Below are 57,671 nucleotides of genomic sequence, written 5' to 3'. Positions count from 1 at the left end.
CAGGTCGCACAGCTCAGCGTCTCGCTGATGCTGTCCTGCGGAATCGATAAGAGCACTGGTCCGCTTTCCAACGCCTTGCCCAATATCCGGACAGCCGTATGCGGCACGCGCGCGCCGATGGTCGGGTCGGCGAGCCGTGAGAGTTCTTCGCGGTTCAGCCACCGCACCCATGGGGTGGCGTCTTTCAACGGCGAAGCCAGCGGATGAATGGCGGTGGAATAGCCGCTCACAGGCGTCTCCACGGTGTGTGGCCCGGCGGTCTCCCAATGGCTTTGTGCGCTACGCGCGTTGGCCATGGCCACGAAGACGCCGCCATGGGCTTTGGCGCGCAGTCTCATTACGCCACGGGCCTGAGGATACGGCATCATGCCATCCATGTTCTGATAGGCTGCATCTTCCAGGATGGCGAACAAGGCCGGGCCCTCGACCGGCGCATAGGCCACGGCGCGAGTGCCTATCACCACTTTCACCTGCCCCAATGCGACGGCAAGGTAGGCACGGTAACGATCAGCGGCAGGCATGGCCTCCGCGTTCAGAATGGCCACATCACCCACCCATCCGCCTGACGGCGAAGGCGCGAACGGCGTCAACCCGTAGTTGCGCAGCATGGGCAGGAGATCCCCCACTTCTCTCATGGTGGGCAATTCCACAACGGCGCATTTGCCGGCTGTCAGCGCAGCGGCAACCATCCAGGCCATGTTCCTCTGCCATTCCTGCGCGCCGGGGAGGGAATCAAAGACAAAGGATCGGAACCGGTTACCGATGAGCCCCTCGTACAGGACATGTGCGTCGCCGTAATTCGCGGCGACACGTTGATACCCCTGTTCGGTGCCCTTGCGCACCATGGGGGCGACGGAAAACCCATGGGTGTCGATAGGGGAGCCGTCGGGTGTGGTGCCTCTGCCGGCAAACCCTGATACCGCTGGTGACGCGGATGCCGGTTGCCTCTCCTCGGAAGGTCGCGGCGCAGCGGGCATACCGGACCCGACTGGACGCTGGAACGATGCCGCCAGACGCTGTTCGGCCTCCACCTTGGCCACGCGGGGCGGTACGGCGAAGCGCAGGATATTCGCCCGCGTGCCGCCGTAGGCGTCCGCAATCAGTGCGATGTCGTCACGCATCGACTTCGGGACCAATACGTCCGGGTTCAGCACCCGTTCGATGTAGCGAAGCGAGGATCGCGGAGTACTGCTTGCAGTGGTCCTTCCCCATATGATGCCATTGACTCTTCGACCGCCGAATCGAACCCGAACCAGTACGCCGGGCTGTGCGGCGTCGCTGTCCTTCTCATCGATGAGATAATCGAACGTCTGCCCCAGGTGCAACGCCTGCACCTCCAACACCACTTGGGCGATGGGCGCCTGATCGGCAGGAGTGTGTTCTGCGGGCGCGCGTTTGCGCCGCTTGCGTGGGGCAAGCCCCGCAAGTGTCAATTGTTCCGCGCCCTCAACAGTCATGAAGCCACTATAAGCGAGGATTTCATATGCGGTAAAAATTTACCTCAGGTATTCGAGTACGTGACGAAGATCGCGGTCGTTGATTGATTCATCGGCGGCAAGCTGGGTCTTCGGCTTCGCGCAGAACGCCAGTCCAAGACCTGCCGCCTGAATCATCGGAATGTCGTTGGCACCATCGCCTACCGCCACGGTCTGGCTCATCGGCACGCCAAGGCGTTCGGCCCAGGCGCGCAACGCATGCAGCTTCACCGTTTTGCAGACGATCTCGCCCAACACCTTGCCGGTCAGCCGGCCGTCCACCACATCCAGGCGATTCGCGATCCACAGGTCGATATGCCCTTCGGCGGCCAAGCGATCCACCACTTCATGGAAGCCGCCGGACACCACGCCGACCTTCCATCCGTGCTCGTGAAGCGTGTCGATAAGCTCCAACGCGCCTCGAGTGAAATGCAATTTGTCATGTACGGTGTCGAATACTGAGACAGGAAGCCCCTCGAGCAGTGCGACACGGGCTCGCAGCGCATCGCAGAACTCCAGTTCGCCCCGCATGGCGCGTTCGGTCACATCGGCGATCTCCTCGCCTTTGCCTGCCGCTTCACCAAGCTCGTCGATGACCTCTTCATCAATCAGTGTGGAATCCACGTCCATGACCAGCAATCCAGGCTTGCTGAGCGTCGGCATCGGATTGCTGGTCGCGGTACCGTCGCCGTCATCATCGGTGAACTTGTCAACAAAATGCGCATCTTCTCCAGTCATGCCTTAGATTGTCGAAAAACCTTGGGACAATACCCGCTATGAGTCTTACCCCTGAGCTTGCCCTTGCAGTAGCCCAACAGTCCACCCCGGTATGCAGTGCCTCGGATGGCGGATTGATCGGTGCAATCACCTCATGGCTGGTTGCCCTTATGGAGACCGTCGGAGGTGTTGGCGTGGCGCTGGCCATAGCATTGGAATCCGTATTCCCGCCCATTCCCTCGGAAGTGATTCTGCCTCTCGCCGGTTTCACCGCCGCACGCGGCACCTTGAGCCTTCCCGGAGCGATCATCTGGGCCACCATCGGTTCGGTGCTGGGCGCATGGGTGCTGTATGGCATCTCCCGTTGGGTCGGACTGCATCGCATCAACCATGCCGCGGACAAGATTCCCGGCGTCAGCCGCAACGATGTGAGCAAGGCCAACGACTGGTTCACCAAATACGGTACCTGGTCCGTGCTGATCGGCCGCGTGATTCCCGTGGTGCGTTCGCTGATTTCTATCCCCGCCGGCTTCAACCGCATGAATTTCCTGCAGTTCACCGGCTGGACGCTGCTGGGATCCGCGATATGGAACACGATTCTGGTGTCCGCCGGTTACATGCTGGGGGACCAGTGGTGCTCCATCCAAGGTGCACTGGGCGTATTCGAGGATGTGGTCATCGCAGTGGTGATTGTGATCCTCGTCTGGTTCATCGCGCGCAAAGTGCGTAGTGTGGTTCGTGCGAGAAAGCAGCAGTGACACAGACACGGACGACAGGCCGCGCCTCGACAATCATGAACAAGACAGCCGGAGAGAGCCGAATGAGTGAAGCAGAAGACCTTGCCGCATTGAACGATCGTCTGATGGCCAGGAACCATGCGCTCGCCGAGGCATTGTCCCGGGCGGGCAAGGAGCTGACCCGCGCCAAGTCCCAATTGGCTCAGCTCGCCCAGCCCCCGTTGACCTTCGCCACCATGGTGAAGGTTGATGCCTCACATGTCGATGAGGATGGTGTGCAGCATGCCTCCGCGGAGGTCATTTCCGGCACGCGGCGCATGGTGGTGCCTGTGGCGTCGAACGTGAACGCCGCACGTTTGACCTCCGGTGCCACCGTGATGCTCAACGAGAAACTCGTGCTTGTCGAGCAGCGCGACAGCGACACGGTGGGTCAGGTCCGCGTGGTCAAAGAGTGCCTTGACGATGGGCGTCTGTTGGTCAGCGACGCGTCCGGCAACCCCGTGCTCATACGCCGCTCCGGTGGCATGGCTCATGTCACGGTCAGCCAGGGCGATCGTGTGATCGTGGATCCATCCGTACGTATGGCGTTGGATGTGCTGCCCGTCGAAGGTGACAAGGACCTGGTGCTTGAAGAGACCCCTGACGTCACCTTCGCCGATATCGGCGGCCTTGATACGGAGATCGGCCGCATCAAGGATGCGGTGCAATTGCCGTTCCAGCACCGCGCGCTCTTCCGACGCTATGATCTGAAGCCTCCCAAGGGCGTGCTGCTCTACGGTCCTCCCGGCAACGGCAAGACGATGATCGCCAAGGCCGTAGCCAACGCGCTGTGCGAGGGCGGCTACGACATGGATGGCGATGGCGCGATGACTGATGCCGAACGCAAGGTCACTGGCGTGTTCCTTTCCGTCAAAGGCCCGGAGCTGCTCAACAAGTATGTAGGCGAATCCGAGCGACTCATCCGCTTGATCTTCCAACGCGCACGCGAGCGCGCGGCGGAAGGCCGACCGGTGGTGGTGTTCATCGATGAGATGGATTCGCTGCTGCGCACCCGTGGCTCCGGCGTCTCCTCCGATGTGGAGACCACCATCGTGCCGCAGTTCCTCGCCGAACTTGATGGTGTGGAATCACTGGACAATGTCATGGTGATTGGTGCTTCCAACCGTGTGGACATGATCGATCCCGCCGTGCTCCGGCCCGGGCGTCTGGATGTGAAGATCCGTGTCGGCCGGCCCGGGCCTGAGCAGGCCGTCGCCATAGTGGATCATTATCTGACCGATGACCTGCCCCTCGACCCTGACGTGGATGCCCATACGCTGTCCACAGTGCTGGTGCAGGACATCTTCGCCACCAATGAGCGTCGGCATATATGCGATGTGCAGGGCGAAAACGGCCAATGGTCGGCCCTGTTCCTCGCCGACGTCGTGTCGGGTGCCATGCTCAAGAACATCGTGGATCGCGCCAAGACCAAGGCCGTCAAACAATCCATCGAAACCGGTGAGGACGTGGCGTTGACCGTATCGTTGCTGGCCGCGGCGGTGGAAGAGGAATATGAAGAGACCCGGGATTCGATGGCGGATGTCGATCCCGAACAGTGGGCGCGCGTCAATGGCATGGATCCGATTCGCAGGGTTCGGGCAGTCTCCTGATTGCGTGAATCGACCGCGACGGCACCGACAGCGAACAACGTGTATGGAAAACAATGGAAAGCAGGAACGGATATGACCGTCAAACGAGTGATGGGAACCGAAACAGAATATGCGGTCTCTCTGCAAGGTTCCGGCCGATACAATCCCGTACAACTTTCCTTCGATGTGGTGGGCGCGGCGGCGGACGGCCACAGCGACACCATCCGCTGGGATTATCGTCAGGAGGACCCGGTCAATGACGCGCGCGGCACCCGGCTTGAACGCGCCGCGGCACGGCCGGAGATGCTCACCGACGCGCCCCAGCTCAACATCACCAACGTGATTGCCCCCAACGGCGGTCGCGTGTATGTGGATCATGCCCATCCTGAATATTCCGCTCCCGAAACCCTCGACCCGTTCGAGGCCGTGCGATATGACCATGCCGGCGACCTCATCATGCAGGCCGCAGCCGAGCATGCCGCCAGGCAGACCGGCACGCCGATTGTGCTGCATCGCAACAACGTGGACGGCAAAGGCTCCTGCTGGGGCACGCACGAGAACTACATGATGCAACGCAGCGTGCCGTTCAATCAGGTGGCTCGGCTGATGACCTTGCACTTCGTGACACGCCAGATCTATGCCGGCTCCGGACGGGTCGGCATCGGCGAACACAGTGAACAGGCCGGATTCCAGCTCAGCCAGCGTGCCGACTATATTCATGCGAGAATCGGTCTGCAGACCACCTTCGAACGCCCGATCATCAATACGCGGGACGAATCCCACTCCACCGAATCGTGTCGCCGGCTGCACGTGATCGTGGGCGACGCCAACCGCATGCAGGTCCCGCAAGTGTTGAAGCTCGGCACCACCAGCATGCTGTTGTGGCTGCTCGAGCATGCCGACGAGGCGGGATTCGACATGAATGAATTCCTGAATGGGTTGGATCTCGCCGATCCCGTCGAAGCCATGCATGTGGTGTCGCATGACCTTTCCCTGGCTGCCGAATTGCCGCTGGCCAATGGAGGACAGGCCACCGCGTGGCTGATTCAGCTGAAACTCCGCCAAGCCGTGTACCAGGTGGCTGCGCTGCTGGACGGCACCGACACCAAAGGCGAACCGGCTTGGCCTGATAAGCCGACCGTGTCGGTGATGGCCATGTGGGGGCAGGCGCTTGCCGACGTGGCTGCGATCCGTCACGCCGATGATGATGCACGGCTTGGGCTTGCCGCCGAGGCAGGCCGGGTCGAATGGCTGCTCAAGTGGCAATTGCTGGAGAAGGTGCGCAGGAAAATCGCCGGTGGAAGCAACGCCGGGGCCACGCAGGATACGCGATTGGCTTGGCAGGACTCCCGCATCAAGGTCATCGACTTGGCTTGGGCTGCGCTTGATCCCCGGACCAGCGTATTCGCCAAACTCGACCCCCGGACCGAACGTGTGGAACGCAACGAGGACATTGCGCGGGCCGCCGACGAGCCTCCTACCGATACCCGTGCCTGGTTGCGCGGCGAGTTGGTCAGGACATTCGGCGAGGAGGTGGCCGCAGTGAGCTGGTCACGGCTGACCGTGCGTGATCCGCGATTCATGGACGGCGATGATTCGGCTGAATTCTACGGCAACGCCAGCCGGACCACCACCGATCCGGCCCGCCTGTTCTCCTTGGATATTTCAGATCCGCTCGCCTTCACCAAGAGCCGTTGCGAACAGAGGCTGCGGGAATCGAAACACGCCATTGACCTGCTCAAGGCTTTGGCCATCGGCAAAGAAGGATAGACTTGTCTGCTATGGATGACACACAAACACAGACCCCTCAGGATCTGCGCAATCTCGCGCTGAAAGTAGCCGGACTGCTTGAAGAAGCCGGCAAGCATGCCCTCCATGACCAGATCAATCCCAGAAATCTCGCACAACCCTCCACGGATGAGCAGGAGCGGCGAGGCCCCCTGTTCAAATTGGAGACCGACAGCAAGATTCTGCGCTTCATGAGCACACGTTTGGCTGATATAGCCCATTTCGACGGTTTCTGGACCACCCGTCCATCTGAAAGCCGCCCCGGTCAGAAATACTGGTATATCGGCAAGATCGATGGTGTGATCAACTATGTGCGCCGTATGAGCGAATGGACGCTCACCGCAGCATTATTCGAATTCGACGAGAATCGCGAGCCCAAGCCCATTCTCGGTGTGGTGCATGCGCCGGCTTTGGGATTGACCTATCTGGCTGCACGTGGTGCCGGTGCCGTGCGCATCCATAAGACCGCAGTCGGTGAGAAACGCGACAAGGTGGTTCCCTCGATGACCTCCTCGCTGGATGGTTCCGTGCTGAGCTACGGCATGTCGATCATTCCCGAGGAGTCCAAGAGAGCCCTGGATGTGGCATCCGCGCTGGCAGGCCACCCTGCGGACATCAAGCGTGTCGGACCGGCCTCTTTGGACCTGTGCAAGGTCGCGGACGGTACATACGACGCTTATTTCGAGCCGATGCTTCATGTCTGGGACATTGCCGCCATCGCCGCGGGAACGGTGGTGGTCTGGGAGGCTCAGGGCACGCTCAGCCGTTGGGATGGCGACCGCATCCATTGGCGTCATGACAACGACGTAGTGGCCACCAACGGCCTTATCGTCCGCGATCTTAAACCGTATCTGAAATAGTTCCATTCCGCTTCCTCCACAATGAGGAGGCGTCCACATCAATCATTACAAGAAAGCGTCACATATGCCGCAGCAATTCCAACAGCCACAGTCCCAATCCGCCGACCAGCACGAGGAAGACGACCAGATCGTCACCCAATCCGCTGATCAGGAACAGGGACAGGCACAAGACCAGGGCGACGTGCTCGACAGCATCCTCGACGATATCGAGTCCACGCTGGAAACGAACGCCGAAGAATACGTGAACAGCTTCGTGCAAAAAGGCGGCGAGTGATGCCCCAACTGCGTGACAGCGGCACCCGCTCCCTGCACGCCACAGAACCCGTGCCATCCGCCGAGATGGACGGGTTCTGCCGTATTTTCGGTATCGAGACCGAATACGGCGTGGCGGTCACCGGCGCCGACCGGCCGGTGGATGCCGGGCAGGTGGCGATGACCATGTTCCAGCCCATCGTCTCGCGCTCTCGTTCCACCAACACCTACCTGTCCAACGGCTCCCGTCTGTATCTCGACGTCGGCTCGCATCCCGAATACGCCACCGCCGAGGCCCGTGACCCGCGCGAGGCATTGGCTCAGGATCTTGCCGGCGAACGGGTGATGCGGAACCTCGCCTTGAAGGCGCAGACGAAACTGCGCGAATCGTACGGCGAACACGCCACCATTCACGTGTTCAAGAACAACGTGGATTCCGCAGGGCACGCCTTCGGATGCCATGAGAATTACCTGGTCCGCCGGTTTGTCCCATTGGAGACTATCGAGCATCAGCTGCTGCCGTTCCTCATCACCCGGCAGCTCTACACCGGTGCCGGGCGCATGACCCCGGACGGCTTCCAGATCACCCAGCGCGCCGATTTCCTCGACGAGGCCGTATCCTCGGCCACCACGCGCTCGCGCCCGATGGTCAATACGCGCGACGAACCGCACGCCGACCCCGACTCGTTCCGTCGTCTGCATGTGATCATCGGCGACTCGAACCGTTCGCAATGGGCCACATGGATGAAACTCGCCGTGACGCACCTCGTGCTGTGCGTTATTGAGGACGCAGCCCGGCGCGGCGTGCCCTGCGGTTTCGAGGAGTACGATTTCGCCGATCCCGCCGCGGCCAATCGCATGGTCAGCCGCTTCCTTGAACATCCGGATGCTGAATTGTCGCTCGTTTCGGGCGCAACGATCACTGCACTCGGATTGCAACGCCGGTACTACCGGGCGGTGGCATCATTCGTCTCCGACCATCGTGAGACGATGGGTGCCTCATTGGCGAACAGGTCTTACTCCGGCTCCGTGATCTCGGATTCGATGTCCGGTGATTCTCCCGATGTGCCGGTGACTGTGGTGCTGCAGGAGTGGGACCGGGCGCTTCGTGCTCTGGAATCAGGGGATTACACCGCGCTCGCCGACCGTGTGGATTGGGCCGCCAAAAAGCGTGTGCTCGATACCGTTCGCCGTCGTCGCCCGGACGCGACATTCGCGCAGTTGGAGCAGTTGGAACTCGATTACCACGACATCGCCAATGGACGGCTGTATGGTTCGCTATCTTCGCGGGGTCAGATACGCGGACTCATAGCCGACGATGATGTGGAACAGGCTGTGCACAATCCGCCGTCCGACACCCGAGCCGCCCTGCGCGGCCGGTTCGTGACCGCCGCCCTCGCCTCTGGTGCCCAATTCTCCGCCGACTGGACGCATTTGGCCCTGACCGCCCCCGAGCGCCGGGAAGCCGTGCTCCTCGATCCGTTTGATGCCGCTGGAACCTCGGACTTCACGCGTCTTATGGAGGCGCTGGACCGCTAGTATCCTGCGTCGTTAATTCGTTGAATACATTGGATGCTCCCCTTGTCAGGGGAGCTGACCCGCGAAGCGGGACTGAGGGGTAATGAATTAATCAACGAACTTACGGCGAGGCATACTAGTCCGGTAGATAGTAATACGCCAAGGGGCCCCGACCGTCATGGTCGGGGCCCCTTGGCGTTGCTCGATTCGGCAGTCAGTCGCTCAATGTTGAGCGTCAATTCACTCGGTGACGGCCTTCTTCAGCAGGGAGCCGGCGGAGATGCGCACGCCGTAGGAAGCCGGAATGTTGATGGTTTCGCCGGTGCGCGGGTTGCGGCCGGTACGAGCGGCGCGCTTGACACGCACAGCGGAGAAGAGGCCAGTGAGCTTCAGGCCTTCGCCGGACTTCATAGCGTCGACGAACACGTCCTGGAAAGCATTGACAGCAGCCTCGGCCTGGGCCTTGGTCAGGTTGGACTTCTGAGCAATCTTCGAGACGAGATCAGACTTGTTGTATGCCATAAAGCATCCTTCTTGGGTCAGTGGGCAGGCGCGGTTGTCTGCCCGTGGTTCATCCATGATAATAGCGCATGCACCTGCCGAAACCCGCTATTTATAAGGGTTTTCACATCTTTTTTCGGGTTTTTCGCGTGAATCGACCAAAAGATGGCAGTTTGACCACGATAGGGGACAGCCATACCAAACCGCAGTGATGATGCGGACCGGCATGACTGTCGGAGAACCCTCGGCGCAAGGTGTGTCGCCGCCGCTTGTCGTCACACCAGATTGCGGTGATCGAGCCATTTCATGGCAGCCGCACCCAGCGGAATGCGAATCCAGTAGAAGACCACGCGATGAAGCAGCGTCGCGGAGAGCGCCACTGCCTGTGGCACGCCTACAGCCACGAAAGCGAAGGTCAGCGCGGCCTCCACACCGCCAAGGCCACCGGGAGTAGGCACCGCCGAACCCAACGCATAGGCGAGCATGAACACGAATGTGGTTTCCACCGGATTCGACGAATAGCCGAATGCGTGAAGCGCGGACCAGAACGCCAATCCGGTGGTGATGTTCTGGAACAGCGCGCCAGTGCAGCTGATGGCGAGTTGGCGGGGCTGTGACAGGATATCAAGCAGCTGGTTGAGATAGGTTTTCGCAAGTGGTACCAACTGTTTGGTCACCAGATGGCGTACGGGTGGAATCATCATCGCCACAGACAGCACCACCACCACGATGCCCAGTACGATCACCAGAGTGTTGGTGGGGATGGCGCCCGAGAGCATATTGCGTCCGGTGAACATGCCGATGATCACGAGCATGAGGAAATACACCCCGTAATACACCACCAGCGCGGCGCTCATGATCGCCGTGGCGGCGGTGCTGCGGTATCCGGATTTGCGTAGGAACTGAAGGTTGACGAAAGACGGTCCCACACCGGCGGGCATGGATACCGTGGCGAAGCCGCCGGCCACCTGGCTCATGAACACACCCGTGTTGTTGCGTTTGCTGCGGTCCATCAGCGAACCCAATGATATCGAAGAGCCGATCCAGCCACACACGCCGAAGATAAGTGTGATTACGGCCATCAGCGGATTCGCGTTGGTCAGGGCGTCGATGATCTCTTCAGGCTTGAGCTGGGTGAACACCACCGCCACGGCGACAATGACCAGCAGCATCGTGATCATCGAGCGCCAGGAGAAACGGGCGAGCGTCACCGGTTCGCCGGCTTCTCCGTTGTCGTCGTCGTTCAGATCGGCGAGCTTGCCTCGTAACGATTTGAGCAGTTGCTTGTTCCAGCTGTCCAAGGACCTGGTGGTGGAAGGAATGGCCATTTTCTGGATGAATGGCGCAATGGAGGCGAGCGTCAGATCGCCCCATGCCTCGCGTGCCGCATCTACCGCTGGCTCCACGCCGATCAACAAGGCAAGGAGCGTCAGCAACTGCACCTTATCGAGAGCGGTGTTGGCGGCGCTGGAGGCGTTGTCCCCGTCACCCCATCCGGCGATCACCGCCGTGCCGTCTTCGAGCCTTGCCAGCGTGGAAGGGATGATGCGCCGGTGCGTATAGCCTCGGCGATTGGCCACGGACAGGTAGCGCATATACGCCACTGCATCGGCCTTGGTCAACGTCTTGAGATTGGCGGGCATGGCGATCGTGTTCGCATCCAGTACCAGAATGGCTGATTCGTCCGTGTCGGCGATGCCATAGGGGGCCGGTGCGGGAAGCTTGATATTGTGCAGTCCGAGCAGCATGGACAGATGATGCTGCACGGCATCGCGCACGGAACGGTCACGGCGTATGGACACGCTGGTGAATCGCACCCAATCCCACAGTTGTTTGAAATATCCCGCTGTATGGGTCTGCGCATCCAGCACGGATACGATGAAGGCGCGCCCATCGGTGGTATGCAAGTCATACAGGCGCGAGCCGGTGGTCAGGTCATCCTCTAGGGTGGCGTCCAGGGATCCCTTCCTTCCGTCCACGGGGTCCTGATGCCTGATCAGGGAGGCGGTCTCCAATCCGATGCCGTTGAGCGCCGTGACGAGCGCCTCGCCCCAGACGCCTTTGTTCTGCGTGCCCACGATGAAACGGATGAGCATGCCCACCGTGCGCCCGGCCGTCATGGACACCAGCGTGCCGGTGACCGAATGCCAGGAGAGCACGACCATCACCGCCGCGGTGATGTAGAGGATATTCCATCCCCATTTCACCGTGGAGCGGGTTCGACGAGGGCCTGCGGCCGTCAGAAACGCCGCCATGCCGGCATAGATATCCGGCAGCAGGCCGGAGCCGAAGGAGGTGGCGGCCGAAAGCAATGCCATCGCCAGAGTGTGGTCATTGATGCCGCTGACCAGCGTGGAAACACCCCATGCCGTGCCGTATCCGGCGAACATGGCAATGGCTGAGATCGCGGCTTGTGGCCATTCGCGGGAGAGCAGTAGCTGCCCCAGCACGGTGACCACAATGATGATGGTCATCAACTGCGTCAGCACTGTGGAAGGGTAGTTGGCCAGCCAATTGATGGCCTGTGCGGCGGTATGCGCATCGGACTCCACTCCACGGGTCATACCGCCCATGAACACTGCGAACACCATGACGATTGCCGCGGCCAGCAATGATAATGCGCTTCTGGCCAGATCGCCGAAATCGTGTGTGCGTTTCGGCGCCACGTCGTCAATGATCGGACTTGCCACCTGAACTCCTCTTGCCGTTCCTTGTCGTCAGCTTCGTCATACAACAGGTCATACGACAAGGCGCGCACGCCATCGCGCACGCGCCTTGCTCCATCATGGTGATGCGTACGTCCTGCCTCAGCGGTCGAATGCCACGAGTTCCGAAGCCACGCCGGTATAGGTGGCCGGGGTCAGGGCCTTCAGACGGGCGGCGGTCTCGGGATCGAAGGACTGCTGATCGATGAACTGCTCGACCTGCTCCTTGTCGATGGTGTGGCCTCGCATCAGCTCCTTGACCTTCTCGTACGGCTTGTCCATGCCGGGCAGACCGCGCAGCTCGCAGGCGCGCATGGCGGTCTGGATGGGCTCGCCGAGCACCTCCCAGTTCTCGTCCAGCTCGCGCTCGATCACTGCATCATGCGGGTGGATGGACTTCAGACCGCCCATCAGGTTGTGCAGGGCGAGCAGCGAATAGCCGAGCGCCGAACCGATGTTGCGCTGGGTCGTCGAATCGGTCAGATCTCGCTGCCACCGCGACTCCACCAGCGTGGCGGAGAGGGTGTCGAGTAGCGAGCAGGACAGCTCGAAGTTCGCCTCGGCGTTCTCGAAGCGAATCGGGTTGACCTTGTGCGGCATCGTGGAGGAGCCGGTGGCGCCCTTGACCGGCACCTGAGCGAACACGCCACGGGAGATGTACATCCACACGTCCACGCACAGGTTGTGCATGATGCGGTTCGCGTGGGAGACGGTGGAATAGAGCTCGGCCTGCCAGTCATGGGATTCGATCTGCGTGGTCAGCGGGTTCCAGGTCAGACCCATGCGGTTGGTCACGAATTCACGGGAGACCGCAATCCAATCCACGTCCGGGCAGGCTGCAAGATGTGCGCCGAACGTGCCGGTCGCGCCGTTGATCTTGCCCAGATACTCCTGGCCCTTGATGTGCTTGAGCTGACGGTTCAGTCGGTAGACGTAGACGGCGAGCTCCTTGCCGAGTGTGGTCGGCGTGGCCGGTTGACCATGGGTCAGGGACAGCAGCGCCTTGTTCTTGTATTCTTCCGCCTTGCCGGCGAGGTGATCGATGATCTCCTCGAACGCCGGTTCCCAGACGTTGTTCATCGCGTTCTTCACGCAGCGGGCGATGGACAGGTTGTTGATGTCCTCCGAGGTGCAGGCAAAATGCACGAGGGTCTTGAGACGATCGTTGATGTTGGTCAACTCGGCCGGGGCCTTATCGATCTGATCGTCGATGTAGTATTCCACGGCCTTCACATCATGATGGGTCACGGCCTCGTGCGCGGCATGCTGCTTGATGCCCTCGGCACCGAAATCCTCGGGGATAGCGCGCAGGAACGCCTTCTCGGCTTCGGTGAACGGCTTGACGCCAACCACAATCGGCTGGTTGCCGTTGTCTTCGAAACCGTTGGCCAGCAGAATCATCCATTCGACCTCGACGCGCATGCGCTCGCGGTTCAGCGCCGGTTCGCTCAGGTATTCCACGAGCGGGGCGGTAGCCGCATGATAGCGGCCGTCAAGCGGGGTCAATGCAATTGCGGGGGAAATATCAGTAAGCTTCATGCGTTCTAGGGTACTTCCAGCCGTGAACCGGACGTGTGCTGCGTCATGCGGCCTTGGAAGTAACGGGTCTCCTTGAGCTCGCCGGTGATGGTCTGCTGGAAATGCTCCTCATGCCGCTGCAGGGCGGGGGAACCCAGGTCGGTGGCGTTGCCGTAGGCCGCCTGATGGTATTTGATCCAATGACTGATCTCCCGCCCGTCGGTGCCGCCTCCCGCCACTGGAGCGGCGGCATAGGCGTTCCGTCCGTAAATCGGTGCGGTAGCCGGTGTGCACGAACCGTCGTCGTTGATGGTGCCGGGTGTCGCCGCAGGAGCGGGCGAGACATGTCCCCGTACGGTCAGCCAATGATCGGAGTCCGGATTCGAGGCGCCGTCCAAGGCTGCCACCAGTTCATCGTCGATCTCTACGCTGGTCACCCAGGTCTTCTCGGGAATCGGGTGATTGGCGACTGGAGAACCGGCCGTCACCACGTGTTCGATGCTGTAGTCGTCCGCCCAGTCGGAGGCGATGGTCGCCGCCACGATGCCGCCTTGCGAGTGGCCGATAAGCGCCACCGGCTCGTCCTTGCCGATGCCTGCCTGCTGCATCGCCTCGGTGACCATCCGGACACTGTCCGCCCGCATACGGCGTTCTCTGTCGTCACTCATCAGCTCCACGTTTTGCTCCCATCCGAATGGGGAATCCGACTTGCCGTCGGTGCCGGGAATGGTGACGAGCCAGGCATTGGTGCCGTCAGTCCGCTCATAGCGTTGAATGGCCACGGTGCCATATTCGAGACCGCTGTTGAGGTCGATTTTGCCCAGCCGTTCTTCGGCGAGACGACGCAGATTCTCCATCGCATCGCCCACGCTGCCGCTCAATCGCACCACTTCGGTGCGGGCATACACCTCCTTGACGTCAAGATGATTGCCTTGCAGGATGTCCTTCACCGGACCGGAGACATTGGCGATCTTCCCGGCGCCGGCATTCACCTCGTCGGTATGCTTCATGCCTTCGCCGATGGCGATACCTCCGACCATGGATCCGATGCCGCTCATCACACCCTCTTGCAGGGCATAGGTGGAGGTGGACATCCATGACGCATTCGGTTTGCCTTCGATCACCCAGCCGGAAATCAGCCCGCCCAGGGCCACCGCCGCAGTACCGACCAAGGCATAGCCGGGTTTCCACTGGGTGCCAGCCTGTATCAATTCAGTGAAGGTACGACGGACTGCGAGCTCCGCTTCGGAATACAGCGAATGGGCGCGAATCAGCAGGCTTGCGGTGTCGGACAGTTCGATGCTGAGTCTTCGACAGGCTGCCGCATGTTCCGTGCATCGGGCTCCCAGCGTGGTGTATGACAAGGTGGTGTGATCGGGGGTTACCGCCGATGGGTCGCCCGCGGTTAGCGTGGCACACATGGGCGCACTGGTTCGATGCGATTGAAGCTGCAATGCGGCATCACCCCAGGAGACGGACAAGGCGTCGTATCCTGATGCTTCATCGTCAAGCGCTTTGGCGATTGCCGTGTATTCCTCAAGGGTGGCAGGAGCATATCCGCGACCGCCGTGGACGGAGGCTTCGACCTGCCAATAATATGTGGATTCCGACATAGTCATCCCCTCGCCAATCGTTCGGTGGTGTCCATGTCGGATTCCAACGCGGCAGACGCCTGCCGGATCCAATCCAATCTTGCGCGGAACAGTTCCGCTGCATTGCCTGTCCATATGATGTTATTTGCCTTGGCACTTGCCGTGGCGAAGCGTTCGTTGACGGCAAGCGTGGCGGAGCGTTGGATGCCGATGAGGTTTCGGCTGCGCTCCACCGCTGTATGGCATGGGCAGGTGCCATAGTTGAACGGTGTCACCGTATTGCCGGCGAATCCACCGATGGGGTCGATGGCCGCCGGATTGTGCTGCGCGTTCGTGAATGTTGGATTGGTGCTGAATGCGTTCATGAATCCAGCTAAAGGGACAATGGTGTGACGTGTCCAGCTGAAACGACCTATGTGGTTCCAGCTTACGGAAAATGGGTGGGTTTATCCACGACAAATGTGAATAAACCCTGTAGACCCCCCGTAGACAAGAGCGTCATAATGATTCGAGCCCGTTTATCCACAACAAATGAGGATAAACGGGCCCTGATAATCTCTGCCTGATGCATCTGGCCGATGTGACTTGCCGATTATAGACAGCCCGATAGCTAGTCTTACCGATTGCGCGACGTCATCGACACTGCCGACCAGGCATCACCATGGTTTCGTGGTATTGCCCTTGTTCTGATCGGTGTTCTGTTCGGTCTTGGTGTTGGTTTTGGTGTCGGTGGACTGCTGGTTCGCCTTCATCAGCTCCTCGACCTGCTTCTTCTGCTCCTCGGTCAATGCTCCGCCTCGCTTCGCATTCGAGGACGAGGATTCATCGGCCTGTTGCGGCTCAGCGGACTGAGACGTATCACCTTCAGTCTGTGCCTTGGCTTTCTTCAAGGTGATCGTCGTTAGCTGGGAGGAAATGGAAGCGTTCGCGTCGATGGCATCCCTGATCTGCGGCAACAGCACCCCGCGCATCTGACCGGCTTCCGCGAATTGCGCATCGGTCTGCTCCTGCTGCGCATGCAGCGTACTCACGTCGGTCGACTCATCCTGAGCGGCTTTGATGTTGGCGTTCAGAGATGCGGTGGCCTGATTGAAGGTGATAGCGGCCGAAAGGTTCACTGCGGCGACTCCTGCCACGGCCGTCAGCAGCGCGATGACGACGATCAATGCGATACGCATACCCAACGGTGCGCGGGCGTGGCGCGTGCCTGCGTTATCTGATGCACTCATAGCAGCCTCCTTGAAACCGTGATCCATGCGCCGAGCTCCCAGGCCAGCAGGAGCACCATCGCGATGGCGAGCGGCCAGACCATCGCAACGGTCCGCGTGCGTTCCTTTGCCGTCGTCGTTACACGCCATTGGCTTGAAGCCTTGCCGGAGACCTGTCCATCCAGTGTGGACGTTGCATTCGTAGCAAGGTATGTGCCGCTGATTTCGTCAGCGATGTCCTTCAGATTCTGCTCATCCAATTTCGAGATGCCGGGCTGACCGGTGTCCGGATCGGTGACCCACTGGTCGGTGGTGGAGGAATCGCCGGCGCTCACCCCATCGGCTATCACGGGAATCCTGCCGCCTTCAGCGGAACCTACGCCAACCGTGAAACCATCGTCCACGTATTGTCTCAGTGCAGAGAAACTGCGGCGTGCGGCGCTTGAGGTCTGTTCGCCGTCAGTGATGAGATAGAGCACGATGGCATCATCGGGGTGCGCGTCGCGAATCGACTTGGCGGTGACCAACAGCTGGTTGATTGGGGCATCCAAATTGGACCCGGATGATACGGACGTGGATTCGACGGCCAAGGTATCGGCCCAATTGTCGATGGCGGGAGCGTCCGGAGTCAACGGCACATCCAATGTTCCGGACGCGCCAAAGTGCAGCGCCGCGAAACTGGCGTCGCCATAACTGGCCGTGATATCGTGCACGGCTTTGCGCGCTGCGGCGATGCGCGATATCGTCTCATCGGAACCATAGTGGGCATCCTCCACCGCCATGGAACCGGTGGTGTCCACCGCCACGATCACATCAGTGGCATTGATGGCGCGTGATGTGGTGGGAGCCACCACACTCGGGGTCAATACCATGATTGAGGCGATCAGCAGCATCGCCGTGCGACGTATGCATACCCATACGGTTTCGTCGGTGGCGTTGTTCGCGCGACGCCGGACGAACTGGATGATTTCAGCCACGGCCATCAGCGCCAGCACTGCGGCCAGTGCTCCGCCGGCAATCCAGCCCAGAGCGGGGGAGAAGGTGAATTCGCTCATCGCCTCAACCTCCATGCGCATGCCAGAACAATGACCACGGCCACCACCAAAGCCAGCGTCCACCATCCGGGGGCGTCGGTCATGGAAGCCTTTGCCTTGCTGTTGGATTCGGTGTCACGCCGTGATTGGATGTCCCTGACCAATTCCTCCACGGACCGGCCATTCGACTGCGTCAGGAACACGCCGCCATGGGATTCGATGGCTGTTTTCATGTCCGATGTTGTTTGCTCGCCCTCACTTGATTTCGGCCCGGAATACAGGCCATCCACCGTGATATTGGTTTGCCGGGTAAGGTCGAGCGCCTCGTCAAGAGAGTATGTCGGCTTGCCCGAGACCACATTATCGGTGGCGAGTACGATCGAGGCCGCGCGCTGGCGTGAGGCGTTCGCCTCGCTCGCCGAGCCGTACGCAAAGCCGGGCAGCATGGCGGCGCAGGAGACCACGCCATCGCCTATCAGTGACGTGGCGTCTTTCCTGTTCTGCGTGCCTTCCAGCCAATCCGCTATTTTCTGGTAATCCGCATCGGACATCTTGTCGATATCATCCTGGGTCTCCACGCCTTTGAGCGCTGTACTGGCGGCAGTCAGCTGCTTGGTGACCAGATCATAGTCGTCGGTGAGCGGGAACACCGTACGGGACGTGGAATTGAAGATGCTCAGGCCGATGCGTTCCCCCTCGAAATGCTTGACCAGCTCCAGATAGGTGTCGATGACCTCACGGTCATACGGCAACGTGGAACCGGATACATCAAGGCACAATACAATGTCCCTGCTTGATGCGCGCTCATCGCCGGCACCCACTTGGGAGGGGCGCGCCACCAACGCAACGGCCAATGCCAATGCGATGGCCATAGCCACCACGGCAACCCGATTCACCACACGCCACTGATGGAACAGGCGAGAGGCATGCTCGGTATTGAGGTCTTCATCCAATGAGAACACGGCCTCATCATTGGTATCGCGGCGGCGGGCGAACGCGACGATGAGCGTCACGACGGCCACGGCCACCAGAATGCCGGCCAATGCGGCCCAGGGCCAATGCCAGGCAAGCATCATGGACGCCACCTTTCCACAAGATTGGCTACCCAATCGGCGGCCTGAGGCACCGTGACCGATCGTGCATGGATATTGAACGCAGGATCGGCGAACTCCGGGGGATACAACGCCTCGATGGTCTGCCTCAGCGTGTCCAGGCCCTGTCTGTTCGCGGACGTGCGGTCGAGGCGCGTCAAATCGGTCAAGGTACTGGAATGCAACGACCTTCCGGAGGCGTCCGTCGCGAAATCTCGTGCCACCAAGGCCAATTGCGTCAAGGCCTCCTCACGGCTCAATGCGCCGCGCTCATGCTGGTCGACTATCGCGTCGATGCGTGCATGCCATAGGGCTTTGGCGCTGGTACTGCGGTGCGCGCCGTGGGGCTGTTTCACCTTGGCGGGTTTGAGGGGCGAACGGGACAATATCACCACGGCGACAATCAGGCCGAGTGCAAGCAGAAGGCAGACGGCAATCACCGCGACGAGCGGGCCGGTCAGGGACAGCTCGTCCTGAGGATGAAGATCTGCGGGCTCGACGGCCAGAGTCAATGCGAACGGCATCATCGGCGATCACCTGCCAGCTGCAGTTCCGGCGACGAGCCAAGCTGATTGCGCGTGGTACGTGCCAGGGCGACGGACACCAGATGCACGAAACGGTCGAACATCTCCTCGCTGGAATCGGCACGAATCAGGAACGATCCGGTACGATTGAGCTCCTGTTCCAGTGAGGCTGCCATATAGTGACGATGCGTCTCGACCTCACGTGCACTGACTGCTGATCGCATGAACGCCGGTACCCGTCGGCCGGTCACGCCGTCCAATGGTGCGGCATGATGTTTGGATAGTGGTGTGAACGGGTTCAGCGTCGCCACATCGATCAGCACCAGCGGGTGCGTCCGGGCGATGTGGCGCAGTCCTACAATCTGCCCCTCTGACAGAGCATGCTCGTCGGTGGCCAATACGATCAGTGCGTTGCGGTCCTTGATGCGTCTCGCGTATTCCAGCAAGGCGTCGATATTGCGTCTGTGCGTCCACTGACGTTCCAGTGCCTTGTCCAAGGTGCGCTCGAACTGTGCGAAGCCGCCATTGAAGGGAATGCGGGTGATGCTCGCCTCATCGGAGAAGACGATGGACACATCGTCCGAGCGGCGCAAAGACAACGCGGCGAACATGCGCAACGCATTTGCAGCCACCTCATACGCCCTCTCGCCGGAAGGACAAACGCCGGTCATCTCACGGCCTACATCCATGAGCAGCCAGACGCGTGAAGTCGCCAGACGCTCACGCTGCACCACCATGGGCTGTCCCTGTCTGGCGCTGGTCTTCCAATCGATCAGCCGGGACTCGTCACCAGGCGCGTAGGCGCGCACATCCATGATATCGCCGGCGCCACCATGGCGTCCGGACGCGTGCTCGCCCTCCAGCACGCCCAACGCCTTGCGCACGGTGGGCAAGGCGATCTGGGTGCCGAGGGCCTCGATCTTTCTGCGAATCGTTTGCGAACTCACGGAACAGGAACCGTTTCGACGATCTTATCCACGATCTGGTCGCTGGTCACACCGTCGGCCAACGCCTCAAACGTGAGCACGATACGATGACGCAGCACCTCATGGACGAATACCTTGATATCTTCCGGCACCACATAGTCACGGCCGGAGAGCAGCGCCTTCGCCTGTCCGATACGAGTCAGGGCGATGGTGGCGCGCGGCGAAGCGCCCAGACGGACCAACGCCGACAATCCCTTGATGGGGTGCGATCCCGCGCCGCGGGATGTGGCGGTAATATCGACCGCATACTTCATGATGGCGTCGGCCACGTGCACACGACGTGCAGCCCTACGCAGGAACTCCACGTCGGATACGGTGATGCGCTCTCCCGTGATGGTGTCGGGGCCGATCATGTCCGATCCCCTGCGGGTGAGCATGGCCAGCATGCGGGTCTCCTCGTCGGCGGACGGGTAGGTCATCACCGCTTTCATCATGAAACGGTCCATCTGGGCTTCGGGAAGATTGAATGTGCCCTCCTCCTCGATGGGGTTCTCGGTCGCGATGACCATGAACGGCTTGGGCAGTTCGATTCGCTGCCCGCCGATGGTGGTGGCACCCTCGGCCATTGCCTCGAGCATGGCCGACTGGGTCTTGGCGTTGGATCGGTTGATCTCATCGAGCAAGACGAAATTCGCGTGGATCGGTCCGATCTGCGTAGTGAATTTCTGCGAGGCGAAATCGAACACCTGAGTGCCGGTCAGATCCGACGGCATGAGATCAGGGGTGCACTGCACACGTTTGAACGAACCGGATACACAAGTGGCCAGCGTCTGCGCCGCCGTGGTCTTGGCCAGACCGGGAACGGACTCAATCAGGATATGCCCGCCGGCGACCAGCGTCACGATCAACGACTCGCGCAGATTGTCCTGCCCCACCAAGGTCTGGGCGAAACGTGCGCGGATGGTATCGGCCAGCAGCCGTGCGCGTTTGGCATCATCAAGGCCCAGGGGTGCTGCGGCACCGGGGATCGGAGCGGTCTGGGGTGTGGCGGCTGGGGGTTGGATCATCGGCTGCGGCGGGAGTTGCGGTTGCGTGGGGAACAAAGTCATGCCCACCACTGTAACTACCAACACTGACTGTTTGCTTTACGCCAACGGTCCAGCAGTTGTGGTCATGCTGCGCATGGCTTGTTTCTGGCTCGCCTGTCGGCTCGCACGTTGGCTACAAACAGCACACTGTGCTGTTTGCTTTACGCCAACGGTCCTGTAGTTGTGGTCATGCTGCGCATGGCTTGTTTCTGGCTCGCCTGTCGGCTCGCACGTTGGCTACAAACAGCACACTGTGCTGTTTGCTTTACGCCAACGTCCATGTAACCGGGGTGGCGCCTTGGGCGATTAGGGCTTGATTGGTGCGGGAGAAGGGTCTGGAGCCGAAGAACCCGCGTGATGCGGACAATGGGCTGGGATGGGGCGACTTGATGATGGTGGCGTTAGTGAGCAGCGGTTCAAGGCTTTGCGCATTGCGCCCCCAGAGAATGGCCACCAGCGGTTTTGGTTTACCGTTGGCATCCACGCGGGCGTTCAGGGCGCGGATAGCGGCTTCGGTGACCTGTTCCCATCCTTTGCCTTGATGGGAATTCGGTCTGCCCACACCCACGGTCAGACATCTGTTCAACAGCATGACCCCCTGTGTGGTCCAAGGCGTCAGGTCGCCATTGGACGGCATAGGAACTCCCAAGTCGTCCACCAGTTCCTTATATATGTTAATAAGACTCTTGGGAAGCGGGCGAACATCAGGCGCCACGCAAAAACTCAATCCGACGGGATGGCCGGGTGTGGGATAGGGGTCCTGCCCGACGATGAGCACCTTGATGGTGTCGAAGGGGATGGTGAACGCGCGCAGGATATTGTGACTTGCGGGCAGCCAAGGGCGCCCTGCCGCGTTTTCCGCTCTCAGAAAATCACCCATGTGATGGATGACGGGCTCCACATCGGCCAAGGCATGCGCCCAGCCCGGTTCTACCAGTTCGCTCAGCGGTTTGATCATGGTTCCATACTCTAGCCAAACGTGCATATACAGTGCATGTCCGTGACATGGCATGCGACGCGCTAGCCCATTTCGTGCCGGACGGTTACACTCGGGTGTAGTTTGCATGAAGGAGGCCGGCGTATGGCGCGCGACAAAGTGACCTACGAATCATATGAACAGGATGTCTTCGACAATCCGCCCCAGGGTCCCGTCGGGGCTCATCGCGGTTCCCGCCCGGTCATGACCCGCGTCGCGCCATTCATCATCGTGATCGTGGTGGCTGCGCTGTGCGGCTTCGGCGCTTGGGCATATGGCAGTGGCGAGTATCAGAACCTGCTGAATCTGAAGACACCCCAATCCACGACGGCGTCCAGTGACACGACGCAATCCACGACGAAGTCCGATTCGTCGGCATCCGACTCTTCGGATTCCTCGAGTTCCTCGGATTCCTCTACCAGTGATTCGTCGGCAAGCGATGATTCGAGTTCCTCAGCCGATTCGTCCAGCAGTGATTCATCCAGCAGCGACCAGAATGCGCAGCAGCAAACGCAACAAGCCCAGACCGCGACTGTGAACAAGGCCACACAAGTACGTGTGGTGAACGGCACCGGAGTCTCCGGATACGCCGGACAGAAGGCGGACGTGTTGCAGACCGCAGGATATACCAGTGTGGAAGCGGCCAATCCTACCGGTTCATTGCCAACCGGCACGGTGGTGTGGTATCAGAATGAAACCGACAAGGCCACCGCTCAGGACGTAGCCAATACGCTGGGGATTACCGCGGTGGAACAGGTTCAGGGACTGTCCGCTCCGATTACGGTTGTGCTGTTGAACTAGCATTTGTGCCAAGTATCTAGGAGAGTATCGCGACGATCATAGGCAGCGGCGATGTGACTGAATTTCAGGTGTAATCGCGTTGGGTTTGTGGAAAACCGGAGAAGCTATTCAGCCCATGTAGTGAGACGATTTTTTCTTGTTCTTCGGCTTCTGATTGGCATTGTTCCCTCGTCACTGTACAATCATGCTCTAGTCGCGAGGTAGGGGGAGCGCGATGCGGTTCTTTCTACGTTCCCTAATGGTATGTTCGCGACGCCTAGGGAACAAAGGAAAGATCAGATATGGCACAAGGTACCGTAAAGTTCTTCCTTGCCAAGAAGGGGTTCGGGTTCATACAGCCGGACGGCGGAGGCGAGGACGTTTTCGTGCATTACGCGGAAATCAAGGACGACGGCAGCAACAATAAGTTCAAGATGCTGTATGAGGGCGATCGGGTGGAATATACGCCCGTCTCGTCTGGTAAAGGTACTCAGGCTAAGGATGTCGTCAAGTTGTCTTCTGGCGAAGAACGTCCCGAGTGAGTGGTTTGCCCGCAACGACGCAGATAAGGTCCCGGTTGGTGATGTCTCATCGACCGGGACCTTTTGCGTGGTCTTCCAACGGCCAGGTTCGTTTTCATGCCGATAGCGCAATCTCCAAACACGATGTTGGCACTCTCGGGCGGAGAGTGCTAATGTCACAGTTAGCACTCGGAGGGCGAGAGTGATAACCGGCAGCTGACGGTCGGTTCGCCCATCGGCTCTCGCGGGTGATAACGGTATACATAGCCATTTGGAGGAACACACAACCATGGCAAAGATCATTTCTTATGATGAGGAAGCCCGTCAGGGCATGCTGGAGGGCCTCGACAAGCTCGCCAACACCGTCAAGGTCACGCTGGGCCCGAAGGGCCGCAACGTCGTGCTCGACAAGACCTATGGCGCTCCGACCATCACCAACGATGGCGTGTCCATCGCCAAGGAGATCGATCTCGAGGATCCGTACGAGCGCATCGGTGCCGAGCTGGTCAAGGAAGTCGCCAAGAAGACTGACGATGTCGCCGGCGATGGCACCACCACCGCAACCGTGCTCGCCCAGTCCCTGGTTCACGAGGGCCTGAAGAACGTGGTCGCAGGCTCCAACCCGATCGCCCTGCGTCGTGGTATCGAGAAGGCCACCGAAGTCATCGTCAAGGAGCTCGTCGCCGCCGCCAAGGACGTCGAGACCAAGGATCAGATCGCTGCCACCGCAACCATCTCCGCCGCTGATCCCGAAGTCGGCGAGAAGATCGCTGAGGCTCTGGACAAGGTCGGCCAGGACGGCGTGGTGACCGTCGAGGACAACAACCGCTTCGGTCTGGACCTCGACTTCACCGAGGGCATGCGCTTCGACAAGGGCTACATCGCTCCGTACTTCGTGACCAATGCCGACGATCAGACCGCCGTGCTTGAGGATCCGTACATCCTGCTCACCTCCGGCAAGGTCTCCTCTCAGCAGGACATCGTGCACGTCGCCGAGCTGGTCATGAAGACCGGCAAGCCGCTGCTGATCATCGCCGAAGATGTTGATGGCGAGGCTCTGCCTACCCTGATCCTGAACAACATCCGTGGCACCTTCAAGTCCTGCGCCGTCAAGGCTCCGGGCTTTGGCGACCGCCGCAAGGCCATGCTGCAGGATATGGCCATCCTGACCGGTGCTCAGGTCGTGTCCGATGAGCTGGGCCTCAAGCTTGACTCCATCGACGTCTCCGTGCTCGGCCACGCCAAGAAGGTCATCGTCTCCAAGGATGAGACCACCATCGTTCAGGGTGCCGGCTCCAAGGAAGACATCGACGCCCGCGTGGCTCAGATCCGTGCCGAGATCGAGAACACCGATTCCGACTACGATCGCGAGAAGCTGCAGGAGCGTCTCGCCAAGCTGGCCGGCGGCGTGGCCGTCATCAAGGTCGGCGCTGCCACTGAAGTCGAGGCCAAGGAACGCAAGCACCGCATCGAGGATGCCGTGCGCAACGCCAAGGCCGCTATCGAGGAAGGCCTGCTGCCTGGTGGTGGCGTGGCTCTCGTTCAGGCTGCCGCCAAGGCCGAGAAGGACGAGGCTGTCACCTCCTTGACCGGCGAAGAGGCTACCGGTGCCGCTATCGTGTTCCGTGCCATCGAAGCTCCGATCAAGCAGATCGCCGAGAACTCCGGTGTGTCCGGTGACGTGGTGATCGACAAGGTCCGTTCCCTGCCGGAGGGCGAGGGCTTCAACGCTGCCACCGACACTTACGAAGACCTGCTGGCCGCTGGCGTGACCGACCCGGTGAAGGTGACGCGCTCCGCTCTGCAGAACGCCGCTTCCATCGCTGGCCTGTTCCTGACCACCGAGGCCGTTGTGGCCAACAAGCCGGAGCCGAAGGCTGCCGCCCCGGCTGGTGCCGGCGCTGACATGGGCTACTGATCGGTATCCGATTGCCAGCTGATTGCAGCTCTAACTGACTGAGTGTCGGGGAGGTTCCTTCGGGAGCCTCCCCGACACTCGTTTTGGATCAGTTCATTGGATTGGCCAGGAATGCAAACGGCGCATCGGTCATTGCGCGAACAGCCGTGAAGCCGCGGCTTCGGCGTCCGCATATACCGTGGACGCTGAAGCCAGTGCACGCTGTATTGATTCCAGTGAGGCCTCCATCTGCTGTTGCGCCGCTCGCCACCCTGCTACCGCTGAGGTGAATTGTGTGGCCGCCGATCCGCGCCAGGCCTCTTGCAGCGCGGCGAGATTGGTATACATGCCGCCGACTGCCTGCCTGATTTGCGCCACGGACCCCGCCACAGCGGCCGACGACGATTGGATTCGCTCGGAATCTACTTGATATTGGGGCATCGTTGCTCCTTTCTGTCGATGATGTGCTCGGTAACGGGCGTTCGTTATTGCGAATACCGAACGCTATGGTGGAGCTTATGGCAAATTCGAATTGGGCGGACGTTTTTATGACCAATGTGGTTCCAGCTTCGGCATCATGCAGTACGACTCAACGACGCAAGGCGGGGAATTGGCTTGTCTGTGCGGTTTTCGCGTGTATTGCACTGGTGCTTGCCTGCATGTCTCTGACCGTCAACGCGTATGGGGATAACTCGGACCCCAGTGCGAATGATTCGAACAGTTCGAACAGTGGCGTCACCATCACCGATAACATCACCGATACTGAGAACCTGCTTGGATCCCATGCCGCCGAAGTCACCGATGCCATTGCGCAGACCGAACAGGAAACCGGCGTGCATGTCCACTTGCTGTACCTGTCCAGCTTCAATAGCGAACAGACGCCGCAACAATGGGCCTCCAATGTATTGGAATCCACCAATCCCCAGCCCAACACCGTGCTGCTGGCGGTGGCCTCCAATGATGGCAATCTGGTCGTGGCGGTCTCTTCCAATTCCGACGAGTGGCTGAGAAACCAGGACACGGTCGACAAATTATCTGATGCCGCGCAGGCGCCTTTGATGAAAAGCACGCCTGATTGGCCCGGGGCGGCCACTGCCATGATGGACCAGATCGCGCAGGCCAAGAAGACCACCACATCACGCTCCACTGTGATGTTTGGCGTCGCGATCATGGTCGGTGTGCTGGTGGTGCTGGCCATCGTGGCCGTCGTGATGGTGAAACGTCGTCGGCGCAAGAGCGCTCATAAGAGCACTGAGAAGAAGCCCAGGAAAAAACTTCAAGCGAGTATTCAGGAAACACCCAGACGGGCGCGCCACTCTAGAAAGCATGAGTAAGCCTATTGAAGCATCGATTGTTGTCGTAGACGACGAACCGTCCATTCGTGAACTTCTGGTCGCCTCGTTGCATTTCGCCGGATTCGAGGTCAACACCGCGGCATCCGGTTCCGAAGCCATCGAAGTGATTGAGAAGGTGCAGCCGGACCTGATTGTTCTTGATGTCATGCTGCCTGACATTGATGGGTTCACGGTAACCCGCCGCATCAGGCAGGAAGGCATCGATGCGCCGGTATTGTTCCTGACCGCGCGCGACGACACCCAGGACAAGATCATGGGATTGACCGTAGGCGGCGACGATTACGTCACCAAGCCCTTCAGCCTTGAGGAAGTGGTGGCGCGCATCCGGGCCATCCTGCGCCGTACCCGGGAGCAGGTGGAAGACGATCCGATTATCCGCGTCGCCGATCTGGAAATCAACGAAGACTCCCATGATGTGACCCGTGCGGGTCAGCCCATCGATCTGAGCCCCACCGAATACAAGCTGTTGCGCTACCTGATGGATAACGAAGGCCGTGTGCTGTCCAAGGCCCAGATCCTGGACCATGTCTGGCAATACGACTGGGGAGGGGATGCCGCCATTGTGGAATCGTACATCTCCTATCTGCGCAAGAAAGTCGATGGCATCGAAGTCACCGATGACAATGGCGAAAAGCACAAGGTGACCCCGCTGATCGAAACCAAGCGTGGCATCGGTTACATGATTCGCGAGCCGAAGCATTAAGACGGCAGGTGTGCATGACCAGCCCTGAGAAGTCCCCGCAGCCAGTTTCTCCGGCATCGCCCGCAGTCTCCGGCACCAAGAGCTCCATGGCAAACACCTCGACAGACAGCAGTCCACGTGTGAATGTGCCGGGGCTCCAGTATCTCAAGGAACATCACGAGCGTAAGCGCAATTTTTTCCTGCGCCATCTTGACCGTGTCTCACTGAGCGGCAAACTTGTGGCCTGCACCATCGTGGTGCTGCTTGTGGGCGTCACAGTGATTTCCTTCTCGATTCGCACTCTGGTGGGCAACTACATGATGGAGAAGGTCGATACGCAGCTTCGTGTGCAAAGCCAGCTGGTGTTCAATAACATCGATCTTCTGGCCAAAGACGATAATTCGAATGGGTTGACCAGCCCCAATTCCTATTTCCTTCAGCTCCAATACACGGACGGCACCAAGGATGCAGACGGCAATCCGCTGACAGTGACGCCGCTGTTGCCACAGCTGAAGGATGGTCTGGTCTCCATACCGGTGCTTCCTTCGGACGGTGATACCTCGGGTATCACGCTCGGGCAGGTGTTCACCGCCCCCGCAGTCGCCAAGCAGATCGTTCAGGTGCAGAGTGACACCGCACAGTCTCCCGCACAGGGCGATGCCTCCGGAGGCGGCGGCACGGATGGCAGCGACTCCTCTCAATCCACCAGCCGCGTCACTACGGTGTTGACTGATCCACGCAACAATGTCAGCCATGCCACGCTTGCTTCGGCGAATTCCCCATGGCGCGTATTGCCGATGCAATGGACCGAACGAGACTCCAAAGGAGTCGAGAAGATACGCGGAGTGATGTATATCGGTCTTTCGCTGTCCGACCAGATCGATACGCTCAATACGCTGACTCGCTACTGCGTGGTCGTGGGCATCGCGGTACTGCTGTTGGGCGGCTCATTATCCACGCTGATCATTCAGCAGACAATGACTCCGCTCAAGCGTATGGAGAAAACAGCGGCGAAGATCGCCGCAGGCGATTTGAGCCAGCGTATCCCATCCGCTCCGGAGAACACCGAAGTGGGGTCGCTCGCCGCCTCGCTCAACACGATGCTCACCCGAATAGAGGTCAGCTTCCATGAGCAGGAAGAGACCACCGAGAAGATGAAGCGGTTCGTCTCCGACGCCAGCCATGAGCTGCGCACTCCGCTCGCAGCGATCCACGGATACGCGGAACTGTACAAAATGCAGCGTGACATGCCCGGTGCATTGGAGCGCGCCGACGAATCGATCGAACATATTGAACGTTCCAGCCAGCGTATGACCGTGCTGGTGGAGGATTTGCTGTCCTTGGCTCGGCTGGACGAAGGCCGTGGCATTGATGTGACGGGCAGCGTGAACCTGGCCTCTCTGGTCACGGATGCCGTGGATGACCTGCATGCGCTTGACCCGAACCGCACGGTCATGCGCAATCGTCTGGCGCTGGCTCCAGGTCGGGACATGAGCCATCCGGCATCGTTGCAGTTGGCGGATGGCGGCTGGGAAGCCGTAACCTTGTCCGGTGACGCGTCGCGCCTGCGCCAAGTGGTCACCAATATCGTGGGCAACATCCACCGGTATACCCCTGCCGATTCTCCGGCGGAAGTGGCGATTGGCACCATGCCCGCCGCCATCGACCCCCGGCAGCTGTCCCAGATGCCTACCACAGAGGCGTCGATGCGGCGCTTCATCGATGCCGCCGAAGTCGGCGCTTCGATGCAGACCGGATACCGGTATGCCGTGTTGCAGTTCGTGGACCATGGCCCCGGCGTTCCGCCTGAATCTCGGTCGAAGATTTTCGAGCGTTTCTACACCGCCGATCCTTCGCGGGCACGGCAGAAGGGCGGCACCGGATTGGGCATGGCCATCGCACAGTCCGTAGTCAAAGCGCATCATGGATTCATTTGCGCCACCGGTACGGAGGGAGGCGGCCTCACTTTTACCGTCATCCTGCCCATCGAACGGATGGCTTCCGCGCCGGCCGGACATCAGACGCAGACCAAGCCCGCCAAAACGAAGACCTCGTGGTTCTCAGGTGAGCGTAAAGCGTAAGACGACTCAGCCCGGTGGCACAGGTCAAGGCCTGTGAGGTACACTATACCTTCGGTTCATTACTCCCTAAGCACTAAGGAAGGTTTCGCAATGCCCACCGGTCGAGTTCGTTGGTTTGACGCAGCCAAGGGTTATGGCTTCATCACCAGTGAGGAAGGCAAGGACGTGTTCCTGCCGGCTCAGGCCCTGCCCTCTGGCGCCACTACGCTGCGCAAGGGTGCCAAGGTGGAGTATTCCGTGGTGGACGGACGTCGTGGCCCGCAGGCCATGGATGTACGCCTGATCGCATCGGCACCGAGCCTGGTGAAGGCCACCCGTCCCAAGCCGGATGACATGGCTGCCATTTGCGAGGACCTCATCAAGATGCTTGACTCCGCAGGCAACACACTGCGTCGACACCGCTACCCGTCTTCCGCCGAAAGCAAGAAGCTTGCTTCGTTGCTGCGTGCTGTGGCGGATCAATTTGATGTACAGGATTGATTGATCCATGACCGATACTGATGAGACCACGGTGACGCCCGATCCTCGCGCCATAGCGCAGGCCGTGCTGTTCGAGGTTGCGGACGAACCTGAACAGGTAGGCGAGTTCGTCACCGCCAACGAGATGGAGGACTACGTCACCGATTTCCGTTTTGCTGCCCATATCCGCGGTTACGAGGGATGGCAGTGGTCGGTGACGTTGTATCACGACCCGGAACTCGGCTCGTGGACGGTCAACGAATCCTCACTGATTCCTACTGAGGACGCGCTGCTGCCGCCGAAGTGGATTCCGTGGAAGGACCGTCTGGAGCCCACCGATCTTTCACCGACCGACTCCATTGGCACAGATCCCGACGATGAACGCATCGAAACCGGTGAAATCGAGGAATCCTCACTCGAGGATGTCAATGATGCCGCTGAGACCTTTCGGCTCACGCGGCGTCATGTGCTGAGCCCGCTGGGGCGTGCACAGGCGGCCAAGCGTTGGTATGACGGACCTCGAGGTCCCAAGGCATTGAGCACCAAGACCGCGGACGGCAATTTATGCTCGGATTGCGGGTTCTTTGTGCCGCTGACGGGCGAGCTGAACCGCATGTTCGGCGTCTGCGCCAACAAGTGGAGCCCGGATGACGGTCGTGTGGTCTCGCTCGATCATGGCTGTGGCGAGCATTCCGAAATCGAACCCCCTGAGCCGAGTCGCATCTGGGTGCAGTCCAAGCCTGCTTTGGATGACCTGCATATCGATATCGTGGCGCATGCCAAGACGCGCAGGCAGTCGCCTATCTTGGATGATGATGAGGCTGAGGCTGGATTTGAGGCTGAGGCTGGCGGGCCTGAAGCTGTCAAGGTTGCCGAGGTTTCCGAAGCGACGGACGAGACGACGACCGTATCTGAGGTGGGAGAGGCCTCCGATACCACTGCGGATGCTATTGATGCCGTTGATGCCGGACACGCCGGCACGCAGCCGACTGACGTGTCTGGCGCGCCAGAAGGGACGGCATTGTCGGAAGGCGGCCTGGACGGCAGTGATTCGAGCCATGTTGAGGACGTCGTTGCCGACTCGACCGATATCACCGAGAACGATGCGACAATCTCGGTGACGGATGCCTCCGATGCGGTGGCTGGATACCGTGATGCGGATCCCGGCTCGCTGTCCGACGAAACGTCGGCTGAATCGGATCCCGATGACGGGGAAGACGGCACCATTCGTGATGATGACGACGAGTCCGAACCGGACGACGACGCTCTTGATCATGCGGATTCCGTTGGCGTCGATATCGACGATGACGATATCGATGACGAGGATGACGATGAGGATGACGAGGCCACCGAAGAGGACATCCTTGCCAACACCACCGTGGATGACGGCGATGATGACGGCGACATGGATGATGATTTGGTTGACGATGATTCCGCCGTATCGGAAGATGTGTCGCCGGAACTGGAAACCGTCATCGATCTGATCGAGCAGCTTCGTCAGAGCAGGACCGAGGAAGTCGTCGACACCGATGATACGGACATCGACTCCCCGGATGGTGCTGATGACGCTTCGCACAACGAGCAATAGACGCAGAATACTACGTGGGGAATGCCTGGCTTCATTGTAGGGAGAGTTCCGCCAGAAATACCTTGGGGTGCTGTGTGTGGGGAGAATCCATGGGGTGCTGTGGAAGGGGGAAAAGAATCCGTAGGACGCTTCGCGACGGGAGCGCCCCACGGAACGATTATCTCAGTGCACGACGGTCACCGTGCATTCGGCGAAGTTGACGATCTGACGGGACACCGAGCCGAGGAAGTGCGCATCCAGACCGGACAGGCCTCGCGACCCGACCACCAGATGACTTGCATACCGGGAAGCGGCGATCAGTCCCTTGGACGCCGGGATATGGAAAGCGTCGAAGGCGACTTTCACGCCTTCGGGAACGGATACCTTGGCCATCAGATCCGAGAGTATCGCTTCGGCGCGCTGCTGTCCGACCTCCACCGGCGCAACGGCGTTCTCATAACCCGGGATTACCCCGAGGTCGCGTAACTGCCAACAGAACATCACGTTCAGCGGCTTGTCATGGATGCGGGCCTGTTCCAACGCGAAATCAAAGGCGTGCCGAGAGGTCTCTGAGCCATCGACGCCAACCACCACCGGCCGGCCGGCCGGCTTGGCTTCAGGCGCGGGATTCACGTAATGCACCGTCGTGTCACTTGGGGTGAGCGCATTGGCGATGGCGTCGGTCACGGTCTCCTCTTCGCTGCCGCTGATACGCACCACGGTCACTGGAACCTGCGCTTCTTCGGCCAAGGAGGCGGATAGCGAACCGAGGAACCAACGCGCCACGCGCCCCAGTGAACGCCGCCCCACGACGATCTGCTGGGCGTTATGCCCGATCTGCAACAGGGCAGCGGTGCCCGAAGCCTTGACGGAAGTGAGTTTGAGGTTCGCGGGATCGAAGTCAATGCCTTTGGCGGCTCGATCCACCCAGTCGCGCAGTTCATTCGCTATGTCATGTCGGATGGTGGCCCAAGCCTCGTCGCTATCGGGCTCCGACCCCATGTCCCAGGAATGGGTCCAGCCGAATACCGCATTGACGTTCTGACCGGTCAGCGCGGCCTCTTCAAGGGCCCATTTCAATGCCGCGAACGATTCGTCGGAACCATCAACACCAACTACAATGTCAGCCTTGGCGTTCAGTTCAGTCATCACAACCTCCTATGCATCAGTATGGATGGCGAATCCGATACGTCCAGCATATCGTTTTCTTTCCCGCTTACGGCGCAATTCACGGAATGATGTGAATAAACGTCACCGCGAATCGGTAGAGTAAGACGGAATGTCAATTGAGGAAGGACAAGCATGTTCGAACGGTTTACCGACCGTGCACGGCGCGTGATCGTGTTGGCGCAGGAAGAGGCCAGGTCTCTCCAGCACAACTACATCGGCACCGAACACCTGCTGCTCGGCCTGATCCGCGAAGGCGAGGGAGTCGCCGCCAAGGCGCTTGCCTCGAAGGGTGTGGAGCTGGACGCCACCCGCAAACAGGTCGAAGAGATGATCGGCAAGGGCAACGCTGCTCCGAACGGGCACATCCCCTTTACTCCGCACGCCAAGCAGGTGCTGGAGTTCTCGCTTCGCGAGGCCCTGCAGCTGGGGCACAGCTATATCGGCACCGAGCATATTCTGCTCGGTCTGATCCGTGAAGGCGAAGGCGTGGGCACCCAGGTGCTGATCAAGATGGGTGTCGATCTGGGTGAGCTGCGCAGCGCGACCATCGATATGATTCGCGGCAATTCGGGCAACGGGTCGAGCGACGGCAAGGGTGATCTCGCCAATGCCGGCGGTGTGGCAGACAAGCAGAACAAGTCGGGCTCCGCGATTCTCGACCAGTTCGGCCGCAACCTTACGCAGGAAGCCGCAGAAGGCAAGTTGGATCCGGTCATCGGGCGTACCAATGAGATTGAGCGCGTCATGGTGGTGCTCTCCCGTCGCACCAAGAACAACCCGGTGCTGATTGGCGAACCGGGTGTGGGCAAGACTGCCGTTGTGGAAGGCCTCGCCCAGAAGATCAACGCCGGTGATGTGCCGGAGACGCTCAAGGGCAAGCAGGTCTACTCGCTCGATCTTGGTTCCATGGTTGCCGGTTCCCGTTACCGTGGTGATTTCGAGGAGCGTCTGAAGAAGGTCCTGAAGGAGATCAAGACCCGCGGCGACATCGTGCTATTCATCGACGAGATCCATACCATTGTCGGTGCAGGCTCCGCTGATGGTGCGCTGGGCGCCTCCGATATGCTCAAGCCGATGCTGGCTCGAGGCGAGCTGCAGACCATCGGCGCCACCACTACGGACGAATACCGTAAGTACATCGAGAAGGATGCGGCTCTGGAACGTCGTTTCCAGCCGATTCAAGTGCATGAGCCGACGATCGCCGAGACCATCGAGATTCTCAAGGGTCTTCGGTCCCGCTACGAGAACCACCATCATGTGACCATCACGGATGGGGCGCTCCAGTCTGCGGCCGAGCTTTCGGCGCGTTACATTCAGGACCGTCACCTGCCGGACAAGGCCATCGATCTGATCGATGAGGCTGGCGCGCGTCTGCGCATCAAGCGTCTGACGGCACCGCCCGAGCTCAAGGAGCTGGACACGAAGATCGCCAAGGTGGCTGCCGAAAAGGATGAGGCCATCAAGGGACAGGACTTCGAGAAGGCCGCCGAGCTGCGCGACCAGCAGGAGAAGCTGGAGTCCGATCGTAAAGCCAAGGAAGACTCTTGGCGCGAAGGCGAGTCCGACGTCAAGATGGTCGTGGATGAGGACGTGATTGCCGAGGTGATCAGTTCCACCACGGGTATCCCGGTGTTCAAGCTCACGCAGGCCGAGTCCAAGAAGCTGCTCAACATGGAGGCCGAGCTCCACAAGCGCATCATCGGTCAGGATGAAGCGGTGTCCGCACTGTCCCGTTCCATCCGCCGTACGCGCGTGGGCCTCAAGGATCCGAAGCGTCCGGCCGGTTCGTTCATCTTCGCCGGTCCGACCGGTGTGGGCAAAACCGAGCTGGCCAAGGCTCTCGCCGAATTCCTGTTCGACGATGAGGACGCCCTGATCCGTGTGGATATGTCCGAGTTCTCCGAAAAGTACGCGGCCTCGCGTCTGTTCGGCGCGCCCCCGGGATACGTGGGCTACGAAGAGGGTGGCGAGCTCACCGAGAAGGTGCGCCGCAAGCCGTTCTCCGTGGTGCTCTTCGACGAGATCGAGAAGGCTCACCCGGACATCTTCAACACGCTGCTGCAGGTGCTGGATGACGGTCACCTGACCGATGGCCAGGGTCGCAAGGTGGACTTCAAGAACACCATCATCATCCTCACCACGAACCTCGGTACGCGTGACATCGCGAAGATGGCGAACACCGGCTTCAACCTCGGTTCCAACACCGAGTCGAGCTACCAACGCATGAAGGAGCAGGTGAGCGCCGAACTCAAGCAGCAGTTCCGCCCTGAGTTCCTGAACCGTCTGGACGACATCATCGTCTTCAAGCAGCTTACAGAGCCGCAGGTGCGTCAGATCGTGGACCTCGATGTCAAGCAGCTCAACGACCGCCTGTTCGATCGTCACATGTCGCTTGAACTGACCGATGCCGCCAAGGATCTGCTCGCTCAGAAGGGCTTCGACCCGTTGCTGGGTGCCCGTCCGTTGCGTCGAGTGATTCAGCGTGACATCGAGGATGCCATCTCCGAGAAGATCCTCATGGGTGATTTGCAGGATGGCCAGCGCGTTGTGGTCGATTCCGAAGGCGAGGGCATCCTTGGAGAGTTCACCTTCAAGGGCGAACAGTTCGAGGAGCCGGTCGCTGCGGATGGCGCGAATGACTCGGCCGACGATGCCGCTCCGGCTGACGCTTCGGCTGATAATGGTTCCGGCGATGCAGGCGACAAGCCTGCGCTGGTGGATGCCGCCGCCGATTCCGGTGACAACTCCGGTCAGCAGTCCGCTGAGTAGGTCCGCTGAGCGATAGTCATCGATAGTCAGCAACAGCCAGCAACAGCCTGACGGCTCATAAGACAGAACGAGCCCCGATTCCATGATGGGACCGGGGCTCGTTCATATTCAGCCGTTCAGCCGCTGAAATCTACCTCGCCGAGCTTGTCGATGAGCTTCATGTTCTCGGAATAATCGACGGGACAGGCGATGATGTCGATGCCCGATCCCGAACGGAGCGCGGACCGGAGAGTCGGATACAGTTCATCTGCCGATTCGATGAAGTGACCCTTCGCACCGAAGCTCATGCCGAGTGCCACCACGTCCGGATTGTTGAAGTCCACGTATTCGTGCGAGCCGTCGTGCAGGTCCATCTTCCATTTGATGAGGCCATACGCTTCATCCACCCATACCAGAATCACGATTCGGGCACCCACGCGCACTGCCGTTTCGATTTCCTGGACATTCATCATGAATGAGCCGTCTCCCATCACCGCCAGCACCGGGCGTCCGGGATGCTCCAGCGAGGCGGCCACTGCACCGGGCAGCGTCCAAGCCATGGTGGAGAGGGAATTGTCAATCACGCACGTGTTCGAATAATAGGTGGGGTAGAGGCGCGCCATCCACATTTTCAGCGCGCCCGTATCCACTAATGTGATGTCCGTATCCGTCTCCATCGCGCGTCGCGTGTCCGCCACAATGCGCTGCGGTTTCATCGGGAACGAATCATCGTGCGTGTACGCCTCGTATTCATGGGTCAGCAGCTCGTGGATTTTCGGATGCGAGACGCCGAACGTAATATGCTCGGCGTTGAGCTGGGCGATCAGCGATTGCAACGTGGCATTGATGTCGCCCATGATATTGAGCGCAGTCGAGTAATGCGCATCGGTGTCCTCGCTGAACGTATTGATGTGGATGATGGTCTTGTCGTCGTTCGGATTGATCTTCTTCGGGTCGAACTGCTGGATCGAGAAGCCCACCGCGATGATGAGATCGGCCTCGTCGAACGCGAAGTTCTCGTAATCGTGGCGCATGAAGCCCACCACGCCGAGCGCGAGTGGGATACGGTCGGAGATCACGCCCTTGCCTTCGAACGTGGTGGCCACCGGCACGTTGAGCTGCTCGGCCAATGCCAGCAGCTCGTTCTCTGCATCACCGCGGGCCACGCCGTTGCCCGCCAGGATGATGGGATGCCTTGCTGCGCGGATGATGTTCACTGCGCGTTCGATGGTGTCCGAGGTGGGGGCGAAACGCATACGTTCCGGCAGCGGAAAAGGGCGAGCCCCTGCCGGTGCCGGCATTTCGGCCACATCCTCGGGCAGGATGAGGCACGTGGCACCCGGACGGTTGCGTTGTGTGATCGCGAAGGCCTTACGCACCATCTCCGGTACGGATGCAGGCTCCACGATCATCGATGTCCACTGGGTCAGTGGGCGGAACACGGAGACCAGATCGATGATCTGATGCGATTCCTTGTACAGACGGGTCACGTTGCCTTGTGCGCAAATGGCTACAAGCGGCGTATTGGCGCTGTTCGCCTGTGCGACCGGCAGTGTCAGGTTCAATGCGCCCGGACCGAGCGTGGCCAGGCACACGCCTGGTTTGCCGGTCAGACGGCCTTGTGTCGCGGCCATGAACCCGGCACCCTGTTCATGACGGGTCAGGATGAAGCGGATACGGCCGTCGCGCGCAAGGGCTTCCATCAGCGGGATGTTCTCCTCGCCGGGGATGCCGTACATGGTCTCGACGCCCTCGTTGACCAGACATTCGACGAAGAGATCGGCTACGGTACGGATGTGATTGGGATGCTGATTGGGAGTGCTCACATCTGGGAGTCTAACAGCCTGCCAAAACGACAATCAAAATTCACCTGTCCGTTGATTCCGGGCGTTCGCCCGTTCAATCGGGAAACATATATTGTCGACCGTGAAGGTAGGTATGAATCGCCGACAGAGGTGGATCGGCGGAAAAAGGTGGCTTGGCGTCAGCCTTATCGCAGTAATTGCCAGCATCGCTACGGCTTTCGTGGTTCCCAACGCAATGGCGGGAGCCTCGGGAGCCGTTCCTTTTTCCGGCGACGATCCTGCTGCCGGCACACGCACGGTTACCGTCGCGGATATTACCGACTTCCATGGCCATATCGAACGAGGTGCCGACGTAGCCACTGCTTTCACGCTGGCGAATGGGCACAATGCGGGCAATATGGTTGCAGTGTCAGCGGGTGATCTGGTGGGTGGTTCGCCATACGAATCAGCCGTGGCCAAAGATCGCCCCACTCTGGACATGGCTCGCGAATGGGGGCTGACGATTTCCGCCGTGGGCAATCATGAATTCGACCGTTCGGTAGCCGATTTCAACAATCGCATCGCGGATCCCGCCAATGGCATCGACTGGCTGTGCGCCAACGTTTCGGCAGCCAACAAAGCGGCGGATGGCAAGCTCAGCAGAGTCAAGGATTACACGATTCGCACGGTCAACGGCAAGCGTATCGGGTTCGTGGGGGCGCTCACCGATGCGCTCGGCTCGGTCGCGACACCGCAGATCACCCGTGACGCCGATTTGAGCGAGCGGGCCGTGGACGCCATCAACCGTGTTGCCGGTGATTTGAAGCGTTCCGGCAAAGTGGATGCCGTGGTGGCGTTGCTGCATGCGGATGCTTCCGCCGCCAAAGAGATTGGCCGCGATGTCGATCTGGTGTATGCCGGCCACTCCCATGCCGTCAAGCAGATGATCACCGATGGCGGGGCACCAGTGTATGAAGCCGGAAGCTATGGTCAGGACATGGCCGTGCAGGATCTCATCATCACGGGGCATGGCAGTCGTGCCACGGTTCGTGTGGCCGACGTGGATCTCGGCAATGGAACCGGCCAGACCAATGTGCAAGGCGTACTCGCCATAGATGGCCTGAATGGTCATTCGGTGCGACAGGCGGCGTGGATGTCGGCAGGCGCGGACGCCAACGGCATGGTGGCCCGTGCGGAGCGCACCTATGCCGCCGCGCAGGCTCATGCGGATACCGTCGGCGAAGAGACCGTGGGGTCTCTTGCCAAGGGCAAGAATTTCGACAAAAGGACGTCGCCGGGACGTGAGGGTTCCGTGGGCATGCTGGTGGCGGACGCCAATAGAGCGTCCATCATGAGGCATGTCTATGCTGGCAACAGACTGCCGGTGGTCGGTTTCTCCAATGACGGCAGCCTTCGCACGGATCGGCTCGACCTGAATAGGGACGGTTCGGTGACGGTGCGAGAGGTGGACAGTCTTCTGGCGCTGCAATTCAAAGCCGCCCATGAGACGCTGACCGGCCGTATGCTCAAAGCGGTGCTTGCCCAACAGTTCGGCAGCAAAGACGGGCGGATAGAACGCCGGCCGCTGGGCATTTCCTCCAATGTGGCATATCACTATGTGGTATGCGGTGAGGAGAACGGTGCACAGCCTGCGGTCTGTGAACAGGACACGGACTCGTCTAAGGACTCCGGTGCAGGTTCGGAAGCTGACGGGACACAGCATGACGATGCCGTGTCAAAGGCCGAGGAAGCGTTTGAGAAAGCCCCGGTTCGCATCGTGGACCTGACGATCGACGGTACTTCGATTTCAGATGATGATCTGGTGATCATCGCATCCAACTCATATCTCCTGCAAGGCGGAGACTCCTTCTCAGCATTCCGCGCAGGCAGCAACTACGGCGAACTCGACATGCCATACAGCCAGCCGCTTATCGAGTATCTTGCCGCTCATCCTCTGGTACGGCCAGAAGTCCCTGTGACAGGTACCCAGGCCTGAGCGCAAGCCGTCTGCTTTCGGCTCTCCGGTGGTCTGCCTTGCGACGATTGCCAGAGTATCGGCCCCTATGACGAGTGAAGCCCGGCACTTACTTACGTACCGGGCTTCACTCATACCAGCAGGGTCTTGACGCGGATATGCAGTCAAGACCCTGCTGCAATCTTACTTGATGGCGTTCAGCCACTGCTCCTTGGTGGCCTTCTCGGCTTCGAGCTTGGCCTTCTTCTTCTCATCCGTTTCAGCGGCGATCTTGGCGTCGAGCTCTGCAAGCTGGGCGTTCAGTTGCTCCTCGAAGCTGGACTTTCGCGCATCGGCCTCAGGATCGGACTGCTTCCACGCGGCGTCCTCGACGGACTTGATCTGCTTGTCCACGGCATCCAGACGGTTCTCGATGCGGCGCATGTCCTCACGAGGCACGTAGCCGATCTGATCCCATTCCTCTTGGATCTTGGCGAGTTCCTGACGGGCCTTCTTGGCTTCGTCGTCGGTCTTCACCGGCACCAAGGCCTCGGCCTTGACCAGCAGCTCCTCCTTCTTGGCCAGATTCTCCTTCTCCGCGGTGTTCATCTGGTCGCGGTCGGCCTGGCGGGCGTTGAAGAAGGTGTCAGCGGCCTCGCGGAACTTGGTCCACAGCTCATCGTCCTCGGTGCGGCCGGCACGACCGGCCTTCTTCCAGCGGTCCATCAGATCGTTGAACTTGCGGGAGGTCTCTCCCCATGCAGTGGAATCCTTGAGCTCGTTGGCCTCGGCGATGATCGCTTCCTTGACCTCTTTTGCATGGTTGCGTTCGTTGTCGCGAGCCTGAGCCCACTTGCGACGGGCCTGGTTGAAGGTGGTGCGGGCGGCGGAGAAGCGCTTCCACAGCGCTTCGGCCTCGGGCTTGTCGATTCGGGTGGTGGTGCGCTGGTGGTTCTGCCATTCGTCGAACAGGGTACGGAACTTATCGGCGGTGGAACGCCAGTTGGTGTTGTCACCCAAGGATGCGGCCAGCGCTTCGGCCTTCTCCACAATGGCGGTACGCTCGGCAACGGCCTTGGCGATGGCGGCTTTGCGGGCTTCGGCCAATTCGGTCTTCTTGGCCTCACCGGCGGCCTTCAGTTCCTCGAACTGCGCCTTCAGCGCGGCGATATCGCCTACGACCGCGGGCTCGTTCGTCTCCTCGCCCAGCAGCTTGAGCGATTCGTCGATTTCACGGGCCTTGATGTTGGCGGAAGACAGACGGCCGGCGAACAGGTCAAGCTTGGCCTTGAGATCCAGGAAGCGACGGGCGTACAGCGCCAGAGCCTCTTCCTTGGAAACGTCAGGGAACTGGCCGACTTCACGTTCGCCCTCGCCTTCCTTGACGAATACGGCACCATTGTCGTCCACGCGTCCGAATGCCTCGGAGGCCTTGACATCTGCGTCAGTGTAGGCGGTGGAGGTGGTGGTCGGAGCTGCGGTGTGCTGCTTGGCCGGCGTCTTCTTGGCGAAGGCGGCGGGGGAGGGGGCATGCGGCTTCGGCATTGAGGCAGGGGTCGGAGTCGGTTTGGCCTCGCTGACCGCGGGTGCGGGTGTCGTTGCCTGCTCTTCGGTTGCAGCGGTGTTTTCGGTTTCGGTGACAGTCTCGTCGGCCATGGCCAGCTCCTTACAAGCGTAGTGTGAGTGGGTGGAAGCGCCTCGGATGCCGACAATTGGCATGGCGTTGACGCAACCCTCACCTATTATATTGATTTCGTGGCTAAAGGTGCATCAATATCAGGATTCCCGGAGTGGCTCCCCTCCGAACGTGTTGTGGAGCAGCGTGTCATCGATACGCTTCGTAAGGTTTTTGAGCTCAATGGCTTTATCGGCATTGAGACCAGAGCGGTGGAAACTGGCGCTTCCCTGCTGAAAAAAGGCGAGACCAGCAAAGAGATTTACCTGCTGAGCCGTCTGCAGGAGGTCGGTCATGAATCCGACACTCCGATTGAGGATCGTCTCGGACTGCACTTTGATCTGACCGTTCCGCTGAGCCGGTATGTGGTGGAGCATTCCGGCGATCTGGCCTTCCCGTTCAAGCGCTGGCAGATTCAGAAGGTCTGGCGCGGCGAGCGCCCCCAGGAAGGCCGCTTCCGCGAGTTCGTCCAGGCGGATATCGATGTGATCGGTGCCGGCGAGCTGCCCGACCATTATGAAGTGGAACTGCCGCTGGTCATGGTCTCTGCGCTGGAGGAACTCCGTGCGTTCGGCCTGCCGAAGGCCACGGTGCACGCCAACAACCGCAAGCTGTCCGAAGGTTTCTACTGCGGACTGGGGCTGACGGACATCGAGGGCGTGCTGCGTGAGATCGACAAGCTTGACAAGATCGGTGCCGATGAAGTGACCAAACTGTTGGTCGAAACCTGTGGTGCCACTGAAGCGCAGGCCCGGGCATGCCTTGAACTCGCAGACCTGACCGCCGCCGACGGCGCCGAGCTGGCCGCCAAGTTCGATGAGCTGTGCGAGGCGCACGGCATCGCCAAGGATTCCGAGGCATACACGCTGGCCCGCCAGGGACTCGATACGCTGGCGATGATCGTGGATGAGGCCGCCGCCATCCGTCCGGGGTCGGTGATCGCGGACCTGAAGATCGCCCGTGGCCTTGATTACTACACCGGTTCCGTGTACGAGACCTTCCTCGACGGCGCTGCATCCCTAGGCTCCATTTGCTCCGGTGGCCGCTATGACAACCTCGCCTCTCAGGGCAACCGCAAGTATCCGGGCGTGGGCCTGTCCATCGGCCTGAGCCGACTGGTGAGCTACATGCTGCATACCGCCGGTGCGCACGCCAATCGCGTCTCCCCGGCTGCAGTGCTTGTGGCGGTCTGGAACGAGGAGGATCGCCCGGCTGCGAACCGCATCGCCGCCCAGCTGCGTGCCCGTGGCATCGCCACCGACGTGGCTCCCACCGCGGCAAAGCTCGGCAAGCAGATTAAGTATGCGGACAAGCTCGGCATCCCGTACGTGTGGTTCCCGGCCAGCGCCACCGAAGGCGAGGAATCCACCGGTGACGAGGTCAAGAACATCGTCACCGGCGAGCAGACCGCCGCCGATTGCACGTCGTGGGAGCCGGATACTGTGGTTGCCCAGCAAACCGTCGAAATCTGACGTATTCGAATCATATTCGAGTCAAATCGAGGAGAAGCATATAATGAGCCAGACGGCTTACAGAACACATCATGCCACCGACGTGACCGAGGCCCTGGTCGGCCAGAAGGTCACTCTCGCCGGTTGGGTCGATCGTCGCCGCGACCACGGCGGCGTGGCTTTCATCGATCTTCGCGACAACACCGGTCTGGTGCAGGTCGTCATCTACGACGAGGAAATGGCCCGCCCGCTGCGCAGCGAATTCGTCATCCAGGTCACCGGCGAAGTGCGACTGCGCCCGGACGGCAACGAGAACACCCATCTGGCCACCGGCAAGATCGAGGTCGTGGCCGAGAACATCGACATCCTCGCCAAGGCGGACGCCCTGCCGTTCCAGGTGTCCACCGCGCTCGAGAACGAGTCCGAGAACAAGCTCCCGGGCGAGGACGTGCGTCTGAAGTACCGCTACCTCGACCTGCGTCGCCCGTCCATGCAGTACAACCTGAAGCTGCGTTCCGACATGGCCAAGGCCGCCCGCCACGCCCTCGAGGACATGGACTTCACCGAGGTCGAGACCCCGACCTTCATCAAGTCCACGCCGGAAGGCGCACGCGACTTCCTGGTGCCGGCCCGTCTGGTGCCTGGCTCCTGGTACGCCCTGCCGCAGTCCCCGCAGCTGTTGAAGCAGCTCCTCATGGTCTCCGGTGTCGAGCGCTACTACCAGCTCGCCCGCTGCTACCGTGATGAGGACTTCCGCGCCGACCGTCAGCCCGAGTTCACCCAGCTCGACATGGAGATGAGCTTCGTGGACCAGGAGGATGTGATGGCCATGGCCGAGAAGGTCATCGCCGCCATCTGGAAGGTCGCCGGCTACGACGTTCAGTTGCCGCTGCCGCGCATCTCTTGGCAGGAGGCCATGGACAAGTACGGTTCCGACAAGCCGGATCTGCGCTTCGGCAACCCGCTCGTCGAGCTCACCGACTACTTCAAGAACACACCGTTCCGCGTGTTCCAGGCCCCGTACGTGGGTGCCGTCGTATTCAAGGGCGGTGCCGCCACGCCGCGTCGTCAGTTCGACGCATGGCAGGAGTGGGCCAAGCAGCGTGGCGCCAAGGGCCTTGCGTACGTGGTCTTCGCCGAAGACGGCGAGCTCAAGGGACCTGTCGCCAAGAACCTGTCCGATGAGGAGCGCAACGGCCTGCGCGAGGCCGTCGGCGCCGAGCCGGGCGATGCCGTGTTCTTCGCCGCCGGTTCCCGCGAGTCCTCTCAGCTGCTGCTCGGCGCCGTGCGCGTGGAGCTCGCCCGCCGCGAAGGCCTGCTCGACCCGAAGAAGTTCGCCTTCACCTGGGTTGTGGACTTCCCGCTGTTCAAGCCCACCGACGATCCGGACGACGACGATGTGGCCGTGGGCCACTCCAAGTGGACCTCCATGCACCACCCGTTCACCATGCCGAGCAAGGACTGGATCGACAAGTTCGACAAGGACCCCGAGCACGCCATGTCCGACTCCTACGACATCGTCTGCAACGGTGAGGAGATGGGCGGCGGTTCCGTGCGTATCCACCGCGACGACATTCAGGACCGCGTGCTCAACGTGCTGGGCATCGGCAAGGAAGAGGCCGAGGAGAAGTTCGGCTTCCTGCTCGAGGCCTTCAAGTACGGCGCTCCGCCTCACGCGGGCATCGCCCTCGGTTGGGACCGTACCGTGTCCATCCTTGCCGGCACCGACACCATCCGCGACGTCATCGCCTTCCCGAAGGCCGGCGGTGGCCGTGATCCGCTGACCGGTGCCCCGGCTCCGATCTCGGACGAGCAGCGCGCAGAGACTGGCGTCGACTACGACCCCGACGAAGACGAAAACTAAGTGATAGAGTGTCCTCGTCGTTGCTCCTCAGTCGACGTACCTTCGTACGCCTTCCTTCGGTGCGCCTAGAGGACACACGCATCACTTCATTTTCTACGAAAACTAAGTGATGGAGCGTTAGCTGCGTTGCTTCGTGGTTGTAGTACTGCGGTGTTACGACTGTAACGGGGTGAGAGACGCGCAAGCCGCTTGAACGTATAAGGTGCCCGCATGGCTTTGGCCGTGCGGGCACTTCGCATATAAGCCGGGCGTCCCGTGTCGGCGCCCACCGTGTAGGGATTGCTCCACCGTGTAGGGAATTTCCCATGGTGTAGGGAATTTCCCACATTGTAGGGATGAAAAACGGCTAATTTCCGCCATTGTGTAAAAACGCATCCCTACATCATGGGGAAATCCCTACACGGTGGGGCTGTTACGGGCGGGAATGTGCGCCGTTTTGTCTGCGTATGCGCCTCTGGTGCTCACCTTTTCGTGCATTGACCGCAATCGTTGGGTCGGCCAGCGCTCGGAATGGGCGTTGTGGCCTGCCGGTGAGCGGAGCCTGCAGCGCGTTGGCGACATGTTGCGCGAATTCGCGCTGATTTGGCTCGTTCCACAGATCATCAGCGAACACCTCGATAACTGTCCATCCCATGGCCCGCAATTCGCGGCGCTTGCGCTGATCCCGCACGTACTGGCTGCGGAAGCGACGGTGGTGATCGCCGTCGTATTCGATGCACACCTTGCTCGCTGGGTATGCCATGTCGACGATGTACTGGGTATGCCCGTTCGGGCTGGTGATGACATAATGCATCTCTGGTTCAGGAAGGCCGAATCGCAGCAATGTGAGTCTGGCGCGCGTCTCTTGTACGGAATCGGAGGTTTTGAGAAGCCGTACAGCTTCCTCGCAACGAGCGCGTCCTATGATCCGATGAAAAGCGGAAAGTCGATTCCGGAACTGGTCGATGGAATAACTGAACCGCCTGATAATCGCTTCCCCGAGTATCACCAGCTCGTCAAGGTTCAAGTATTGTGCATACTGGATCCATGTATCCAACGGATGCACGCATGCTAGTCCGTTCGTCAACGTGCATATGGCGAACGGTTGGTTCCACGTTCGATACGAGACGTTGTGCAGCGTGGAGCGGTGTTTGCCGTCCCGAGTGGTGATGTAGAAGTCACTCGCCGGCAGTGTGCAGCGCCGGGGACGTTCGATGGCGTAGAGCTCCAGCGCCGTATGCAGCGAGAAGCAGATGGTTCGGTCCGTGCGTATGCGCGAAAGCAGTGTTTGACAGGCCGCCGATTTCGCGGCGGACTGGGCGGAGAGGTCCTGACGCACGTAGTTCTGGATTTCACCGGACTGCGTCGTCTCGCGGTAGTTGTATGCGGTACTCATGCCGGGCATGATAACCGATTCGCGAGCGGCATCGGCATGAAAACGGGTAATGTGGATAACTCAACGTGCATGGTTCGCTTCTGCGATGCGAATAACGAACATGCGTACGAAGAGCACGATGCAGTTGTCGCTCATGACTTCGTTCATGTCACAAGTCGGTTATATCGTGAACGTGCATAGTTGGAGGTCTTCCCCATATGCCAAGGAGACCGGCGAAAGGAATCGGTCGACGTTGCGTCTGTGAATGATGACGGCAAGAAGCGGAACCCACGCGCTGAAGCGTGCCGCCGCGTGTCATCATTCGAGGGATTGCGTCACTGGGTCGTATCGGCTGCATCATGGGGCAACATCGGCGCATGAGTCAGCATCGATGAACCGCATACAGTCAGCGGGTCTGTTGTCGTTTCCCATCGGTTCCATGCCGTCATCACCGGGCGCGAGTCCGGCCTGACCATCGCGGCACGCCATGAATGAAAAGGCGTGACTATGCAATCAACCATGCTTACGGTGCCCGATGCCACCTTCACCTATCCCCACGCGCCAGAACCTCTGTTCCAACACGTCTGCACGACGTTCCCGCTGGGCTGGGCGGCCGTATTCGGCGACAACGGCATCGGCAAATCCACGCTGATGTCGATCATGCGAGGCGAACTATGCCCGGATTCGGGAACCGTGACGCCCAATCCCCGGCGGTTGGTCATCGGGTATTGCCCGCAGGATATCGCCGTTCGACCGGCGAACCTCAAGGATTTCGCGGCCGACTGGTCGCCCGAGGCCATCGTCGTGCGTGACGATCTGCAATTGGGTGATGACTGACCGTATGCGTTTGTGAGACTGTCAGGCGGGGAACGCAAACGTGTGCAGATCGCCTGTACGTTGGCGTTGCGACCCGATGCGCTGATCCTCGACGAAGCGACGAACCATCTCGATTTGTCGTCCAAGAAGACGTTGGCCAGCATGCTGGCGGGGTATCCCGGTGTGCTGGTCGTGGTGTCCCACGACGAATGGTTCCTGCCCCTCGCCGGTTTCGGGGCGTCGGAGGGGTCCGCGGTGTAGGGGCGGCTCTTGAGGATTGCCCTACCGTGTAGGGATTGCCTCACCGTGTAGGGAACTTCCCATCATGTAGGGAACTTCCCACCATGTAGGGGTGCAAAACGGCTTATTTTCGCCATTTTCCAAAAACGCATCCCTACATCATGGGGAAATCCCTACACGGTGGGCCAATCCCTACACCGTGGAGCGAAGTGCGGGTGGGGTGGCATGCAGGCGACGTCACGATGTGGAGGGTGCTATTGCCGTCGCGACACGGATGACGTGGGACATCACTGTGCGGGCACTTCGCGTATATGCCGGGAGTTCCGTGCCGGTGTCTACCGTATAGAGATAACCTCACCGTGTAGGGAACTTCCCGTTATTGTTGAGCATCAACTATCCGCTGACGTATCCGCTGACGCTAAGCAGCTGTCTGTCGGTACATCATTCGTAAAACGTTCGGCGACATGCTGCGTGTGGATGCGGGTGGCCTCGTTGACGAAGTCTGCGCAGGCCTTGCTGCCGTAAAGCGCCGCACCGCATGGGTCGGCAAAACGTGGGTCGCCAGTCAACGCGGTGCGAATCGCGCCAAGCGTGGCCGACAACGGCATGGCCGGTAACGGCGAATCGGCATCGGGCATCGTGGTGTTCGCCGTTGCACCAGATGGTTGGTCGGCAGGCAGTGTCGTTCGCGCCGCCGCTTGGATGTTCCGGTTCATGATGCGTTCGGCCAGTTGTTGCGCCTCCGCCGAGTCCGGGGAGACACCAGTTTCGAACAGTTGCTCCCATTGCTTGGCGTCGGCGAGGATCGTCTCATGTGCATGGCGTTCGGCATCATTCTGCGCCCGTTCAACTCGTTTGCGTTGCTCTTCGGATAGTTCGCCCCATCGTTCCGCTGCGGCGATTCCATATCGAGCCAGTGCCGGATTGGACACGGTCTGGCGCATCTGGGGAATATCGCCGTTATCGTTGCACAGGTCAGACAGGTTGTGCAGCACTTGCAGCTTGTGTTGCATTGCTGCGATTTCGCGGTGCATATCCTCCGTCTTGGCATTGATTGCCTGTCGGACGTCGTGTGTCCCCGGCTGTACTATCGCGGCGATGTCCGCGACAGACAGTCCGGCATCGCGCAGCAGTATCACGAACTGGAGTCGGACCAAGGTCGGCCAGTCATACCATCGTTCGCCGCCGACAGAGGTCTCGGTTGGCCTGATCAAACCGGTCTCGTCGTAATAACGTAGCGTACGCGTCGTCACGCCGCTGACTAGAGCGGCCTGATTTATCGGCTATAGCTGATTCGTATCCGGCAGGTCACCCTCCACTTCGAACATACCGGCATTGATACAGGTCTCGTTGCTCGCCATATTGTCGTGCTCGCTCATGACCCATCTCCTTTGCAAGGAATCATCCGTTCCTGATTACGACGCGCAGTCTGCGTCGTTGCAAACAGCGTAGCCCTTTACGCAACGTCAACCGCAAGCCGCATCCTGCCGAGCCTCAAGCGCTGCTATGATTCCACTACCTGATGGGTAATCAACGGCAGGATATGCTCGTCGTCAAGGTCGGGCGCTCTCGTCGGCGCAGCGATACGGAACGGGTCATAGACAAAACGTATAGCCGCGCCGCCGCCGTCCTCGTCCAATGACGCTATGCTGGGCGGGCAAGACGGCAGGCGCTCGCCGACGGACGACCGTGTGAACGGTCACGTTCACGCTGGTGTCCGCGAACAACGCCGCAGGCATCGGGACCGTATGAAGAACGGTCTAATGATGACGACGTGCGCCCGCCGCGCACATGGCGGACAACGCATGACTGACGACGCATGACAGACGATTTAGGGGGATGAGGCATATGACGTTGGAGATTCTGGATTGGCATGACGGCGATCTGCTGGCCAAGCCGGTGTTCGACAAGCTCAACGAGCTGGTGGCGGCCGGCGTGCCGGGAAGCAAGATCCTTGGCGTGACCATCAATTCCGACGAGGAGTCGGACACCGATCTGTGGTGCCCGAAGTATGGCATCCCGTTCGAGATCACGGGCAACGTGGTCGTGGTCCACACGCACAAGACCCGCAAGGCCCCGCCGGAGTTCGCCGCGGCGTTCGTCACGGCGGATACGCGCGCCGACCTGAACGGCGTGGTCAAACACACGCTCGAGGTCTCCAAAGTGAGCTTCGCGCCCATCGACGCCGCTGTGGAGGCCACCGGCATGGAATCGGGCGGCATGTCGCCAATCGGTCTGCCGGACGGCTGGCCGCTGCTGGTGGACCAGCACATCCTCTCGATTCCGAAGCTGTATCTGGGCTCGGGCATTCGCCCGTCCAAGCTGGTGGTGGACGGCTCCATCTTCGCCGACATTCCCGGCGTGCAGTTCGTGCCCGCCCTTGGCAAGCCGCGCGGGTAGGCAGTGCGGTTTACCGAGGGTTAGACGTCGAGCAGGTCGCCGGCGGCGATGGCGCGAAGGGCGGCGAGGTGCGCGGTCATCGCAGCCCTGCCTTCGGGGGTGATGCTCGCCCAGACGACCATGTGCCGGTTCGATTCGCCCCGACGCTTGGTCAGGACCACGTAGCCACAGTCGGCGAGGGTCTTCAGATGCCGTGAGCACATCGCGTCGCTCAATCCGAGCGTTTCGCGGATTGCGGAGAACGGCATCTCCCTCATACCGGAGAGCAGTCCGCAGATGCGCAGCCGCATCGGTTCGTGGATGATCTCGTCGAAGCGGGGCTCGACGCTTCCGTGTGCGTGATCAGGCGTCATGGTTCCCGCTCCTCACGAGTTGGACGAAATAGCGGTCGTAACCGTATTCGCCGAACCAGCTGAGCACTCCCATTGCCAGGGCGATTACCGATGTCTGGTCCGGCAGCCAATGCAATCCCAGTCCTCCCAAGAGGATGGCGGCCAGTCCGAGGAAAGCGAGCGCATACATCGCTATTGCCATCACCCACATCGTCGCATTACGTGGGGCGATTACCCCTCCCAACGTGTCGAAGTCGGAGCCTATCTGACGCTTGCGCCAGTCGTTCACCTGGAATCCGACGTATGTGGCCACCGCAAGGAGAATCCATGCCATTGTGCCGGATGCGGGGAACAGCATGGTGGCCCGGTCGGTGTGGAAGCCTATGTCGGACAAGAGGTCGAGCATGATGTCGTTGAGTGCGAGGCACATGATGATGCCGAGCAGACCGTTGAGCGCGTAGTACCATTGCGGTGCCATGATGCGGTCGGCGTTGACTTCGCGGTCCTGCTGCAATTGGGTCAGCAGGTCTGCTGCTGCGGTACGGTCGACGGTGGTCGGGGCAAGTGCAGCGTCCGAAGTCGGGACGTGGGGCTTGGGGGTGCTCATGATGGTCTCCGTCCGTGAGTCGGTTGGTGTTGATCGGATGAGTTGTGTGTTGATTCATGGCCTTGACAATGTTGTCTCGGCGGCGGGAAGAGCTTCTCGGTGAGGTGGTGGACGAACTGTCTCTTTTACTTGTGTGCAAGTAAAGTATAACTCTTTACTGCGAGTAAAGCAAGTTCTCCGCGTCGGCTGAGCGCCGCACGCCGATATCGTATATTCAAGGCGGTCGAGATTCGCTGGGATGGTCTGGATTCGCTGGGATGGTCGAGATTCGCTGGGATGGTGGATTCGCTGCGGGCAACCGGGAGACTGAATAGGGTCGATTGGAAGGGAGTAGCTGGGCTGGGCAGAATCGATTGGACGGAGCGATGTAGCCGGCAGGGGATGATGCGGTCGGCCGGCTGAGAGACCGAAGAAGCTGACGCAATTCAAGGTGTGGCCGGCATGTGGACGTGATGTGAACGCGCAGGAAACAGAGCTGTGCTATTCTCCCCTTCATGTCTGAAACGAACAATGAAGCAGTGCGTTCGCGCACGACACACGAACAACGGTCATTGCAGGACGCCTCGTCCGAGCGCAAGCTCGCCCCGCTCGTACCTGCTGCCGAGGACCCGAACCGTGCACTGGTCGAGCTCACCCATGTCGAGAAGCACTTCGGCGACCTGCATGTCCTCAAGGACATCAACCTGAGGGTCACCAAAGGCGAGGTGCTCGTCGTGGTCGGCCCATCCGGCTCCGGCAAGTCCACGATGTGCCGCACCATCAACCGTCTCGAGACCATCGACTCCGGCGACATCCGCATCGACGGCAAGCCCCTGCCTCAGGAAGGCAAGGAACTGGCGAATCTTCGCGCCGAAGTGGGCATGGTGTTCCAGTCGTTCAACCTCTTCGCCAACAAGACCATCCTCGACAACGTGACGCTCGCCCCCATCAAGGTGCGGCACATGCCCAAGAAAGAGGCCGAGGACCTGGCCATGGACCTGCTCGCCCGCGTGGGCGTGGACTCGCAGGCCGCCAAGATGCCCTCCCAGCTTTCCGGAGGCCAGCAGCAGCGCGTGGCCATCGCCCGCGCACTCGCCATGCGCCCGAAGGTCATGCTGTTCGACGAGCCGACTTCGGCGCTCGACCCGGAAATGGTCAACGAGGTGCTGGACGTGATGGTCGAGCTCGCGCACGAGGGCATGACCATGATCTGCGTGACCCATGAGATGGGCTTCGCCCGCAAGGCCGCCGACCGCATCGTATTCATGGCCAATGGTCAGATTCTCGAAGAGAACACGCCGGAAGAGTTCTTCGAGCATCCGAAGACCGAACGCGCCAAGGACTTCCTCTCGAAGATTCTGACCCACTGAGAGGTGCGCGCATGACTTTCAGCATTCGATTCAAACGCACGGCGGCGCGCGTCATAGCCGCCGCATGCGCGCTGGCATGCACCATGTCTTTGGCTGCATGCGGCGCGGATGAGACCGGCAAGATCCGCATCGGCATCAAATTCGACCAGCCGGGCCTCGGCTTCAAGAAGTCGGGCACCTATGTGGGCTTCGACGTGGACGTGGCCAAATACATCGCCAAGAAGCTCGGTTACTCTGAGGACGAGATCGTCTGGAAGGAGGCTCCGTCCAAGCAGCGCGAGGCGATGCTCCAGAACGGCGACGTGGACATGATCCTCGCCTCTTACTCCATCACGGACGAGCGCAAGAAGGCTGTATCCTTCGCCGGACCGTATTTCGTGGCCGGGCAGGATCTGCTGGTGCGCAAGGACGACCAGTCCATCAACGGTCCCGAAGACCTCAATGGCAAACGCCTGTGCTCGGTGACGGGTTCGACTTCCGCAGCCACCGTCAAGGAGAAGTTCGCCTCCGAGGTCCAGCTCATGGAACAGCCTGGATACGCCGAATGCGCCACCGCATTGTTCTCGGGCATCGTGGACGCCGTGACCACCGACGACATCATTCTCGCCGGACTCGCCTCCGCCTCACGAGGCAAGCTCAGGGTGGTCGGCAAGCCGTTCACTCAGGAATACTATGGCGTGGGCATCAAGAAGGGCGACACCAAGCTGGCCGTCAAAATCAACAACGCCATCGTCGATATGATTCAGGACGGCTCCTGGGAGAACGCGGTCAGCGACAACACCAAGGGCACCGACTACACGCCTGACGTGCGGTACAACCCGCCCACGCCGAACGAGGGGGAGGACGCCTGATGAACGGATTCCTGCAACTGTTTAGCCAGTATGATGTCCTGGGCGCTTTCCTGGTGAACATAGAACTGACCCTGTGGAGCGCCCTGTTTTCGATGATCCTCGGTGTGATCCTCGTCGTGATGCGCATTTCGCCGATCTCATCCCTCAGGGTCGTGGCCGGCGCGTATGTGGAGCTGTTCAAGAACCTGCCGCTGACCATCATCATGGTGTTCATGGTGCTTGGCGCCTACGCGCAGCTCAAACTCAGCTTCTCCGACACATTCGCCACCAACTTCTTCTGGCTCGCCGTGACCGGCCTGAGCCTGTACACGGCGGCATTCGTTTGCGAATCGCTGCGTTCGGGCATCAACACCGTGCCGATTGGCCAGGCCGAGGCGGCGCGTGCGCTGGGATTGGGCTTCATGCAGTCCGCCACCGAGATCATTCTGCCGCAGGCGTTCCGCGGTTCGGTGGCACCGCTCGGCAACACGCTGATTGCACTGCTCAAGAACTCCACCGTGGCCGCAGCGGCATCGGTCTCCACCGAAACCTCGTCGTTGATGAGCCAGATGATTGAATTCCGCCCGGATGTGATCATCCAGATCTTCCTGATCTTCGCCTTCGGATATGTGATTCTCATCATCCCGATCGGCATGCTCACCACATACCTGTCCAACAAGCTCGCCGTGAGGAGGTGACACCATGGCTGATACTTCGAATTCCGTATTGTTCGACGCCCCCGGTCCGAAGGGCCGTCGCACCATCCGCATCGCCAACTGGGTGGCCGGCATCGTATTCGCCGTGGTGCTGGTCCTGATACTCATGCGGCTGCACAATCCGCCGGACGGCGAGAACCAGCTCAGCTGGGAGCTGTGGAAGCCGGCGCTCGAGCGCGAGGCCTGGACCGACTTCTACCTGCCGGGCCTGTGGATGACCGTCAAAGCCACCGTGCTGGCCGTGGTCGGCGCTGTGGCGTTCGGCCTCGTGTTCGGCGTGGGCCGTCTGCTGCCGAACACGCTGCTGCGCGGCATATCCGCAATCATTGTGGAGTTCTGCCGCGCCGTACCGGTGCTGCTGCTCATGATCTTCTTCTGGCGTTGGTTCGCCTTCGCTGGTTTGCCCGACCCCTCCTACTGGGCGGTCGTGCTGGCTCTGGTGCTGTACAACGGGTCGGTGGTCGCCGAGCTGGTGCGCTCCGGCGTGGGCAACCTGCCGGGCGGCCAGCGGGAGGCGTCGCTGGCATTGGGCCTGACCGAAACGCAATCGTTGGTGCAGATCGAGGTGCCGCAGGCGGTCTACGCCATGCTGCCGGCCGCCGTCACCCAGCTGGTGGTGGTGTTGAAGGACACCGCCTTGGGGTCGATCATCATGTACACCGACCTGTTGCAGGAATCCCGTCGACTCGGCTCGATGTACTTCAATATCCTGCAGACGTTGGTCATGGCTGCGGTGATCTACTTCATCGCCTGCTGGCTGCTGTCCAGACTCGCCGAATGGCTGCCCGAGCGCATGCAGCAGCGCACCGCCGCCCCGGCCGAGCCTGAGCCGTTGGCGCCTATAGCCGCCGGCGACGCCTCCAATGTAAACCAGATCGCCGTGGCCAAGGAGGTCGAGGAGCTGCCGTTCGGCGGCGCCCCGCGCAAGTATCACGTGCACCATCGTGGAACCAACGCCTCGATTCGCAATTGGCGCAGGACGCGGTATGAGCAGGGTTATGACGTCGAGCATCCGGAAACCGAGGAACAGCACGATCGCGGTACCGGCAAGCCCGGTACGCCCCAAGCGCCCGATCCCAAGCTCTCGTCAAGGGAGCATGAGCATTCCGATCACGGCACGGTGTTCAAGCGTGGCGACAATATCGGGGGAGGGCGCACGAGCCTCGGTGCGAAGCCGAAAATCTGAGCCGTTGGACACGTCGTGTCGATCGTCTGGGAACCTTAGTCGGCGCTAGTGCGGCACAAAGAGTTCACCGAGTGTTCTATCGGCTCCACGGCTACGTAGCTGAACGGGGGATAGGTTGGAGCATATGATGTTGCGCAACCTATCCTCCGTTTTCGCTATCGCCGTATGTTTGCCTCTGGCCTTGGCCGCGGTACCTGCGACCGCCCAGGCCGACCAACTGCCCAACCCTGATTGGGTGTCGCTTTTGTCCGACTACGAAAAGGACTATTGGCAGGCACCGGTGGACTCTGAACACGGCGGCAAGGTCCTTGATGCCGCCGCCATGAAGCTGGACGAGGACCTGGCGGTGCAGATCAACCATCTGGGATCGGAAAACCTGGATGACAACGGGCTGAATGATCAGCGCAAACGCGCGCTCATCGATTCCGACCTGATCGGCGAGGAGACCATGCCCGACTCCCTGGGGCCTGTGCTGGGCAAGTACATGAGCGAAGGCTTCGCACAAGGAAAGCTCAACAGGATCTCCGACCTGTTCAAATTCAACGTGGCCTCCACCTTCCAATCCAAACGTGCCGCCATGCATCCAAGGCCCTATCTGAACCGCTCACAAAGCACACTCGGCGGCACGAACGATCTCGCCGGACTTCCCGCCACACTCGACATCAAGCAGTCGCCCTCGTGGCTCGAGCATATCCCCGGATATTCGACGCTCCAGAAGAACAGCTCCTACCCATCCGGGCATACTACCACCGCATATTCATGGGGTATTGCGCTCGCCGGCATGATCCCCGAACTGGCGCCGCAGATCATGGCCCGCACCTCGGAAGCGGGCAACAACCGCATCGTGCTCGGCGTGCATTATCCGTTGGACATCATGGGCGGACGCATCGGGGCGTCGGCGCAGAACGGACAGTATTGGCATAACGAATTCGCCTCCGCCGTTGTGCCGGCGGCTCGACAGCTGCGCGACTATCTGACCGAACGGTGTCAGGCCGACCATCATGGGGATACGCTGGCCGACTGCATCGCCGATCTCAAGGCCAACGGTTCGGGCGGATATTCCAACGACTTCCTCGACCCGGTGGCCACCGAACCGGTCAGGGACCAGTCGTCCGCCGTGCGCGTCTACACCGCGCGCATGACCTACGGCTTCCCGCAGGACAAGGACGAGGCCGGCCGGGAGTTCACCGCGCCGCGCGGGGCCGCCGACGTGCTGCGACTCGCATACCCACAGTTGCATGCCGATCAGCGCAATGCGATCCTGAAGGCCACGGCTCTGGATTCGGGATATCCACTGTGGGAGTCCTCCGAAGGCTGGCAGCGCATCAACTGGGCCAAGGCCCTGTGTGCCCGCGTCACGCTTGACCGGAATGGTGATGTGACCAAGGTGGAGACCGCCGACCAGACGAAGCTGAGCGGCCCCACCGTGGTCAATGCGCAGTACGCCGACAACGGCGACCATCCGCAATCGGACATACAGGCCGGAGAGAACAGCGCGGCCCAGGCCGGTCCTGATTCCTCGGTGATTCACATGGTGCAGGTGCCGGCTCTGACTGCTGTGGCGGTAGGAACCGCAGCCGCCGCGCTCATCGGAGTGCTCCTGCATCTGCGGGGCCGCCGCCGGCAATAGACGCCACCAATAGATGCCACTGTGAGTTGGTCCAGAGTTCAATTTGCAGACACATCCCGTTCTTGTCGGTACTGTGACCGGTTCATATTTCCTCCATAGGCTTGGAGATTGACCATGATTGCTCAGCGGACGGCCCAATGCCGTCCGTACATGGGCCACCGAGGAAGGGGACAGGGCAGTGAACCAATACACTGACTTCAAGCGCGGCACGAATCGTGCTATCGCGCTTGTCGCATCAATCGCCACATTGGCGGGATTGGCAGGCATGACGCCTGCGGCATTCGCCGCGCCGACAAGCCAGCCGCCAGCTGCGACCGCGCCGGCGACCGCCGCCGAGACGGACTCCGACGACAACATCATCAAGGACGAAACCACGGCGCTGTATCTCAAGCGCATCGAAGTGGGCACCGACACCGTCACCATCGGATCGAAGAACACCGCAGTCGTGGACATTTCCGGCTACTCGATTCGTGATGACAAGGACTCCGCAGACCATACGTACACCATCGCCGATGGCACCAAGGTGCCGGCAGTCGGCGAAGCCACCTTCAACCTGGACCAGCTTGCGGGCATCGGTCTCGGCAAGGAAGACAAGGTCCGCGTCTATGACAAGACCGGCAAGCTGGTGCTGAGCTTCAGCTGGAACGGCGACGACAAGAACGCCGTCTACGTGGCCAACACGGATGCCGATGGCATGGTCAAGGAAGGCGAAACCACCAATCCCGACAATCCTGGCAGCGGTGACACTGAGAAGTTCACCGTCGATGCATGGCCCGGCCTTGCCGAGGTGACGGCCATTGACGGCACGGATGAGTTCGGCGCCGGCCAGGCCACCGGAGAGCACACCGACGGCAACCTGTCCGGACTGGTCTATGAGCCCGGTGCCGACGGACAGCCCGGCACGCTGTGGGCGGCCGACAACGACCTCAACCCGACCCTCGGCATCACCGGCCCCAAGGGTGCAGGCGCCATCAACAAGTTCGTCTACAAGGACGGCAAGTGGCAGCAGGATCCCGCCGACGGCTGGACGTTCGACAAGGACGGCAAGACCAAGGGCGGCAAGCAGCTGCACTTCAAGGACGGCAAGGGCGGAGTCGACTCCGAGGGCATCACGCTGATCAATGGAGACGCCTCCAAGGGCGTGTTCATCGGTGCCGAGCGCGACAACGAGAACAAGAACACCCCGCGTCCCTCCATCCTGCGCTACGACGTGAGCCAGCCGACCACCGACACCAACGGTGACGGCGCGCAGGACCTCACCGCCGTCAACGAATGGAACCTGACCTCCGCGCTGACCCGGTTCGATGTGCAGATGGGTAAGGACGACGCGAACCTCGGCATCGAGGGCGTGGCATTCATCCCGGACGCGACGCTGCTCGCCAACGGTTTCCAGTCGAACCTCGACCCGGACAACGTGCACGCGTACGACCCGACCGGCACCCGCAACGATTTCGGCGGCCTGTTCTTCGCCGCGCTGGAGAAGACGGGAGCGATCTACGCCTTCGCCCTTGCCACCGTGGACGGTCAGGACGTCGCCTACCCGGTCGCCCAGATTCCGCTGCCGGCCGCCGCCACCAACGCCGGCTACTCCGGACCGCGTGACCTGTTCTGGGATGCCGAGCATAACCAGCTCATCGCCGAGGGCGACAACACCATCGGCGCCGATGAGAAGGCCACCAAGGCGCTGATCGGTACTTACGAGTTCAAGGACGGCGCCCTCCAGCTCACCAAGCTGACCGACACCCCGGCTGAAATCGCCGCGCAGAACTCCGAGGGCTACGCCATCACTCCCGACGCCGAGGCGTCCAAGGTGGTGGACGGCAAGAGCTACAAGCCGGTCTTCTGGGCCGACGACGGCGTGACCGACGGCCACTCCCTGCGTCAGGGCTGGATCGAGACCGCAGCGCCGGCCTCCACCAAGACCACCATCAACCTGCTGAACTTCAACGACTTCCACGGCCGCATCGACAAGAACCTCACGGTTCCGTTCGCGGCGACCATCGAACAGCTGCGAGCCGAATACCCGAACAGCTCGCTGCTGCTCGCAGCCGGAGATAACATCGGCGCATCCCTGTTCAACTCCTC

General features: G+C 60.5%; 46 protein-coding genes and 2 pseudogenes (2 of these 48 cut by a window edge). 26 read left to right on the top strand and 22 right to left on the bottom strand.

Annotation, left to right across the window (positions count from 1 at the left end; all coding sequences use genetic code 11):
* Positions 1-1,457, bottom strand: the 5' portion of a protein-coding gene (locus BW14_RS05465; protein WP_140463664.1) for a primosomal protein N'. It extends 898 nt beyond the left edge of the window; the window shows 1,457 of its 2,355 coding nt (coding positions 1-1,457); its start codon is at positions 1,455-1,457; the stop codon falls past the left edge of the window.
* Between the two features lie 39 nt (positions 1,458-1,496).
* Positions 1,497-2,213, bottom strand: a complete 717-nt coding sequence (gene serB, locus BW14_RS05460; protein ID WP_044088683.1) for a phosphoserine phosphatase SerB — start codon at positions 2,211-2,213, stop codon at positions 1,497-1,499.
* Between the two features lie 38 nt (positions 2,214-2,251).
* Here serB and BW14_RS05455 point away from each other — a divergent pair, with 38 nt between their 5' ends.
* The 6 genes from BW14_RS05455 (at position 2,252) to pafA (ending at position 8,996) form a co-directional block, all read left to right on the top strand.
* Positions 2,252-2,950 (top strand): DedA family protein, encoded by a 699-nt coding sequence (locus BW14_RS05455; protein ID WP_044088682.1) that lies wholly within the window; start codon positions 2,252-2,254, stop codon positions 2,948-2,950.
* Positions 2,951-3,012: 62 nt separating this feature from the next.
* Positions 3,013-4,578 (top strand): proteasome ATPase, encoded by a 1,566-nt coding sequence (gene arc, locus BW14_RS05450; RefSeq protein ID WP_140463662.1) that lies wholly within the window; start codon positions 3,013-3,015, stop codon positions 4,576-4,578.
* A gap of 72 nt (positions 4,579-4,650) precedes the next feature.
* Positions 4,651-6,327 (top strand): depupylase/deamidase Dop, encoded by a 1,677-nt coding sequence (dop, locus tag BW14_RS05445; RefSeq protein WP_044088680.1) that lies wholly within the window; start codon positions 4,651-4,653, stop codon positions 6,325-6,327.
* An 11-nt stretch (positions 6,328-6,338) separates the two neighbouring features.
* Positions 6,339-7,205 (top strand): inositol monophosphatase family protein, encoded by an 867-nt coding sequence (locus tag BW14_RS05440; RefSeq protein WP_181162303.1) that lies wholly within the window; start codon positions 6,339-6,341, stop codon positions 7,203-7,205.
* A 64-nt stretch (positions 7,206-7,269) separates the two neighbouring features.
* On the top strand, positions 7,270-7,479 hold the full coding sequence (locus tag BW14_RS05435; protein WP_044088677.1) for a ubiquitin-like protein Pup: 210 nt from the start codon (positions 7,270-7,272) through the stop codon (positions 7,477-7,479).
* Positions 7,479-8,996, top strand: coding sequence for a Pup--protein ligase (gene pafA, locus BW14_RS05430; protein ID WP_044088676.1), 1,518 nt, complete (start codon positions 7,479-7,481; stop codon positions 8,994-8,996). Before BW14_RS05435 ends, pafA begins: the two co-directional genes overlap by 1 nt.
* Positions 8,997-9,215: 219 nt before the next feature.
* Here pafA and BW14_RS05425 read toward each other — a convergent pair whose 3' ends face one another.
* The 12 genes from BW14_RS05425 to BW14_RS05370 all read right to left on the bottom strand — a co-directional run bounded on the left by BW14_RS05425 (position 9,216) and on the right by BW14_RS05370 (position 22,120).
* Positions 9,216-9,497, bottom strand: coding sequence for an HU family DNA-binding protein (locus tag BW14_RS05425; protein WP_044088675.1), 282 nt, complete (start codon positions 9,495-9,497; stop codon positions 9,216-9,218).
* Positions 9,498-9,751: 254 nt separating this feature from the next.
* A complete protein-coding gene (locus BW14_RS05420) occupies positions 9,752-12,166 on the bottom strand; it encodes a lysylphosphatidylglycerol synthase transmembrane domain-containing protein (protein ID WP_044088674.1) in 2,415 nt (804 codons plus the stop codon).
* A 117-nt stretch (positions 12,167-12,283) separates the two neighbouring features.
* On the bottom strand, positions 12,284-13,720 hold the full coding sequence (gene purB, locus BW14_RS05415; protein ID WP_044088673.1) for an adenylosuccinate lyase: 1,437 nt from the start codon (positions 13,718-13,720) through the stop codon (positions 12,284-12,286).
* A gap of 5 nt (positions 13,721-13,725) precedes the next feature.
* On the bottom strand, positions 13,726-15,312 hold the full coding sequence (locus BW14_RS05410; protein ID WP_140464571.1) for an alpha/beta fold hydrolase: 1,587 nt from the start codon (positions 15,310-15,312) through the stop codon (positions 13,726-13,728).
* Positions 15,313-15,314: 2 nt separating this feature from the next.
* Positions 15,315-15,656, bottom strand: a complete 342-nt coding sequence (locus tag BW14_RS05405; RefSeq protein WP_140464569.1) for a hypothetical protein — start codon at positions 15,654-15,656, stop codon at positions 15,315-15,317.
* Between the two features lie 291 nt (positions 15,657-15,947).
* A complete protein-coding gene (locus tag BW14_RS05400; protein WP_219846506.1) occupies positions 15,948-16,547 on the bottom strand; it encodes a DUF6466 family protein in 600 nt (199 codons plus the stop codon).
* Positions 16,517-17,554 carry a VWA domain-containing protein gene (locus BW14_RS05395; protein ID WP_140464567.1) on the bottom strand — a complete coding sequence of 346 codons (1,038 nt, stop codon included), beginning with the start codon at positions 17,552-17,554 and terminating at the stop codon, positions 16,517-16,519. Before BW14_RS05395 ends, BW14_RS05400 begins: the two co-directional genes overlap by 31 nt.
* Complete coding sequence (locus BW14_RS05390) at positions 17,551-18,609, bottom strand: VWA domain-containing protein (RefSeq protein WP_140464565.1); 1,059 nt, start codon at positions 18,607-18,609, stop codon at positions 17,551-17,553. Before BW14_RS05390 ends, BW14_RS05395 begins: the two co-directional genes overlap by 4 nt.
* Complete coding sequence (locus BW14_RS05385) at positions 18,606-19,151, bottom strand: hypothetical protein (RefSeq protein ID WP_140464563.1); 546 nt, start codon at positions 19,149-19,151, stop codon at positions 18,606-18,608. The genes BW14_RS05390 and BW14_RS05385 overlap by 4 nt, the downstream gene beginning before the upstream one ends.
* Positions 19,148-20,095 carry a DUF58 domain-containing protein gene (locus tag BW14_RS05380; protein WP_181161696.1) on the bottom strand — a complete coding sequence of 316 codons (948 nt, stop codon included), beginning with the start codon at positions 20,093-20,095 and terminating at the stop codon, positions 19,148-19,150. The genes BW14_RS05385 and BW14_RS05380 overlap by 4 nt, the downstream gene beginning before the upstream one ends.
* Positions 20,092-21,183 (bottom strand): MoxR family ATPase, encoded by a 1,092-nt coding sequence (locus BW14_RS05375; RefSeq protein WP_181161697.1) that lies wholly within the window; start codon positions 21,181-21,183, stop codon positions 20,092-20,094. The genes BW14_RS05380 and BW14_RS05375 overlap by 4 nt, the downstream gene beginning before the upstream one ends.
* 244 nt (positions 21,184-21,427) lie before the next feature.
* On the bottom strand, positions 21,428-22,120 hold the full coding sequence (locus BW14_RS05370; protein WP_044088666.1) for a uracil-DNA glycosylase: 693 nt from the start codon (positions 22,118-22,120) through the stop codon (positions 21,428-21,430).
* 123 nt (positions 22,121-22,243) lie between these two features.
* On the opposite strand from BW14_RS05370, the gene BW14_RS05365 reads away from it, so the two are divergent.
* From BW14_RS05365 to groL, 3 genes are all read left to right on the top strand, one after another.
* Positions 22,244-22,939: a LytR C-terminal domain-containing protein gene (locus BW14_RS05365; protein ID WP_140464561.1), complete on the top strand. Its 696-nt coding sequence runs from the start codon at positions 22,244-22,246 to the stop codon at positions 22,937-22,939.
* 281 nt (positions 22,940-23,220) lie between these two features.
* Positions 23,221-23,460: a cold-shock protein gene (locus tag BW14_RS05360; protein ID WP_033890233.1), complete on the top strand. Its 240-nt coding sequence runs from the start codon at positions 23,221-23,223 to the stop codon at positions 23,458-23,460.
* A gap of 268 nt (positions 23,461-23,728) precedes the next feature.
* A complete protein-coding gene (gene groL / locus BW14_RS05355; RefSeq protein WP_044088664.1) occupies positions 23,729-25,357 on the top strand; it encodes a chaperonin GroEL in 1,629 nt (542 codons plus the stop codon).
* Positions 25,358-25,486: 129 nt separating this feature from the next.
* Here the strand turns inward: groL and BW14_RS05350 are convergent, their stop codons facing one another.
* The gene (locus BW14_RS05350) at positions 25,487-25,777 is read right to left on the bottom strand and encodes a WXG100 family type VII secretion target (RefSeq protein WP_044088663.1); all 291 of its coding nucleotides are present in this window, start codon (positions 25,775-25,777) and stop codon (positions 25,487-25,489) included.
* Between the two features lie 218 nt (positions 25,778-25,995).
* On the opposite strand from BW14_RS05350, the gene BW14_RS05345 reads away from it, so the two are divergent.
* From BW14_RS05345 to BW14_RS05325, 5 genes and pseudogenes are all read left to right on the top strand, one after another.
* Complete coding sequence (locus tag BW14_RS05345) at positions 25,996-26,670, top strand: TPM domain-containing protein (RefSeq protein WP_140464559.1); 675 nt, start codon at positions 25,996-25,998, stop codon at positions 26,668-26,670.
* Positions 26,663-27,394 (top strand): response regulator transcription factor, encoded by a 732-nt coding sequence (locus tag BW14_RS05340; protein WP_044088661.1) that lies wholly within the window; start codon positions 26,663-26,665, stop codon positions 27,392-27,394. Before BW14_RS05345 ends, BW14_RS05340 begins: the two co-directional genes overlap by 8 nt.
* A gap of 86 nt (positions 27,395-27,480) precedes the next feature.
* The gene (locus BW14_RS05335; protein WP_181161698.1) at positions 27,481-29,454 is read left to right on the top strand and encodes a HAMP domain-containing sensor histidine kinase; all 1,974 of its coding nucleotides are present in this window, start codon (positions 27,481-27,483) and stop codon (positions 29,452-29,454) included.
* Positions 29,455-29,544: 90 nt separating this feature from the next.
* Positions 29,545-29,934 carry a cold shock domain-containing protein gene (locus BW14_RS05330; protein ID WP_044088660.1) on the top strand — a complete coding sequence of 130 codons (390 nt, stop codon included), beginning with the start codon at positions 29,545-29,547 and terminating at the stop codon, positions 29,932-29,934.
* A gap of 7 nt (positions 29,935-29,941) precedes the next feature.
* Positions 29,942-30,740: pseudogene (locus tag BW14_RS05325) on the top strand (DUF3027 domain-containing protein); the annotation flags it as partial.
* A 923-nt stretch (positions 30,741-31,663) separates the two neighbouring features.
* Here the strand turns inward: BW14_RS05325 and BW14_RS05320 are convergent.
* Positions 31,664-32,629, bottom strand: coding sequence for a universal stress protein (locus tag BW14_RS05320; RefSeq protein ID WP_044088659.1), 966 nt, complete (start codon positions 32,627-32,629; stop codon positions 31,664-31,666).
* A gap of 153 nt (positions 32,630-32,782) precedes the next feature.
* Between BW14_RS05320 and BW14_RS05315 the strand changes: the two genes are divergently transcribed.
* On the top strand, positions 32,783-35,419 hold the full coding sequence (locus BW14_RS05315; protein ID WP_140462540.1) for an ATP-dependent Clp protease ATP-binding subunit: 2,637 nt from the start codon (positions 32,783-32,785) through the stop codon (positions 35,417-35,419).
* A gap of 116 nt (positions 35,420-35,535) precedes the next feature.
* On the opposite strand, the gene BW14_RS05310 is transcribed toward BW14_RS05315, so the two are convergent.
* Entirely contained in the window at positions 35,536-37,224 is a 1,689-nt protein-coding gene (locus BW14_RS05310; protein WP_181162302.1) for an acetolactate synthase large subunit, read from the bottom strand.
* A 112-nt stretch (positions 37,225-37,336) separates the two neighbouring features.
* Here BW14_RS05310 and BW14_RS05305 point away from each other — a divergent pair, with 112 nt between their 5' ends.
* Positions 37,337-39,178: a bifunctional UDP-sugar hydrolase/5'-nucleotidase gene (locus tag BW14_RS05305; protein ID WP_140462538.1), complete on the top strand. Its 1,842-nt coding sequence runs from the start codon at positions 37,337-37,339 to the stop codon at positions 39,176-39,178.
* 162 nt (positions 39,179-39,340) lie between these two features.
* On the opposite strand, the gene BW14_RS05300 is transcribed toward BW14_RS05305, so the two are convergent.
* Positions 39,341-40,792 (bottom strand): DUF349 domain-containing protein, encoded by a 1,452-nt coding sequence (locus tag BW14_RS05300; RefSeq protein ID WP_044088656.1) that lies wholly within the window; start codon positions 40,790-40,792, stop codon positions 39,341-39,343.
* Between the two features lie 99 nt (positions 40,793-40,891).
* On the opposite strand from BW14_RS05300, the gene hisS reads away from it, so the two are divergent.
* On the top strand, positions 40,892-42,283 hold the full coding sequence (gene hisS, locus BW14_RS05295; protein ID WP_044088734.1) for a histidine--tRNA ligase: 1,392 nt from the start codon (positions 40,892-40,894) through the stop codon (positions 42,281-42,283).
* A gap of 43 nt (positions 42,284-42,326) precedes the next feature.
* Positions 42,327-44,126 (top strand): aspartate--tRNA ligase, encoded by a 1,800-nt coding sequence (gene aspS / locus BW14_RS05290; RefSeq protein ID WP_140462536.1) that lies wholly within the window; start codon positions 42,327-42,329, stop codon positions 44,124-44,126.
* A gap of 412 nt (positions 44,127-44,538) precedes the next feature.
* Here aspS and BW14_RS05285 read toward each other — a convergent pair whose 3' ends face one another.
* Positions 44,539-45,501: an endonuclease domain-containing protein gene (locus BW14_RS05285; protein ID WP_181161700.1), complete on the bottom strand. Its 963-nt coding sequence runs from the start codon at positions 45,499-45,501 to the stop codon at positions 44,539-44,541.
* 486 nt (positions 45,502-45,987) lie between these two features.
* Between BW14_RS05285 and BW14_RS12245 the strand changes: the two are divergent.
* Positions 45,988-46,557, top strand: a pseudogene (locus BW14_RS12245) (ATP-binding cassette domain-containing protein).
* 368 nt (positions 46,558-46,925) lie between these two features.
* Here BW14_RS12245 and BW14_RS12240 read toward each other — a convergent pair.
* A complete protein-coding gene (locus BW14_RS12240; protein ID WP_258184910.1) occupies positions 46,926-47,816 on the bottom strand; it encodes a MerR family transcriptional regulator in 891 nt (296 codons plus the stop codon).
* 568 nt (positions 47,817-48,384) lie between these two features.
* Between BW14_RS12240 and BW14_RS05265 the strand changes: the two genes are divergently transcribed.
* Positions 48,385-48,936, top strand: a complete 552-nt coding sequence (locus BW14_RS05265) for a YbaK/EbsC family protein (RefSeq protein WP_044088654.1) — start codon at positions 48,385-48,387, stop codon at positions 48,934-48,936.
* A gap of 20 nt (positions 48,937-48,956) precedes the next feature.
* Here BW14_RS05265 and BW14_RS05260 read toward each other — a convergent pair whose 3' ends face one another.
* Positions 48,957-49,289, bottom strand: a complete 333-nt coding sequence (locus BW14_RS05260; RefSeq protein WP_044088652.1) for a transcriptional regulator — start codon at positions 49,287-49,289, stop codon at positions 48,957-48,959.
* The gene (locus BW14_RS05255; RefSeq protein WP_044088651.1) at positions 49,279-49,875 is read right to left on the bottom strand and encodes a hypothetical protein; all 597 of its coding nucleotides are present in this window, start codon (positions 49,873-49,875) and stop codon (positions 49,279-49,281) included. The genes BW14_RS05260 and BW14_RS05255 overlap by 11 nt, the downstream gene beginning before the upstream one ends.
* A 494-nt stretch (positions 49,876-50,369) precedes the next feature.
* Between BW14_RS05255 and BW14_RS05250 the strand changes: the two genes are divergently transcribed.
* From BW14_RS05250 to BW14_RS05225, 6 genes are all read left to right on the top strand, one after another.
* On the top strand, positions 50,370-51,224 hold the full coding sequence (locus BW14_RS05250; protein ID WP_308810335.1) for an amino acid ABC transporter ATP-binding protein: 855 nt from the start codon (positions 50,370-50,372) through the stop codon (positions 51,222-51,224).
* Between the two features lie 11 nt (positions 51,225-51,235).
* The gene (locus BW14_RS05245; protein ID WP_044088650.1) at positions 51,236-52,075 is read left to right on the top strand and encodes a glutamate ABC transporter substrate-binding protein; all 840 of its coding nucleotides are present in this window, start codon (positions 51,236-51,238) and stop codon (positions 52,073-52,075) included.
* A complete protein-coding gene (locus BW14_RS05240) occupies positions 52,075-52,752 on the top strand; it encodes an amino acid ABC transporter permease (protein ID WP_044088649.1) in 678 nt (225 codons plus the stop codon). Before BW14_RS05245 ends, BW14_RS05240 begins: the two co-directional genes overlap by 1 nt.
* A gap of 4 nt (positions 52,753-52,756) precedes the next feature.
* Positions 52,757-53,956, top strand: a complete 1,200-nt coding sequence (locus BW14_RS05235) for an amino acid ABC transporter permease (protein ID WP_258184901.1) — start codon at positions 52,757-52,759, stop codon at positions 53,954-53,956.
* A gap of 127 nt (positions 53,957-54,083) precedes the next feature.
* The gene (locus tag BW14_RS05230) at positions 54,084-55,586 is read left to right on the top strand and encodes a phosphatase PAP2 family protein (protein WP_181161709.1); all 1,503 of its coding nucleotides are present in this window, start codon (positions 54,084-54,086) and stop codon (positions 55,584-55,586) included.
* Between the two features lie 178 nt (positions 55,587-55,764).
* A protein-coding gene (locus BW14_RS05225; protein WP_258184900.1) for a 5'-nucleotidase C-terminal domain-containing protein crosses the window boundary here: on the top strand, positions 55,765-57,671 show its beginning. Its footprint extends 1,909 nt past the window's final position; only the first 1,907 of its 3,816 coding nucleotides appear in the window; its start codon is at positions 55,765-55,767; the stop codon falls past the right edge of the window.

This window comes from Bifidobacterium sp. UTBIF-68 (assembly GCF_006408855.1).
Classification (GTDB): Bacteria; Actinomycetota; Actinomycetes; order Actinomycetales; family Bifidobacteriaceae; genus Bifidobacterium; species Bifidobacterium reuteri.
This window is presented reverse-complemented; position numbering and strand designations above follow the sequence as displayed.

Coding starts and splice junctions, on each gene's coding strand:
- BW14_RS05260 (WP_044088652.1), bottom strand. CDS start 49,289: ATGACGCCTGATCACGCACACGGAAGCGTCGAGCCCCGCTTCGACGAG.
- BW14_RS05265 (WP_044088654.1), top strand. CDS start 48,385: ATGACGTTGGAGATTCTGGATTGGCATGACGGCGATCTGCTGGCCAAG.
- BW14_RS05390 (WP_140464565.1), bottom strand. CDS start 18,609: ATGATGCTTGCCTGGCATTGGCCCTGGGCCGCATTGGCCGGCATTCTG.
- groL (WP_044088664.1), top strand. CDS start 23,729: ATGGCAAAGATCATTTCTTATGATGAGGAAGCCCGTCAGGGCATGCTG.
- BW14_RS05250 (WP_308810335.1), top strand. CDS start 50,370: ATGTCTGAAACGAACAATGAAGCAGTGCGTTCGCGCACGACACACGAA.
- BW14_RS05285 (WP_181161700.1), bottom strand. CDS start 45,501: ATGAGTACCGCATACAACTACCGCGAGACGACGCAGTCCGGTGAAATC.
- BW14_RS05425 (WP_044088675.1), bottom strand. CDS start 9,497: ATGGCATACAACAAGTCTGATCTCGTCTCGAAGATTGCTCAGAAGTCC.
- BW14_RS05395 (WP_140464567.1), bottom strand. CDS start 17,554: ATGAGCGAATTCACCTTCTCCCCCGCTCTGGGCTGGATTGCCGGCGGA.
- BW14_RS05330 (WP_044088660.1), top strand. CDS start 29,545: ATGCCCACCGGTCGAGTTCGTTGGTTTGACGCAGCCAAGGGTTATGGC.
- BW14_RS05230 (WP_181161709.1), top strand. CDS start 54,084: ATGTTGCGCAACCTATCCTCCGTTTTCGCTATCGCCGTATGTTTGCCT.
- BW14_RS05345 (WP_140464559.1), top strand. CDS start 25,996: ATGTCTCTGACCGTCAACGCGTATGGGGATAACTCGGACCCCAGTGCG.
- BW14_RS05365 (WP_140464561.1), top strand. CDS start 22,244: ATGGCGCGCGACAAAGTGACCTACGAATCATATGAACAGGATGTCTTC.
- BW14_RS05385 (WP_140464563.1), bottom strand. CDS start 19,151: ATGATGCCGTTCGCATTGACTCTGGCCGTCGAGCCCGCAGATCTTCAT.
- BW14_RS05320 (WP_044088659.1), bottom strand. CDS start 32,629: ATGACTGAACTGAACGCCAAGGCTGACATTGTAGTTGGTGTTGATGGT.
- BW14_RS05300 (WP_044088656.1), bottom strand. CDS start 40,792: ATGGCCGACGAGACTGTCACCGAAACCGAAAACACCGCTGCAACCGAA.
- BW14_RS05360 (WP_033890233.1), top strand. CDS start 23,221: ATGGCACAAGGTACCGTAAAGTTCTTCCTTGCCAAGAAGGGGTTCGGG.
- arc (WP_140463662.1), top strand. CDS start 3,013: ATGAGTGAAGCAGAAGACCTTGCCGCATTGAACGATCGTCTGATGGCC.
- BW14_RS05455 (WP_044088682.1), top strand. CDS start 2,252: ATGAGTCTTACCCCTGAGCTTGCCCTTGCAGTAGCCCAACAGTCCACC.
- BW14_RS05370 (WP_044088666.1), bottom strand. CDS start 22,120: ATGATCAAACCGCTGAGCGAACTGGTAGAACCGGGCTGGGCGCATGCC.
- BW14_RS05245 (WP_044088650.1), top strand. CDS start 51,236: ATGACTTTCAGCATTCGATTCAAACGCACGGCGGCGCGCGTCATAGCC.
- serB (WP_044088683.1), bottom strand. CDS start 2,213: ATGACTGGAGAAGATGCGCATTTTGTTGACAAGTTCACCGATGATGAC.
- BW14_RS05405 (WP_140464569.1), bottom strand. CDS start 15,656: ATGAACGCATTCAGCACCAATCCAACATTCACGAACGCGCAGCACAAT.
- aspS (WP_140462536.1), top strand. CDS start 42,327: ATGAGCCAGACGGCTTACAGAACACATCATGCCACCGACGTGACCGAG.
- BW14_RS05410 (WP_140464571.1), bottom strand. CDS start 15,312: ATGTCGGAATCCACATATTATTGGCAGGTCGAAGCCTCCGTCCACGGC.
- BW14_RS05335 (WP_181161698.1), top strand. CDS start 27,481: ATGGCAAACACCTCGACAGACAGCAGTCCACGTGTGAATGTGCCGGGG.
- dop (WP_044088680.1), top strand. CDS start 4,651: ATGACCGTCAAACGAGTGATGGGAACCGAAACAGAATATGCGGTCTCT.
- BW14_RS05375 (WP_181161697.1), bottom strand. CDS start 21,183: ATGACTTTGTTCCCCACGCAACCGCAACTCCCGCCGCAGCCGATGATC.
- BW14_RS05440 (WP_181162303.1), top strand. CDS start 6,339: ATGGATGACACACAAACACAGACCCCTCAGGATCTGCGCAATCTCGCG.
- pafA (WP_044088676.1), top strand. CDS start 7,479: ATGCCCCAACTGCGTGACAGCGGCACCCGCTCCCTGCACGCCACAGAA.
- BW14_RS05235 (WP_258184901.1), top strand. CDS start 52,757: ATGGCTGATACTTCGAATTCCGTATTGTTCGACGCCCCCGGTCCGAAG.
- BW14_RS05350 (WP_044088663.1), bottom strand. CDS start 25,777: ATGCCCCAATATCAAGTAGATTCCGAGCGAATCCAATCGTCGTCGGCC.
- BW14_RS05340 (WP_044088661.1), top strand. CDS start 26,663: ATGAGTAAGCCTATTGAAGCATCGATTGTTGTCGTAGACGACGAACCG.
- BW14_RS05305 (WP_140462538.1), top strand. CDS start 37,337: ATGAATCGCCGACAGAGGTGGATCGGCGGAAAAAGGTGGCTTGGCGTC.
- BW14_RS05315 (WP_140462540.1), top strand. CDS start 32,783: ATGTTCGAACGGTTTACCGACCGTGCACGGCGCGTGATCGTGTTGGCG.
- purB (WP_044088673.1), bottom strand. CDS start 13,720: ATGAAGCTTACTGATATTTCCCCCGCAATTGCATTGACCCCGCTTGAC.
- BW14_RS05435 (WP_044088677.1), top strand. CDS start 7,270: ATGCCGCAGCAATTCCAACAGCCACAGTCCCAATCCGCCGACCAGCAC.
- BW14_RS05400 (WP_219846506.1), bottom strand. CDS start 16,547: ATGGATCACGGTTTCAAGGAGGCTGCTATGAGTGCATCAGATAACGCA.
- BW14_RS05255 (WP_044088651.1), bottom strand. CDS start 49,875: ATGAGCACCCCCAAGCCCCACGTCCCGACTTCGGACGCTGCACTTGCC.
- BW14_RS05240 (WP_044088649.1), top strand. CDS start 52,075: ATGAACGGATTCCTGCAACTGTTTAGCCAGTATGATGTCCTGGGCGCT.